General features: G+C 64.8%; 70 protein-coding genes (1 of these 70 only partly in view). 57 read left to right on the top strand and 13 right to left on the bottom strand.

The features are described from left to right. The 29 genes from rplC to rplQ form a co-directional block, all read left to right on the top strand. A protein-coding gene (gene rplC, locus HMPREF3167_RS00615; RefSeq protein WP_062613582.1) for a 50S ribosomal protein L3 crosses the window boundary here: on the top strand, positions 1-58 show its final stretch. 605 nt of this gene lie to the left of the window's left edge; the window shows 58 of its 663 coding nt (coding positions 606-663); the start codon falls outside the window, past its left edge; its stop codon occupies positions 56-58. A gap of 2 nt (positions 59-60) precedes the next feature. Next, positions 61-699, top strand: a complete 639-nt coding sequence (gene rplD, locus HMPREF3167_RS00610; protein ID WP_070444888.1) for a 50S ribosomal protein L4 — start codon at positions 61-63, stop codon at positions 697-699. Next, positions 696-1,007 carry a 50S ribosomal protein L23 gene (rplW, locus tag HMPREF3167_RS00605; protein WP_236698671.1) on the top strand — a complete coding sequence of 104 codons (312 nt, stop codon included), beginning with the start codon at positions 696-698 and terminating at the stop codon, positions 1,005-1,007. Before rplD ends, rplW begins: the two co-directional genes overlap by 4 nt. A gap of 27 nt (positions 1,008-1,034) precedes the next feature. Then, the gene (gene rplB, locus HMPREF3167_RS00600) at positions 1,035-1,874 is read left to right on the top strand and encodes a 50S ribosomal protein L2 (protein WP_062613579.1); all 840 of its coding nucleotides are present in this window, start codon (positions 1,035-1,037) and stop codon (positions 1,872-1,874) included. Positions 1,875-1,886: 12 nt separating this feature from the next. Continuing rightward, positions 1,887-2,168: a 30S ribosomal protein S19 gene (rpsS, locus tag HMPREF3167_RS00595; protein WP_024963327.1), complete on the top strand. Its 282-nt coding sequence runs from the start codon at positions 1,887-1,889 to the stop codon at positions 2,166-2,168. An 18-nt stretch (positions 2,169-2,186) separates the two neighbouring features. Next, positions 2,187-2,540, top strand: a complete 354-nt coding sequence (rplV, locus tag HMPREF3167_RS00590; protein ID WP_062613578.1) for a 50S ribosomal protein L22 — start codon at positions 2,187-2,189, stop codon at positions 2,538-2,540. 2 nt (positions 2,541-2,542) lie between these two features. Continuing rightward, positions 2,543-3,364: a 30S ribosomal protein S3 gene (gene rpsC, locus HMPREF3167_RS00585; RefSeq protein WP_062613577.1), complete on the top strand. Its 822-nt coding sequence runs from the start codon at positions 2,543-2,545 to the stop codon at positions 3,362-3,364. 5 nt (positions 3,365-3,369) lie between these two features. Continuing rightward, entirely contained in the window at positions 3,370-3,786 is a 417-nt protein-coding gene (gene rplP, locus HMPREF3167_RS00580; protein ID WP_062613576.1) for a 50S ribosomal protein L16, read from the top strand. Next, positions 3,786-4,019, top strand: a complete 234-nt coding sequence (gene rpmC, locus HMPREF3167_RS00575) for a 50S ribosomal protein L29 (protein WP_062613575.1) — start codon at positions 3,786-3,788, stop codon at positions 4,017-4,019. Before rplP ends, rpmC begins: the two co-directional genes overlap by 1 nt. A 10-nt stretch (positions 4,020-4,029) precedes the next feature. Then, a complete protein-coding gene (gene rpsQ, locus HMPREF3167_RS00570; protein ID WP_062613574.1) occupies positions 4,030-4,311 on the top strand; it encodes a 30S ribosomal protein S17 in 282 nt (93 codons plus the stop codon). An 81-nt stretch (positions 4,312-4,392) separates the two neighbouring features. Further along, positions 4,393-4,761 (top strand): 50S ribosomal protein L14, encoded by a 369-nt coding sequence (gene rplN / locus HMPREF3167_RS00565; RefSeq protein WP_062613573.1) that lies wholly within the window; start codon positions 4,393-4,395, stop codon positions 4,759-4,761. Between the two features lies 1 nt (position 4,762). Then, complete coding sequence (rplX, locus tag HMPREF3167_RS00560) at positions 4,763-5,101, top strand: 50S ribosomal protein L24 (protein WP_062613572.1); 339 nt, start codon at positions 4,763-4,765, stop codon at positions 5,099-5,101. Continuing rightward, a complete protein-coding gene (gene rplE / locus HMPREF3167_RS00555; RefSeq protein WP_062613571.1) occupies positions 5,098-5,643 on the top strand; it encodes a 50S ribosomal protein L5 in 546 nt (181 codons plus the stop codon). Before rplX ends, rplE begins: the two co-directional genes overlap by 4 nt. Next, positions 5,643-5,828, top strand: a complete 186-nt coding sequence (locus HMPREF3167_RS00550) for a type Z 30S ribosomal protein S14 (protein ID WP_024963318.1) — start codon at positions 5,643-5,645, stop codon at positions 5,826-5,828. Before rplE ends, HMPREF3167_RS00550 begins: the two co-directional genes overlap by 1 nt. A gap of 55 nt (positions 5,829-5,883) precedes the next feature. After that, positions 5,884-6,282, top strand: coding sequence for a 30S ribosomal protein S8 (rpsH, locus tag HMPREF3167_RS00545; protein ID WP_062613570.1), 399 nt, complete (start codon positions 5,884-5,886; stop codon positions 6,280-6,282). A gap of 14 nt (positions 6,283-6,296) precedes the next feature. Further along, the gene (gene rplF, locus HMPREF3167_RS00540; protein WP_062613569.1) at positions 6,297-6,833 is read left to right on the top strand and encodes a 50S ribosomal protein L6; all 537 of its coding nucleotides are present in this window, start codon (positions 6,297-6,299) and stop codon (positions 6,831-6,833) included. Next, the gene (rplR, locus tag HMPREF3167_RS00535) at positions 6,833-7,189 is read left to right on the top strand and encodes a 50S ribosomal protein L18 (RefSeq protein WP_062613568.1); all 357 of its coding nucleotides are present in this window, start codon (positions 6,833-6,835) and stop codon (positions 7,187-7,189) included. Before rplF ends, rplR begins: the two co-directional genes overlap by 1 nt. A 22-nt stretch (positions 7,190-7,211) precedes the next feature. Next, positions 7,212-7,901, top strand: coding sequence for a 30S ribosomal protein S5 (rpsE, locus tag HMPREF3167_RS00530; protein ID WP_062613567.1), 690 nt, complete (start codon positions 7,212-7,214; stop codon positions 7,899-7,901). Next, a complete protein-coding gene (gene rpmD, locus HMPREF3167_RS00525) occupies positions 7,898-8,077 on the top strand; it encodes a 50S ribosomal protein L30 (protein ID WP_068538838.1) in 180 nt (59 codons plus the stop codon). Before rpsE ends, rpmD begins: the two co-directional genes overlap by 4 nt. Next, complete coding sequence (gene rplO / locus HMPREF3167_RS00520; RefSeq protein WP_062613565.1) at positions 8,077-8,550, top strand: 50S ribosomal protein L15; 474 nt, start codon at positions 8,077-8,079, stop codon at positions 8,548-8,550. The genes rpmD and rplO overlap by 1 nt, the downstream gene beginning before the upstream one ends. A gap of 218 nt (positions 8,551-8,768) precedes the next feature. After that, a complete protein-coding gene (gene secY / locus HMPREF3167_RS00515; protein WP_062613564.1) occupies positions 8,769-10,055 on the top strand; it encodes a preprotein translocase subunit SecY in 1,287 nt (428 codons plus the stop codon). Further along, positions 10,052-10,636 (top strand): adenylate kinase, encoded by a 585-nt coding sequence (locus tag HMPREF3167_RS00510; RefSeq protein WP_062613563.1) that lies wholly within the window; start codon positions 10,052-10,054, stop codon positions 10,634-10,636. Before secY ends, HMPREF3167_RS00510 begins: the two co-directional genes overlap by 4 nt. Then, positions 10,633-11,460 carry a type I methionyl aminopeptidase gene (gene map / locus HMPREF3167_RS00505; RefSeq protein ID WP_083280999.1) on the top strand — a complete coding sequence of 276 codons (828 nt, stop codon included), beginning with the start codon at positions 10,633-10,635 and terminating at the stop codon, positions 11,458-11,460. Before HMPREF3167_RS00510 ends, map begins: the two co-directional genes overlap by 4 nt. Positions 11,461-11,580: 120 nt before the next feature. Continuing rightward, a complete protein-coding gene (gene infA / locus HMPREF3167_RS00500; protein ID WP_062613562.1) occupies positions 11,581-11,802 on the top strand; it encodes a translation initiation factor IF-1 in 222 nt (73 codons plus the stop codon). Positions 11,803-11,842: 40 nt separating this feature from the next. Beyond that, the gene (gene rpmJ, locus HMPREF3167_RS09320) at positions 11,843-11,956 is read left to right on the top strand and encodes a 50S ribosomal protein L36 (RefSeq protein WP_009748913.1); all 114 of its coding nucleotides are present in this window, start codon (positions 11,843-11,845) and stop codon (positions 11,954-11,956) included. A gap of 133 nt (positions 11,957-12,089) precedes the next feature. Beyond that, complete coding sequence (gene rpsM, locus HMPREF3167_RS00495; RefSeq protein WP_062613561.1) at positions 12,090-12,458, top strand: 30S ribosomal protein S13; 369 nt, start codon at positions 12,090-12,092, stop codon at positions 12,456-12,458. Between the two features lie 17 nt (positions 12,459-12,475). Next, entirely contained in the window at positions 12,476-12,868 is a 393-nt protein-coding gene (rpsK, locus tag HMPREF3167_RS00490; RefSeq protein WP_062613560.1) for a 30S ribosomal protein S11, read from the top strand. Between the two features lie 110 nt (positions 12,869-12,978). Next, the gene (locus HMPREF3167_RS00485) at positions 12,979-13,974 is read left to right on the top strand and encodes a DNA-directed RNA polymerase subunit alpha (RefSeq protein ID WP_068538841.1); all 996 of its coding nucleotides are present in this window, start codon (positions 12,979-12,981) and stop codon (positions 13,972-13,974) included. Between the two features lie 93 nt (positions 13,975-14,067). Continuing rightward, entirely contained in the window at positions 14,068-14,574 is a 507-nt protein-coding gene (gene rplQ / locus HMPREF3167_RS00480; protein ID WP_062613558.1) for a 50S ribosomal protein L17, read from the top strand. Positions 14,575-14,783: 209 nt separating this feature from the next. On the opposite strand, the gene HMPREF3167_RS00475 is transcribed toward rplQ, so the two are convergent. The 5 genes from HMPREF3167_RS00475 to HMPREF3167_RS00455 all read right to left on the bottom strand — a co-directional run bounded on the left by HMPREF3167_RS00475 (position 14,784) and on the right by HMPREF3167_RS00455 (position 19,423). Then, positions 14,784-15,560: a MerR family transcriptional regulator gene (locus HMPREF3167_RS00475; protein ID WP_068538843.1), complete on the bottom strand. Its 777-nt coding sequence runs from the start codon at positions 15,558-15,560 to the stop codon at positions 14,784-14,786. A 161-nt stretch (positions 15,561-15,721) separates the two neighbouring features. Beyond that, positions 15,722-16,480, bottom strand: a complete 759-nt coding sequence (locus HMPREF3167_RS00470; RefSeq protein WP_070444885.1) for an amino acid ABC transporter ATP-binding protein — start codon at positions 16,478-16,480, stop codon at positions 15,722-15,724. A gap of 44 nt (positions 16,481-16,524) precedes the next feature. Beyond that, positions 16,525-17,448, bottom strand: a complete 924-nt coding sequence (locus HMPREF3167_RS00465) for an amino acid ABC transporter permease (protein WP_246825724.1) — start codon at positions 17,446-17,448, stop codon at positions 16,525-16,527. Positions 17,449-17,581: 133 nt separating this feature from the next. Then, the gene (locus HMPREF3167_RS00460; RefSeq protein ID WP_062613554.1) at positions 17,582-18,481 is read right to left on the bottom strand and encodes an ABC transporter substrate-binding protein; all 900 of its coding nucleotides are present in this window, start codon (positions 18,479-18,481) and stop codon (positions 17,582-17,584) included. Positions 18,482-18,655: 174 nt separating this feature from the next. Continuing rightward, positions 18,656-19,423, bottom strand: a complete 768-nt coding sequence (locus HMPREF3167_RS00455; RefSeq protein ID WP_062613553.1) for an ROK family protein — start codon at positions 19,421-19,423, stop codon at positions 18,656-18,658. A gap of 73 nt (positions 19,424-19,496) precedes the next feature. Between HMPREF3167_RS00455 and truA the strand changes: the two genes are divergently transcribed. Together truA and HMPREF3167_RS00445 are read left to right on the top strand one after the other, a co-directional pair. Then, the gene (truA, locus tag HMPREF3167_RS00450) at positions 19,497-20,339 is read left to right on the top strand and encodes a tRNA pseudouridine(38-40) synthase TruA (RefSeq protein ID WP_062613552.1); all 843 of its coding nucleotides are present in this window, start codon (positions 19,497-19,499) and stop codon (positions 20,337-20,339) included. Between the two features lie 335 nt (positions 20,340-20,674). Next, positions 20,675-21,118 (top strand): methylglyoxal synthase, encoded by a 444-nt coding sequence (locus HMPREF3167_RS00445; RefSeq protein WP_062613551.1) that lies wholly within the window; start codon positions 20,675-20,677, stop codon positions 21,116-21,118. Between the two features lie 78 nt (positions 21,119-21,196). Here the strand turns inward: HMPREF3167_RS00445 and HMPREF3167_RS00440 are convergent, their stop codons facing one another. Further along, positions 21,197-21,580, bottom strand: a complete 384-nt coding sequence (locus HMPREF3167_RS00440) for a CBU_0592 family membrane protein (protein ID WP_143602044.1) — start codon at positions 21,578-21,580, stop codon at positions 21,197-21,199. A gap of 71 nt (positions 21,581-21,651) precedes the next feature. On the opposite strand from HMPREF3167_RS00440, the gene HMPREF3167_RS00435 reads away from it, so the two are divergent. The 4 genes from HMPREF3167_RS00435 (at position 21,652) to glmM (ending at position 25,209) form a co-directional block, all read left to right on the top strand. Then, complete coding sequence (locus tag HMPREF3167_RS00435; RefSeq protein WP_062613549.1) at positions 21,652-22,584, top strand: LysR family transcriptional regulator; 933 nt, start codon at positions 21,652-21,654, stop codon at positions 22,582-22,584. 183 nt (positions 22,585-22,767) lie between these two features. Continuing rightward, complete coding sequence (gene rplM / locus HMPREF3167_RS00430; protein WP_062613548.1) at positions 22,768-23,208, top strand: 50S ribosomal protein L13; 441 nt, start codon at positions 22,768-22,770, stop codon at positions 23,206-23,208. A gap of 21 nt (positions 23,209-23,229) precedes the next feature. After that, positions 23,230-23,712, top strand: coding sequence for a 30S ribosomal protein S9 (gene rpsI / locus HMPREF3167_RS00425; RefSeq protein WP_062613547.1), 483 nt, complete (start codon positions 23,230-23,232; stop codon positions 23,710-23,712). A 168-nt stretch (positions 23,713-23,880) separates the two neighbouring features. Continuing rightward, complete coding sequence (gene glmM / locus HMPREF3167_RS00420; RefSeq protein WP_062613546.1) at positions 23,881-25,209, top strand: phosphoglucosamine mutase; 1,329 nt, start codon at positions 23,881-23,883, stop codon at positions 25,207-25,209. Positions 25,210-25,281: 72 nt separating this feature from the next. Here the strand turns inward: glmM and coaA are convergent, their stop codons facing one another. Next, a complete protein-coding gene (gene coaA / locus HMPREF3167_RS00415; RefSeq protein WP_062613545.1) occupies positions 25,282-26,217 on the bottom strand; it encodes a type I pantothenate kinase in 936 nt (311 codons plus the stop codon). A gap of 87 nt (positions 26,218-26,304) precedes the next feature. Here coaA and HMPREF3167_RS00410 point away from each other — a divergent pair, with 87 nt between their 5' ends. From HMPREF3167_RS00410 to HMPREF3167_RS00370, 9 genes are all read left to right on the top strand, one after another. Continuing rightward, a complete protein-coding gene (locus tag HMPREF3167_RS00410) occupies positions 26,305-27,771 on the top strand; it encodes an NAD(P)H-hydrate epimerase (RefSeq protein WP_210382953.1) in 1,467 nt (488 codons plus the stop codon). Continuing rightward, positions 27,764-28,861, top strand: coding sequence for an alanine racemase (gene alr / locus HMPREF3167_RS00405; RefSeq protein WP_068538844.1), 1,098 nt, complete (start codon positions 27,764-27,766; stop codon positions 28,859-28,861). The genes HMPREF3167_RS00410 and alr overlap by 8 nt, the downstream gene beginning before the upstream one ends. A 38-nt stretch (positions 28,862-28,899) precedes the next feature. After that, positions 28,900-29,406: a tRNA (adenosine(37)-N6)-threonylcarbamoyltransferase complex ATPase subunit type 1 TsaE gene (gene tsaE, locus HMPREF3167_RS00400; RefSeq protein ID WP_062613542.1), complete on the top strand. Its 507-nt coding sequence runs from the start codon at positions 28,900-28,902 to the stop codon at positions 29,404-29,406. Further along, positions 29,406-30,260 (top strand): hypothetical protein, encoded by an 855-nt coding sequence (locus HMPREF3167_RS09745; protein WP_062613541.1) that lies wholly within the window; start codon positions 29,406-29,408, stop codon positions 30,258-30,260. Before tsaE ends, HMPREF3167_RS09745 begins: the two co-directional genes overlap by 1 nt. After that, entirely contained in the window at positions 30,241-30,900 is a 660-nt protein-coding gene (gene tsaB, locus HMPREF3167_RS00390) for a tRNA (adenosine(37)-N6)-threonylcarbamoyltransferase complex dimerization subunit type 1 TsaB (protein WP_062613540.1), read from the top strand. The genes HMPREF3167_RS09745 and tsaB overlap by 20 nt, the downstream gene beginning before the upstream one ends. Continuing rightward, positions 30,900-31,412, top strand: coding sequence for a GNAT family N-acetyltransferase (locus tag HMPREF3167_RS00385; RefSeq protein ID WP_083200579.1), 513 nt, complete (start codon positions 30,900-30,902; stop codon positions 31,410-31,412). The genes tsaB and HMPREF3167_RS00385 overlap by 1 nt, the downstream gene beginning before the upstream one ends. A gap of 175 nt (positions 31,413-31,587) precedes the next feature. After that, positions 31,588-32,313, top strand: a complete 726-nt coding sequence (locus HMPREF3167_RS00380; RefSeq protein WP_236698670.1) for a succinate dehydrogenase cytochrome b subunit — start codon at positions 31,588-31,590, stop codon at positions 32,311-32,313. Positions 32,314-32,326: 13 nt separating this feature from the next. Continuing rightward, on the top strand, positions 32,327-34,297 hold the full coding sequence (locus tag HMPREF3167_RS00375; protein WP_062613537.1) for a fumarate reductase/succinate dehydrogenase flavoprotein subunit: 1,971 nt from the start codon (positions 32,327-32,329) through the stop codon (positions 34,295-34,297). Then, positions 34,294-35,037, top strand: a complete 744-nt coding sequence (locus tag HMPREF3167_RS00370) for a succinate dehydrogenase/fumarate reductase iron-sulfur subunit (RefSeq protein ID WP_062613536.1) — start codon at positions 34,294-34,296, stop codon at positions 35,035-35,037. Before HMPREF3167_RS00375 ends, HMPREF3167_RS00370 begins: the two co-directional genes overlap by 4 nt. A gap of 107 nt (positions 35,038-35,144) precedes the next feature. On the opposite strand, the gene HMPREF3167_RS09560 is transcribed toward HMPREF3167_RS00370, so the two are convergent. Then, positions 35,145-35,249: a methionine/alanine import family NSS transporter small subunit gene (locus tag HMPREF3167_RS09560; RefSeq protein ID WP_143602046.1), complete on the bottom strand. Its 105-nt coding sequence runs from the start codon at positions 35,247-35,249 to the stop codon at positions 35,145-35,147. Between the two features lie 10 nt (positions 35,250-35,259). Further along, on the bottom strand, positions 35,260-36,798 hold the full coding sequence (locus HMPREF3167_RS00365; RefSeq protein WP_062613535.1) for a sodium-dependent transporter: 1,539 nt from the start codon (positions 36,796-36,798) through the stop codon (positions 35,260-35,262). 20 nt (positions 36,799-36,818) lie between these two features. Between HMPREF3167_RS00365 and HMPREF3167_RS00360 the strand changes: the two genes are divergently transcribed. Together HMPREF3167_RS00360 and tsaD are read left to right on the top strand one after the other, a co-directional pair. Further along, positions 36,819-37,004 (top strand): hypothetical protein, encoded by a 186-nt coding sequence (locus HMPREF3167_RS00360; RefSeq protein WP_062613534.1) that lies wholly within the window; start codon positions 36,819-36,821, stop codon positions 37,002-37,004. A 5-nt stretch (positions 37,005-37,009) separates the two neighbouring features. After that, a complete protein-coding gene (tsaD, locus tag HMPREF3167_RS00355; RefSeq protein ID WP_062613533.1) occupies positions 37,010-38,053 on the top strand; it encodes a tRNA (adenosine(37)-N6)-threonylcarbamoyltransferase complex transferase subunit TsaD in 1,044 nt (347 codons plus the stop codon). 107 nt (positions 38,054-38,160) lie between these two features. Here tsaD and zupT read toward each other — a convergent pair whose 3' ends face one another. Next, entirely contained in the window at positions 38,161-38,979 is an 819-nt protein-coding gene (gene zupT, locus HMPREF3167_RS00350) for a zinc transporter ZupT (RefSeq protein WP_070444882.1), read from the bottom strand. Positions 38,980-39,035: 56 nt separating this feature from the next. After that, entirely contained in the window at positions 39,036-40,214 is a 1,179-nt protein-coding gene (locus HMPREF3167_RS00345) for a class I SAM-dependent methyltransferase (protein WP_083280995.1), read from the bottom strand. A gap of 181 nt (positions 40,215-40,395) precedes the next feature. On the opposite strand from HMPREF3167_RS00345, the gene groES reads away from it, so the two are divergent. The 11 genes from groES to HMPREF3167_RS00295 all read left to right on the top strand — a co-directional run bounded on the left by groES (position 40,396) and on the right by HMPREF3167_RS00295 (position 52,323). Next, on the top strand, positions 40,396-40,692 hold the full coding sequence (gene groES / locus HMPREF3167_RS00340; RefSeq protein WP_062613530.1) for a co-chaperone GroES: 297 nt from the start codon (positions 40,396-40,398) through the stop codon (positions 40,690-40,692). Between the two features lie 428 nt (positions 40,693-41,120). Further along, a complete protein-coding gene (locus tag HMPREF3167_RS09555) occupies positions 41,121-41,732 on the top strand; it encodes a hypothetical protein (protein ID WP_145989874.1) in 612 nt (203 codons plus the stop codon). Then, entirely contained in the window at positions 41,692-42,243 is a 552-nt protein-coding gene (locus tag HMPREF3167_RS10140) for an amidase domain-containing protein (RefSeq protein WP_145989875.1), read from the top strand. The genes HMPREF3167_RS09555 and HMPREF3167_RS10140 overlap by 41 nt, the downstream gene beginning before the upstream one ends. 101 nt (positions 42,244-42,344) lie before the next feature. Beyond that, positions 42,345-42,704 (top strand): hypothetical protein, encoded by a 360-nt coding sequence (locus HMPREF3167_RS00330; RefSeq protein WP_062613863.1) that lies wholly within the window; start codon positions 42,345-42,347, stop codon positions 42,702-42,704. A gap of 196 nt (positions 42,705-42,900) precedes the next feature. Continuing rightward, positions 42,901-43,392, top strand: coding sequence for a 5-(carboxyamino)imidazole ribonucleotide mutase (gene purE, locus HMPREF3167_RS00325; protein ID WP_062613864.1), 492 nt, complete (start codon positions 42,901-42,903; stop codon positions 43,390-43,392). Between the two features lie 86 nt (positions 43,393-43,478). After that, entirely contained in the window at positions 43,479-44,189 is a 711-nt protein-coding gene (gene purC, locus HMPREF3167_RS00320; RefSeq protein ID WP_070444876.1) for a phosphoribosylaminoimidazolesuccinocarboxamide synthase, read from the top strand. 25 nt (positions 44,190-44,214) lie between these two features. Next, complete coding sequence (gene purF, locus HMPREF3167_RS00315) at positions 44,215-45,714, top strand: amidophosphoribosyltransferase (protein ID WP_068538508.1); 1,500 nt, start codon at positions 44,215-44,217, stop codon at positions 45,712-45,714. Further along, complete coding sequence (purM, locus tag HMPREF3167_RS00310; RefSeq protein ID WP_070444872.1) at positions 45,711-46,742, top strand: phosphoribosylformylglycinamidine cyclo-ligase; 1,032 nt, start codon at positions 45,711-45,713, stop codon at positions 46,740-46,742. The genes purF and purM overlap by 4 nt, the downstream gene beginning before the upstream one ends. Then, positions 46,739-47,308: a phosphoribosylglycinamide formyltransferase gene (gene purN / locus HMPREF3167_RS00305; RefSeq protein ID WP_070444869.1), complete on the top strand. Its 570-nt coding sequence runs from the start codon at positions 46,739-46,741 to the stop codon at positions 47,306-47,308. Before purM ends, purN begins: the two co-directional genes overlap by 4 nt. Beyond that, positions 47,305-48,579, top strand: a complete 1,275-nt coding sequence (gene purD, locus HMPREF3167_RS00300; RefSeq protein ID WP_070444866.1) for a phosphoribosylamine--glycine ligase — start codon at positions 47,305-47,307, stop codon at positions 48,577-48,579. Before purN ends, purD begins: the two co-directional genes overlap by 4 nt. Before the next feature lie 9 nt (positions 48,580-48,588). Next, on the top strand, positions 48,589-52,323 hold the full coding sequence (locus HMPREF3167_RS00295; protein ID WP_246825723.1) for a phosphoribosylformylglycinamidine synthase: 3,735 nt from the start codon (positions 48,589-48,591) through the stop codon (positions 52,321-52,323). A 27-nt stretch (positions 52,324-52,350) separates the two neighbouring features. Here HMPREF3167_RS00295 and HMPREF3167_RS00290 read toward each other — a convergent pair whose 3' ends face one another. Further along, positions 52,351-53,202 (bottom strand): ATP-binding protein, encoded by an 852-nt coding sequence (locus HMPREF3167_RS00290; RefSeq protein WP_246783059.1) that lies wholly within the window; start codon positions 53,200-53,202, stop codon positions 52,351-52,353. Continuing rightward, positions 53,186-53,461 (bottom strand): ATP-binding protein, encoded by a 276-nt coding sequence (locus HMPREF3167_RS10010; protein ID WP_246825722.1) that lies wholly within the window; start codon positions 53,459-53,461, stop codon positions 53,186-53,188. The genes HMPREF3167_RS00290 and HMPREF3167_RS10010 overlap by 17 nt, the downstream gene beginning before the upstream one ends. Between the last annotated feature and the right edge of the window lie 308 nt (positions 53,462-53,769).

Here is a 53,769-nt window from a genome sequence, read left to right as displayed (position 1 = left end):
TATCCCCGGCAACAAGGGTGGCGTCGTCGTGATCCGTACTGCCGCGAAGGGAGCCTAACGATGGCGGACCTCAAGGTTGACGTTATTGATCTGACCGGCAAGAAGGCCGGCAACGTGGAACTCGACTCGGCCGTCTTCGGTCTCGAGCCGAACATTCCGCTGCTTCACCAGGTGGTTAACGCCCAGCTCGCCGCTCGTCGCGCGGGTGCCGCGAAGACCAAGACCCGCGGTGAGGTTTCCGGCGGCGGCATCAAGCCGTGGCGCCAGAAGGGCACCGGCCGCGCCCGCCAGGGCTCGATCCGTGCGCCGCACTGGACCGGCGGCGGCGTCGTTCACGGCCCTGTCCCGCGCGACTACTCGCAGCGCACCCCCAAGAAGATGATCGCTGCCGCTCTGCGTCAGTCGCTCTCGGATCGTGCCAAGCATGACCGCGTGCACATCGTCAAGGGCTTCGTGGAGGGCGACAAGCCGTCCACCAAGGTCGCACTCAAGTTCCTGCTCGAGGTGACCGAGGGTCGCAAGGCGCTGGTCGTCGTCGATCGCACGGACGAGCTGACGATCCTGTCGCTGCGTAACGCCCAGGAAGCACACTTGCTCTACTTTGACCAGCTCAACGCGTACGACGTCCTCGTCGCCGACGACGTCGTGTTCACCGAAGCTGCTTACGAGGCATGGACGAACAAGGAGGAGACGAAGTGACTCACGCTGCGTTCCAGAACAAGGATCCTCGCGACGTCATCATCGAGCCGGTAGCCTCCGAAAAGGCCGCCCGCCTCGAGGACGAGGGCAAGTACACGTTCATCGTTGACCCGCGCGCCAACAAGACCGAGATCAAGATCGCGATCGAGAAGATCTTCGGTGTCAAGGTTGCTTCGGTTAACACCCAGAACCGTCAGGGCAAGGCCCGCCGCACTCGCGATGGCATTGGCCGCCGCAAGGCCACCAAGCGCGCCATCGTCACCCTGCGCGAGGGCACCATCGACATCTACGGCGATATCGTCGGCTAAGCCGACGGGAAGTATTGAGGAACACTCATGGGAATTCGCAAGTACAAGCCGACGACCCCGGGTCGTCGCGGTTCGAGCGTTGCCGACTTCGTCGAGATCACCCGATCTACGCCGGAGAAGTCGCTGCTGCGCCCGCTGCCGAAGACCGGTGGTCGTAACAACCACGGTCGTATCACCACGCGTCACATCGGTGGTGGCCACAAGCGCCAGTACCGCGTGATCGATTTCCGTCGTCACGACAAGGACGGCGTGCCCGCCAAGGTCGCTCACATCGAGTACGATCCGAACCGCACCGCGCGCATCGCGCTGCTGCACTACGTCGACGGCGAGAAGCGCTACATCCTCGCCCCCGAAGGCGTCAAGCAGGGCACGATGGTGGAGAACGGTCCGAACGCGGACATCAAGCCCGGCAACAACCTCCCGATCCGTAACATCCCGATCGGTACGATTATCCACGCCGTGGAGCTCCGCCCGGGTGGCGGCGCCAAGATCGCCCGCTCGGCCGGCTCGTCCGTCCAGCTGGTCGCGAAGGAAGGTAAGTACGCCCACCTGCGCCTGCCGTCGGGCGAAATCCGCCTGGTCGACACCCGCTGCCGCGCCACCGTTGGTGAGGTCGGCAACGCCGAGCAGTCGAACATCAACTGGGGCAAGGCTGGCCGCATGCGCTGGAAGGGCGTCCGCCCGACCGTCCGCGGTGTCGTCATGAACCCGTTCGACCACCCGCACGGTGGTGGCGAGGGCAAGACGTCCGGTGGACGTCACCCGGTCTCCCCGTGGGGCCAGAAGGAATCTCGCACCCGTCATCCGAACAAGCCCAGCGACAAGCTCATCGTGCGCCGTCGCAAGACCGGCAAGAAGTCTCGATAGGAGTAGTCAGCTATGCCGCGTAGTTTGAAGAAGGGCCCCTTCGTCGACGATCACCTTCAGAAGAAGGTTGATGAGCAGAACGAGAAGGGCACCCACAACGTCATCAAGACCTGGTCGCGCCGTTCGGTCATCACCCCGGACTTCCTTGGTCACACGTTCGCAGTCCACGACGGCCGCAAGCATGTGCCGGTGTTCATCACCGAGTCCATGGTCGGCCACAAGCTCGGCGAATTCGCTCCGACTCGCACCTTCAAGGGTCACGAGAAGGACGATCGCAAGGGCCGTCGCCGATAAGGCAGGAGAGGCAGAATAATGGAAGCAAAGGCACAGGCGCGCTACGTCCGCGTCACGCCGCAGAAGGCTCGCCGAGTGATCAACGAGATCCGCGGTTTGAATGCAACCAACGCCTTGGACGTGCTCGAGTTTGCACCCCAGGCTGTTGCCCGCGACGTTCGCAAGATCGTCCAGTCGGCAATCGCGAACGCCCGTTACGCAGCCGGCCAGGCCGGCGAGCGCTTCGATGAGTCCGCTCTCGAGATCCTCGAGACCTACGTGGATGAGGGCCCGACCATGAAGCGCATCCAGCCGCGCGCCCAGGGGCGTGCGAATCGGATCATGAAGCGTACGAGTCACATCACCGTCATCGTCGGAACCAAGGAGGCCTAAGAATGGGACAGAAAGTTAATCCGGTAGGTTTCCGTCTTGGTATCACCACGGACCACCGCTCGAAGTGGTTCACGGACTCCAACGAGGCCGGCAAGACCTACGCCGACTTCCTCGGTGAGGACATCAAGATCCGCAAGATGATCGAGAAGAACCTCGAGCGCGCGGGCGTGTCCCGCGTCAACATCGAGCGTCGCAACGAGCGCGTGGTCATCGACATCCACACCGCTCGCCCCGGCATCGTCATCGGCCGCCGTGGCGCCGAGGCTGACCGCCTCCGCCAGGACCTGGAGAAGCTGACCGGCAAGTCCGTCCAGCTCAATATCCTCGAGGTTAAGAACCCGGAAGCCGACGCCCAGCTCGTGGCTCAGGGCATCGCCGAGCAGCTCGCATCCCGCGTCTCCTTCCGGCGCGCCATGCGCAAGGGCATCCAGTCCGCGCAGCGCGCCGGTGCCAAGGGCATCCGCGTGCAGTGCTCCGGTCGTCTCGGCGGCGCCGAGATGTCCCGCTCGGAGTTCTACCGTGAGGGCCGTGTGCCGCTGCACACCCTGCGCGCCAACATCGACTACGGCTTCTACGAGGCCCGCACCACTTTCGGCCGCATCGGCGTGAAGGTGTGGATCTACCGCGGTGACGTCACCGACGTCGAGTACTACCGCTCCCTGACCGAGGCCCCGCGTGGTCGCGGTGGCCGTGGCCGTGGCGAGCGCCGTGGTGAGCGTCGTGGCGGTAACCGTGGTCGTCAGAATCAGGCCGAGCAGGCCACCACCGAGGCGCCCGCCGCTCCGGCAGCTGAGGCGCCCGCTACCCAGGAAACGGAGGCCTGAGTTACATGCTCATTCCCCGCCGAACCAAGCATCGCAAGCAGCACCGCCCGAACCGTCATGGCATGGCCAAGGGTGGCACCACCCTGGCTTTCGGTGAGTACGGCATCCAGGCTCTCGAGCCGGCCTACGTGACCAACCGCCAGATCGAGGCTGCCCGTATCGCGATGACCCGTCACGTCAAGCGAGGCGGCAAGGTCTGGATCAACATCTTCCCGGATCGCCCGCTTACGAAGAAGCCGGCCGAAACCCGTATGGGTTCTGGTAAGGGCTCAGTCGAATGGTGGGTTGCCAACGTCAAGCCCGGCCGCGTTCTGTTCGAGCTGGCCGGTGTTGACGAGCAGCTGGCTCGTGAGGCCATGTCCCGCGCCCAGCACAAGCTCCCCATGAAGACTCGTTTTATTACCCGTGAGGATGGTGAATAATGGCTAAGGGCATTACCACTGAAGAGCTCGATCAGCTCACCGATGTTGAGCTCGCCGAGCGCCTCCAGGAGGCGAAGGCTGAACTGTTCAACCTTCGTTTCTCGGCCGTGACCCATCGCCTGGAAGACTCCGGCCGTCTGAAGGAGGTGCGTCGCTCCATTGCGCGCATCTACACGGTCGCCCGCGAGCGCGAGCTCGGAATCCGCACCGCCCCGACGGCTAAGAAGAAGTAGAGGAAGCGCGATGAGCGAGCAGGAAAAGAACGTACAGACGCAGCGCAACTACCGCAAGGTTCGCACCGGCTACGTCGTGTCCGACAAGATGGACAAGACCGTCGTGGTCGAGGTCGAAGATCGCCGCAAGCACGCGCTTTACGGCAAGGTTATGACCCGGTCCAAGCGCATCAAGGCTCATGATGAGACGAACGAGGTTCGCGAGGGCGATCTCGTGCGCATCATGGAGACCCGACCGCTGTCCGCGACCAAGCACTTCCGTGTGGTCGAGGTCATCGAGAAGGCCAAGTAATCTCAGGTATCTTTACCTGAGAAAACATCCGTTCGGCAAGGCTCAATATTGAGAACCGGCACGACGACAGGAGATAAGTAAATGATCCAGCAGGAGACGCGACTGAAGATCGCTGATAACACGGGTGCGAAGGAAATTCTTTGCATGCGTGTGCTCGGCGGTTCTGGTCGGCGCTACGCCGGAATTGGCGACGTGATCGTCGCCGCTGTCAAGGATGCAATCCCTGGCGGCAATGTCAAGAAGGGCGACGTGGTCAAGGCCGTCGTCGTCCGCACGAAGAAGCACACGCGCCGTGCAGACGGCTCGTACATTAAGTTCGATGAGAACGCTGCTGTCATTTTGAAGAATGACACCGAGCCGCGCGGCACCCGTATCTTCGGCCCCGTCGCACGCGAGCTTCGCGACAAGCAGTTCATGCGCATCGTTTCGCTCGCGCCGGAGGTGATCTAACATGGCGAAGATCAAGAAGGGTGACCTCGTCCAGGTCATCGCAGGCCGTGACAAGGGCATGCAGGGCCGAGTCCTGCAGGTCCGTGACGATCGCGTCGTGGTTGAGGGCGTCCAGCGTGTCAAGAAGCACACCCGGGTTGGCCGTACCGACCGTGGTGGCACGACCGGTGGCATTGAGACCGTCGAGGCGCCGATTCACATCTCGAACGTGATGCTTGTTGGCCCGGACAAGAAGCCTATCCGCGTGGGATTCCGCGAGGTTGAGGTGGAGCGTAACGGCCGCAAGAAGATCATGCGCGAGCGCATCGGCCGCCGTGGCGGAGAGGAGATCGAGCTGTGACCCCTCGTCTGAAGACCAAGTACCGCGAGGAGATCCTCCCGGCGCTGCAGAAGGAGTTCAACCACACCAACGTGAACAACGTGGGTGGTCTGGACAAGATCGTCGTCAACATGGGCGTGGGCGAAGCCGCTCGCGATTCCAAGATCCTCGACGGCGCGATTGCGGACATCACCGCGATCACCGGCCAGAAGCCCCAGGTGACGAAGGCCCGCAAGTCCATCGCGCAGTTCAAGCTGCGTGAAGGTCAGGCCATCGGTTGCCACGTCACCCTCCGCGGTGACCGCATGTGGGAGTTCCTGGACCGTCTTCTGTCCACCGCGCTGCCGCGCATCCGCGACTTCCGCGGCCTGTCGCCCAAGCAGTTCGACGGCAACGGGAACTACACGTTCGGCCTGACCGAGCAGACCGTGTTCCACGAGATCGACATGGACAAGATTGATCGCGTCCGCGGCATGGATATCACCTTTGTCACCACCGCGACGACCGACGACGAGGGCCGCGCGCTCCTGCGCCACCTCGGCTTCCCGTTCAAGGAGGACTAATGGCAAAGACTGCTCTCAAGCAAAAGGCGGCCCGGAAGCCGAAGTACGCTGTTCGCGCCTACACGCGCTGTCAGCGTTGCGGTCGTCCGCACTCCGTCTACCGTAAGTTCGGCCTGTGCCGAGTCTGTGTTCGTGAGATGGCCCTCGCGGGCGAGCTCCCGGGCGTAAAGAAGGCAAGCTGGTAAGAAACTACGTCGCAGGTCCGGTAAGGAAACCACGACGAGGAAGGGCTGTGGCCCGATGTCTATGACAGACCCCATTGCAGATATGCTCACGCGTCTGCGCAACGCCAACTCGGCGTTCCACGAGTCGGTTGAAATGCCGTACTCGAAGATGAAGGCGTCGATCGCCGACATCCTCAAGCGTGAGGGTTACATCGACGGTTTCACCGTCGAAGACGCCAAGGTGGGCAAGACGCTCACCCTGACCCTGAAGTACGGCCCGAACCGCGAGCGCTCGCTCGCCGGCCTGCGCCGCATTTCGAAGCCGGGACTTCGCGTGTACGCCAAGTCGACCAATCTCCCTCAGGTCCTGGGCGGCCTGGGCGTGGCAATCTTGTCCACGTCCTCCGGCCTCCTCACCGACCGCGAGGCCAAGGACAAGGGCGTAGGTGGGGAAGTCCTCGCCTACATCTGGTAGAAGGAAGGGCTGCAATGTCACGTATTGGTAAGCTCCCAATTTCTATCCCGTCCGGCGTCGACGTCGCCATTGATGGCAACAACGTCAAGGTCAAGGGACCGAAGGGCGAGCTTGAGCTCACCGTCGCGTCCCCGATCGAGGTCAAGGTGGAGGACGGCCAGATCGTCGTCACCCGTCCGAATGACGAGCGCGAGTCGCGTTCGCTTCACGGCCTGACCCGTACCCTCGTGGCTAATAACATCATTGGCGTGACCGAGGGTTACAAGAAGGACCTTGAGATTCACGGTACCGGTTACCGCGTGCTGGCTAAGGGCTCGGACCTCGAGTTCTCCCTCGGCTACTCGCACACGATCCTGGTCAAGGCCACCGAGGGCATCTCCTTCGTGGTTGAAGGGCCGACCAAGTTCTCGGTCGTCGGTATCGACAAGCAGAAGGTTGGCGAGATGGCCGCCTCTATTCGCAAGCTGCGCAAGCCCGAACCATACAAGGGCAAGGGTATTCGTTACGCTGGCGAGCAGGTGCGTCGCAAGGCTGGAAAGGCTGGTAAGTAATGTCTAGTCACAAGTTTGCTGCGCGTAAGCGCCGCCACCAGCGCCTTCGCAAGCGCGTCGTTGGAACCGCTGAGCGTCCCCGTCTGGCCGTCTCCCGTTCGAACCGTCACATGATCGCCCAGGTCATCGACGATTCGGAGGGCAAGACCCTGGCCTACGCCTCCACGCTCGAGGCCGACTTCCCGTCGGACACCGAGGGCAAGGTGGGCGCCGCCCGCATCGTGGGTGAGCGCATTGGTAAGCGCGCGATCGAGGCCGGCGTTTCCGCCGTCGTTCTCGACCGCGGTGGAAACAAGTATCACGGTCGCGTGGCCGCGGTTGCCGATGGCGCCCGCGAAGCCGGCCTGAACCTGTGATCTGAAACGAGAGGATATAGACATGGCTGCAGAGCAGCGTGGACGCCGCTCCGAGGGTGACCGCGAGGAGCGCGGCAACCGCGAGCGTCGCAACGAGCGTCGTACCGATCGTCGCGCAGATGACAGGAATGCCTACATCGAGCGCGTCGTGACCATTAACCGTGTTGCCAAGACCGTCAAGGGCGGCCGTCGCATGGCCTTCACCGCGCTCGTCGTGGTGGGCGATGGCAACGGCACCGTTGGCGTCGGCTACGGCAAGGCCAAGGAAGTGCCGGCCGCTATTGCGAAGGGCACCGAGAAGGCGAAGAAGAACTTCTTCAAGGTTCCGCGCATCGGCACCACCATCCCGCACCTGGTGCAGGGCGAGGACGCCGCCGGCGTCGTCCTCCTGCGTCCGGCGTCCGCCGGTACCGGCGTTATCGCGGGTGGCCCGGTTCGCGCCGTCATGGAGGCCGCTGGCATCCATGACATCCTGTCGAAGTCGCTTGGCTCGTCCAACGCGATCAACATCGTGCACGCCACCGTCGCGGCGCTCAAGCAGCTTGAGCAGCCCGAGGCGGTTGCGGCTCGCCGTGGCCTGCCTGTTGACCAGGTTGCCCCGGCTGCGATGCTCCGGGTCCGTGCCGAGCACGAGGCCAAGGAGCGCGAGGACGCCGAGCTCGAAGCTAAGCGCGAAGAGAACGAGGCTGCCGCCGCGGGAGTTGGTGCATGATGCTGAAGATTACGCAGAAGAAGGGCCTCGTTGGGGCCACGCAGTCCCAGAAGGCGACCATCGCCTCCCTTGGCCTGCACAAGATTCACCAGAGCGTGACCCACCAGGACAACGCCGCGATCCGCGGCCAGATCCGTAAGGTGACACACCTGGTCGATGTGGAGGAGGTCGAGTAATGACTGATTCGACGACCAAGTCGGAGCCGCTGAAGATTCACGACCTGCGTCCGGCCCCGGGCTCGAACAAAGCCAAGATCCGCGCTGGTCGCGGTGAGGGCGGCAAGCGCGGTAAGACCGCGGGCCGTGGCACCAAGGGTACGCACGCCCGCAACACGGTTCGTCCGGGCTTTGAGGGTGGCCAGATGCCGCTCCACATGCGTTTGCCGAAGCTGCGCGGCTTCAAGAACCCGGCCAAGGTCTACTACCAGGTTGTCAACCTTGACGCCCTGAACGAGTTGTTCCCCGAGGGTGGCGACGTCACCGTCGAGCAGCTCGTGGCCAAGGGCGCGGTTCGCAAGAACCGCCCGGTCAAGATTCTTGGCACCGGTGAGATCACGGTCAAGATCAACGCCGTGGTCGACGCCTGGTCGGCGTCGGCCCAGGCCAAGATCGAGGCCGCTGGCGGAACGCTGGCGAAGCGAGATGCCTAACACTTAGTCAATTGGCCCCCACAACCTGTGGGGGCCAATTGCGTTTCACCGCGATTTGTCGCACATCCGTCCATTTTGGTTATTTGTATCAGGGTGGGAGTAGGTATAGTGAAACGGTGTCTGCCTAGACACCGGCAAGATCTGCATGCGCAGATCTCACGAGCTCGATTGATCGGGCACCACGCGACGGCCCACGGGCTGGCATTTGGAGGATTGTTTTGTTCAAAGCACTGGTATCGGCATTCCGTACACCGGATCTGAGGCGCAAGCTTCTTTTTACGATGTTTATCATGGCGATCTATCGCCTCGGTACCTACATGCCTGCACCGTTTGTGTCGTACGCCAACGTCAAGCAGTGTCTGGACGAGCAGGGTAGCGCTGATCTGTTGACGATGTTGAATATGTTCTCGGGCGGTGGCTTCCTGCAGCTGTCGATCTTCGCCCTGGGCATCATGCCCTACATTACGGCGTCGATTATCGTCCAGCTCATGCGAGTGGTCATCCCGCGCTTCGAGGAGCTACACAAGGAAGGGCAGACCGGTCAGGCGAAGCTGACCGAGTACACCCGTTACCTCACGATCTTTTTGGCTGTCCTCCAGGCCTCGGTGATCGTGTCGGTGGCTAATTCTTCGATCTTCCAGCTGTGCACGGTTGACCCGATCCCGAACGCGAACCCGGGCAAATACCTGCTGACCATCCTCGCGGTGACCGCCGGTACGGGCCTCATCATGTGGCTGGGCGAGCTGATCACCGAGCGCGGAGTTGGCAACGGCATGTCGCTGCTCATCTTCACGGGTATCGCGGCGTCGTTCCCCACGATGCTCACGAACGTCTACCGTTCCGACGGCGGCGTCTCCCGCCTCCTCATCGTGCTCGCGATGTTCCTGGCGATCACGCTCGTGGTCGTGTTCGTGGAGCAGTCCCAGCGTCGCATCCCGGTCCAGTACGCCAAGCGCGTGGTCGGTCGTCGTACTTACGGCGGCACCTCCACCTACATTCCGCTGAAGATCAACATGGCGAACGTGATCCCCGTGATCTTCGCGTCCTCCATCCTTGGCCTGCCGCAAATGATCGCCCAGTTCGGTGACCAGAACTCCGGCTGGACACGCTGGGTGGCGGAGAACTTCTCGCACGGCTCGGGCTGGTACCTGGTCATGTATGCGCTCCTCATCATCTTCTTCGCGTTCTTCTACACCTCCATCACGTTTAACCCGGAGGAGATCGCGGACAACATGAAGCGTTACGGCGGCTTCGTGCCGGGCATACGCGCCGGGCAGCCGACCGCCGACTACCTGCGCTACGTCATTAACCGCATCAACTGGGTGGGTGCGATGTACCTCGCGATTATCGCGCTCATTCCGCAGATCGTCTTCAACTCCATGGGTATTAATTCCCTATCCTTCGGTGGAACGTCGATTATTATTCTCGTGGGCGTCGGCCTCCAGACCGTGAAGGACATCGACGCTCAGCTCCAACAGCGTCACTATGAAGGATTCCTCCGATGAATTACCGTCTCGTCATTGTTGGCCCTCCCGGGGCTGGCAAGGGCACGCAGGCAGCCGGCGTCTCTGAACGCCTGGGCATTCCGTGGCTTTCTACCGGCCAGGCGTTTCGCGACGTCATTACGTCCGGTTCCGAGCTCGGCGATCTGATCGCCTCCTACATCAATGAGGGCAACCTCGTGCCTGACGAGCTGACGGATCGCCTTGTGGCCTCTCGCCTGGATGAAACGGGCGCGGAGAATGGCTTCCTCCTTGATGGGTATCCGCGAACGCTCGCGCAGGTCGAGGCGTTGGACAAGATGCTCGAGGAGCGGGATGCTCCGCTCGACGCCGTGATTGAGCTCGACTTCCCGGAAGAGGCGATCGTGGATCGTCTTCTCAAGCGAGCCGAGGTTGAGGGGCGCGAGGATGACACGGAAGAGGTCATCCGCCACCGTATTGAGGTCTACCACGAGAAGACCCAGCCGCTTTTGGACGTCTACCGCAAGCGCGGGATCCTCGTGCCGATCGACGGCCGCGGCACGATCGAAGAAGTGCGCGACCGCCTGATTGCCGGCTGCCGGGCTTTCCTGGGCTCAAAGTGATCGAGTACAAGTCTGACGCCCAGATCGTCGCCATGCGCAAGGCTGGCCTTGTGGTGGCGGCGATTCACACGGCGTTGCGCGATCAGATTCGTGCGGGCATGACCACGGCGGACCTCGACGCGATTGCCCTCGACGTCCTGCAAGCCCACGGCGCGGTCTCCAATTTTTACGGGTACTACGACTACCCGGGCCAGATTTGCACGTCGGTCAACGACGTCGTCGTCCACGGTATCCCCGGCCCGCTCGAGTTGCAGCCGGGGGACCTGGTGTCGATGGACTGCGGCGCCGTCGTCGATGGGTGGCACGGGGATGCCGCGATTTCGGTGGTCCTGCCCGGGGGAGACCCGCAGGTGCGGGAGGCGCGCGAGCGGCTGAATGACATCACACGTGAATCGATGTGGGTAGGGATTGCGGCGATGGCCACCGGGAAGCGTGTGGCGGACATCGGCAACGCGATCGACGACTACGTCACCGGCCTCGACGACGCTGACCAGCCCGACATCCTGCTCGACTACGTCGGCCACGGGATTGGCACGTCGATGCATCAGGACCCGGAGGTCCTCAATTATCGCACGTGGGGGCGTAGCCCGAAGCTCAAGCGCGGAATGGTGCTGTGCATCGAGCCGATGCTGGCGGCGGGCAACCAGGCCACGAGCGTCGACGACGACGAGTGGACGGTGCGCACGCAGGACGGCTCGGACGCCTGCCACTGGGAGCACATGGTGGCCAAGCACAAGGGTGGCATCTGGGTGCTGACCGCGCCGGACGGGGGAGTCGAAGGGCTCGCGCCGTACGGCATTGTTCCCGTCCCGCTCGAGGCGTGACGAGATACACCGCGAACGCCCTTTCGAACGGTTGGGCCGATCCCGTAGTATTGAACGTTGGTGCCACGTCGGTACCCGTCGGATCCGTCCGGCGATAGCAATTTCAGTTAAGCGGGGAACATGGCGAAAAAAGAAGGCGTCATCGAGGTAGAGGGCACGGTCACTGAGGCCTTGCCTAACGCGATGTTTCGTGTCGAGTTGGAAAACGGGCATATGGTGCTCGCACACATCTCTGGCAAGATGCGTCAGCACTACATCAGGATCCTTCCGGAAGACCGGGTGGTTGTAGAGCTCACGCCCTACGATCTCAGCCGCGGCCGGATCGTTTATCGCTACAAGTAAACCGCACTCTACCGCCACTTTGGCAACAGGAAGCACCCGAATGAAGGTCAAGCCTAGTGTTAAGAAGATCTGCGACAACTGCAAGGTGATTCGTCGCCACGGTCGCGTCATGGTTATCTGCGATAACCCGCGCCACAAGCAGCGCCAAGGCTAAGTCACAGATCGCGGGGTAACCCGCAGCAATTGCATTACTAGTGCGAAAGCACAACCCTCAGTCCGAAGGCTGAGGCCCGATCAGGGACAGTAATGCTCCACACCTTCGGAAGAAGACAATAGGGAGCCACAACATGGCACGTCTTTCCGGCGTTGATCTCCCGCGCGAAAAGCGCGTCGAGATTGCGCTTACGTACATTTTCGGCATCGGCCGGACCCGTTCTCAGGAGACCCTCGCGGCCACCGGTGTGAATCCGGACATCCGCGTGAAGGATCTGACCGAGGAGGATCTGGTTAAACTCAAGAACCACATCGACGAGCACTACAAGGTCGAGGGCGATCTTCGCCGCGAGATCCAGGCCGACATTCGCCGCAAGGTCGAGATTGGTTGCTACCAGGGTATCCGCCACCGTCGTGGCCTGCCCGTGCACGGTCAGCGTACGAAGACGAACGCGCGTACCCGCAAGGGTCCGAAGCGGACTGTCGCAGGCAAGAAGAAGTAGGGTAGAGGAGTTTAAACATGCCACCTAAGACTCAGCGCCGCCCGCGTAAGGCTGCGCGTAAGAACGTCCTCAACGGACAGGCGCACATCAAGTCCACCTTCAATAACACGATCGTCTCGATCACCGATGCCAAGGGCGAGGTCCTCGCTACGGCGTCGGCGGGCATGGTCGGCTTCAAGGGTTCGCGTAAGTCCACGCCGTACGCCGCTCAGCTCGCCGCTGAGAATGCCGCGCGTCGTGCGATGGACATGGGCCTGAAGAAGGTCGACGTCTTCGTCAAGGGCCCGGGCTCCGGCCGCGAGACCGCGATTCGTTCGCTGACCGCGTCCGGCCTGGAGGTCACCTCTATTTCCGACGTGACCCCGCAGGCGCATAACGGCTGCCGCCCGCCCAAGCGCCGTCGTGTGTGATCGCAGGCCCTTTGGGGCCTCAAGCCGCAGGGCCACGCCCTGCAGGGGATGAACCCACATCAGAGAATCAGGGTGTCATATAGCGGGCACCCGTTGAAAGGACATCACCAGTGATCATTGAACAGCGACCCACGCTGACGGAAGAGAAGCTTTCCGATACACGTTCGCGTTTCACGCTCGACCCGCTCGAGCCCGGCTTCGGCTACACGCTGGGTAACTCCCTGCGTCGTACGCTGCTGTCCTCGATCCCCGGCGCAGCCATCACCTCGGTTCACATCGACGGCGTCCTGCACGAGTTCTCGACTGTTCCCGGCTGCAAGGAAGATGTCGCCGAGATCATCTTGAACCTCAAGGAGCTCGTTGTGACCTCCGAGCACGATGAGCCGGTTCTCATGTACCTGCGCAAGCAGGGCCCGGGTCAGGTCCTGGCCTCGGACATCACGCCCCCGTCGGGCGTGGAGATCCACAACCCGGACCTCGTGATCGCCACCCTCAATGAGAAGGGCAAGATCGAGGTTGACCTGACTGTCGAGCGCGGCCGCGGTTACGTGTCCGCTGCGCAGAACAACTCGCCGGATTACGAGATCGGTCGTATTCCGATCGATTCGATCTACTCGCCGGTGGTGAAGGTTTCCTACAAGGTCGAGGCCACGCGTGTGGGCCAGCGTACCGACTTCGACAAGCTCATTGTCGACGTGGAGACCAAGCCGTCCACCCAGCCGCGTGACGCGTTCGCGTCCGCCGGCAAGACCCTTGTCGAGCTCTTTACGCTGTGTACGGAGCTCAATGAAGAGGTGGAGGGCCTGGAGCTCAAGGAAGCCCCTGTTGTCGAGCAGCAGTCCTCGGATCTGCAGCGCCCGATCACGATCCTGAACCTGCCCGCCCGCTCGCAGAATTGCCTGCAGCGCGAGGGCATCCACACGATCGGTGAGCTCGTCATGCGCTCGGAGGCTGACCTCCTCGATATCCGTAACTTCGGCGCCAAGTCGATTGAGGATGTCAAGGATGAGCTGGCCAAGCTCGATCTTCGTCTGAAGGATTCGCCCACGGGCTTCATGTCCGGTTTCGGTGACGACTACGGCATGCAGTTCAGCGACGACGCGTAATTTAGGAATTACCTTCGCCTGGGACTAGGACGCCGCAGGCGAAGGCGCGGAAGAGCTCGCAGAGCTTGCCCGCACAGTTATTGAGGAGTAAATATGCCCAAGCCCGCAAAGGGTCCGCGCCTCGGGGGCAGCCCGTCCCACGAGCGCAAGATTATTGCCAACCTGTGCAAGTCGCTCATCATGAATGAGCAGGTTGTGACCACGGAGGCCCGTGCCAAGCGCGTGCGTCCGCACATCGAGAAGCTCATCACGAAGGCGAAGAAGGGCGACACCTACAACCGTCGCCTCGCCCTCAAGGTCCTCGGCGACCGCGAGGTTGCCTACGTCCTGTTCGAGGAGCTCGCCCCGAAGTTCGCCGAGCGCAACGGTGGCTACACCCGTACCACCAAGCTGCCGAACCGCAAGGGTGACAACGCTCCGATGGCCCTGATCGAGCTCGTTCTCGAGCCGGTCTCGCCCAAGCAGGCCGTTGTCAAGGAGGCCGAGAAGGCTGCCCAGAAGGCCGCTGAGGCTGAGGAGGCCGAGGTTGAGGAGGCCGCAGTCGAGGCCGAGGAGGCCCCGGCTGAGGCTGAGGACGCTCCGGCGGAGGACACCGAGTAAGAAGCTCGCATGAACGATGCCCGGCATAAGCCGGGCATCGTTGTATCTAGGGGTAGGTGCAGCGCTTGTGGCGCTCGGCCGCGCCGGGCCGGGCCCCGCCGGACCGATTTAAATGAACTGGACGATTCCGGGGTGATCTCCTCATATACGAAGATCTCCCCGGAATCGTCCAAAAGTTTTTAGTGGGTCGAGCCTGACGTCGCTTGAATTCAGACCCACTCGACCCGCTCGAGGTCGACACCGTGGGCTGCCGCGTTGGCGTCGATCACCTGGTGGAGCCAGTGGGTGAGCCCGGGGGCGACGTCGTCGTAGTGGGCGCGGAAGCGCCGGTCAGCGACATAGCCACGCCCAAGGATGACGTGTTTGGCGTGTGTGACGGGGAAGAAGCCCTCGGATAGAAGTGCCCGATGCTCCTCGGCAAGGGCGTTTGCCTCCTCAGAGCCGGGGACGACGCCGGCCTGCATGGCCTGGGCGAGCCGGGTTTCGACGTCGTGCTGGCACCTGGCCACCCTCTCCCAGTCGGCCTTGGTCATGCGGGCTTGGCGCTTGGCTGAGATCTCCCAGTCAGATGTTTCGCCGTAGGCCTCCTCGGCTTCGGCCTGGTAGGCGGGGAAGTTGGCCTCGCCCAGGATTGCGGCGACCTCGTCGACGCTAAGTTCGTGATTGTTCATGGCATCCTCCAGAAGGTAGTCGAGGGCGTCGATCATGCGTGTCAGTTCGCCCTGTTTTTCCATGAGAAGCTGGCGCTGGCGGCGTAGGTGGTCGACGCCGGTACCCGGCCCGGCGAGCAGATCTCGGATCGCGTCAAGGCTCATGCCAGTGGCTCGGTAGGCCATGACCTGCTGGAGACGGGCGATGTCGGTGTCGGAGTAGAGGCGGTAGTCGGACCAGGTGCGCTCGGGAACCACGAGCCCGCGCTCCTCCCAATAGTGGAGCGTTCGTACCGAGATTCCCAGGAGCTGGGCTACGTCACCAACTGTTCTCATATCTCGATCATGGTTCCTGACGCGGCGTGAGGGTCAAGGGAGACTTAGAGTGTGATGAACAGGAACAGTCCGAATGCGCCGGTCATCCCGATGAGTACCCACTTGAACTTGACCAGGATCGCCACGTACTCGCGTAGGAAGGCGGGGCGGCACAGTGCGCGCTAGAGCACCTTCGCCAGGAATTCCTTGGTGCGAGGGTGGGAGGGGTGGTCGAAGACGTCGGCGGGGGTGCCGGATTCGACGATCTGGCCCTCGTCCATAAGGATCACCTGGTCGGAGACTTCGCGGGCGAAGCCGATCTCGTGGGTGACCACCACCATGGTCATGCCCTGGGCGGCGAGGTTTTTCATGACGGCGAGCACCTCGCCCACAAGCTCGGGGTCGAGCGCGGAGGTGGGCTCGTCGAAGAGCATGAGCTCCGGTTGCATGGCGAGCGCCCGGGCGATGGCGACGCGCTGCTGCTGGCCGCCGGAGAGCTCGGCGGGGTAGTGGCTGGCGCGGTCGGCGAGCCCGACCTGGGCGAGCAGCTCCTCGGCGCGCTTCTTCGCGGCCGCTTTCTCCACGCCTTTGACCTGGATCGGGGCCTCCATGACGTTCTCGAGCGCGGTCATGTGCGGGAAGAGGTTGAAGCGCTGGAAGACCATCCCAATTTGCGTGCGCTGGACGGCCACCTGCTTTTCGGTGAGCTCGTGGAGTTTGCCGTCCACCTTCCGGTAGCCCATGAGCTGCCCGTCGACGACGATCGACCCGGCCTGAATCGTCTCCAGTACGTTGATGCACCGCAAGATGGTGGACTTGCCGGAGCCGGAGGGGCCGAGGATGGTGGTGACCGACCCACGCGGCACGTCGAAGCTGACCCCGCGCAGGACGTGGAGGTTGTCGAAGAACTTGTGGACGTCGTGGACCTCAACCATGTTCATAGCGTTCTCTTTTCCCAAAGTCTCAGTTAGCAGGGCGGCGCGCCTTAGGGCGTGTATTCGATCATCGGGTTGTCAACCGTGGTGCCGGCGGCGTTGATCGCGGCCTGGCGCGAGCGGCGTTGCTTGGCCTTTGCGCGCCGGGAGAGCCGGTCGACGTCGCCGTCCTTGACCCCGCGCCCGTAGTAGGCCTCGATGTAGTGCTGGCCGACCATGAGGATAGAGGTGATGGCGAGATACCAGATGACGGCGATGAGCAGCCACGGGATTTGGCGCAGGGAGGCGAAGCCGAGGGCGTTGGTGACGTAGGTAAGGTCGAGGGTGAAGGGGACGGCGGAGACGAGCGAGGTGGTCTTGAGCATGGAGATCGTCTCGTTGCCGGTGGGCGGGATGATGACGCGCATGGCCTGCGGGAACACGATCCGGCGCAGCACCTGGCCGCGCGACATGCCGAGCGCTTTGGCGGCCTCCTCCTGGCCGGCGTCGACAGAGTTGAGGCCGGAGCGGACAATCTCGGACAGGTAGGCGCCCTCGTTGAGGCCGAGCCCGAGCACGGCGTAAATGAACATCGTGCGCTGGAGGTCGCCGGGGACTAGCCGGTTGGGGTTGAGGGTGAAGAAGTTGATGTCCGTCCATGGGATGCCCACGGTAATCGTGGTGAACAGGGTGCCGATGAGACCCCAGAAGATGAGCTGGGTGTAGATCGGGGTGCCGCGGAAGAACCAGATGTAGGCCATCGCCACCCAGCGCAGCACGGGGTTTTGGGAGCGGCGCATGACGGCCATGGTGACGGCAAGGATGATGCCAAGCACCATGGCCCCCACGGTGAGTGCGAGGGTCCAGCCCACCGCCCTGATGACTTCGGGGCGGAAGAGGTTGGCCCACACCACGTCCCAGTGCCAGTTGGGGTTGGTGATGAGCACGTTGATGATCATGAGGGCGAAGATGCCCACGACGACGGCGGAGACGATGCGCCCTCAGTGCCGGACGGGGACGGCGTCGATGATTTCGATGTTGTCGTGCATGGTGTGCTTTCTGAGGACCACGGGAGGGGTGGGCAAAGGCCCCGGGCGGCAACCAAGCCGCCGACCCGGGGTTGCGCGATTAGGAGGCGGGGTTGAGCACGGCCTGGTCGGCTACGCCCTCGGAGATGCCCCAGGTGTCGAAGATGGCCTTGAGCTGGCCGTCGTCCATGAGCTTTTGGAGTGCGGCCTGGATGGCGGCGGTGAGCTCGGCGCTGTCCTTGGGGGTGACGATGCCGTACGAGGCGGAGTCCTCGACCTCGCCGATGCGCTCGATCTTGCCCTCGTTGAGGGAAATGGCGTAGTCGGCCACGGGGGAGTCGGTGTACATGGCGTCCACCTGGCCCGAGGCCACGCGCAGGGTGACGGCGGACTGTTCGGACAAGGACTGGATCTGGATCGGGTCGTCCTTGCACTGGCCCTCGTTCATGTCGGCGAGGACTTCTTCCTGGTAGGTGCCGGTCTGGACGCCCACCACTTTGCCGCACGGCTGGGTCTGGTCAAAGCCGTTGGGGTTGCCGGCGGGCACGGCCCAGGACGAGCCGGCCTGGAGGTATTTGATCATGTCGACCACGTCTTGGCGGTCGGCGTTGATGGTGAAGTTCGCGATGCCGATCTCGTAGCGGGTGCCGATGCCGGGGATGATCGCGGCGAATTCGGCTTGCTGGAATTCGACGTCGAGTCCAAAGACCTTGCCGATCGCGTTGCCCATGTCGATGTCGTAGCCGAGCGGGGTGACGCCGTCGGGGGCGTAGAACTCGGCGGGGGCAAAGAAGATGTTGGTGCCGACCACCAGCTTGCCGTCGGCGGCGATCGCCTCGGGGACCATGGCGGCGATCTTGTCGTCCTTGGTGATGCCGGACAGGTCGGCGGCGAGCATACCCTCGCTCGTGGCGTCGCTTGCGTTGACGTCGTCGTTGGAGCAGGCCGCGAGCGTGAGTGCAAGGGTGGCGGCTGCGATGGCCGAGATCGTGCGCTTCATGATTCCTCCGTAGAACGTGGGTGCGCCTGCGTGGCGCACTCACAAGTATATGCGTTGGAGCGAATAAGTATGCAACTGTTCCATGGTGTGGTCGCCCACAGTACTTGCGCTTCGGAGGGTTCACGACGCCGTCGCGCGGCTTTCGCGGGTACGCGGCCTCGCGATGGCGCCTGGCTACCTGCCGACCATCGACCAGGCGCGCACGCCCCCGGCCATCCCGGCCATGTTGGGCACCCAGTTCGCCTGCGGCATGCGGGCGCGCACGGAGTCGGTCACGCGCGCGGCGTTGCCCCCGCCGATATACAACGAGTCCCAGCGGAAGACGGGCCACAGGGTCTCCACGGCCTTGGCCACGCGGCGCGACCAGGCCGAATCGCCGAGGCGGACGCGCTCGTGTTCGCCGAGGATGTCGTCGAAGGTGAGTCCCCAGCGCACGGTGGCGTGTGAGATTTCGAGATGGGGTGCGAGGCGGCCGTTGTCGAGGAAGGCCGAGCCGAGACCGGTGCCGAGGGTCAGCACGAGTTCGAGCCCCTTGCCGGACACGATCCCCGCGGCGGCAACCTCGGCGTCATTGAGTACGAGCGCGGGCACGCCGAAGCGCGCCTCGAGCGCGGTTTGCATGTCCTGCCCGTTCCAGGCGTGCTCGAGGTTGGGCAGGATGCGCGTGTGGGGGCCGGCGCGGCGGATGTAGTGCGGGGTGTAGGCCACCACGCCGTGGCGGATCATGCCGGGCATGCCAAGCGTCATGCGGTCGATGTGCGGCGCGCCGAGCTCGGAAAGCTGGGCCTCGATGACCTGAAGCAGGTCCTCGGGGGAGAAGGGGTAGGGGACCGGGGTGCGCACCACGTCGCTGCGCTGGAACCCGCCCGCGTCCAGGACGCAGGACTTGATGCCGCCACCGCCGCAGTCGACGGCGAGCGTGTAAATCTGGGATGCGTCCATGCTTAGACGGTAGCGCAAAAGTCTAGACATTCGATAATTTCTACAGGCCCGCCCGGCCCCGTAGTCTGGGGGCATGAGGATTCGCATCGATCTGTCCTACGACGGCACCGGCTTCCACGGCTGGGCCGCCCAGCCCGGCCTGCGCACGGTCCAGGGCGAACTCGAGTCGGCGCTCGCGATGATCCTGCGCCAGGATGTGGCGCTCACGGTGGCGGGCCGCACCGACGCCGGGGTCCACGCCGCCGGACAATGCGCGCACCTCGACGTCGCCCCCGCGGCCTGGGAGGCACTGCCCGGGCGCTCCAGTCGCACCCCGGGCGAGGCGCTGGTGGCGAAGGTCAACGCGATCACGGCGCGCGGGGCGGGCGGGGCGCCGGGCTACACGGATGTCATCGTGGGCGACGCCCGGGCGGTCCCGCAGGACTTCGACGCTCGTTTTTCCGCGCTGTGGCGGCGATACTCCTACCGGATCGCCGACGGGGTGGGCGCCTGGGATCCGCGCCGGCGCGACGTGCTCTGGCTCGACTATCCGCTCGACGTCGACGCGATGAACCGGGCGGCGCAGGGCCTGCTCGGTGAGCACGACTTCCTGTCCTTCTGCAAGCCGCGCGAGGGGGCGTCGACCGTGCGCACGCTGCTCGAGCTCGGCTTCGAGCGCACGGGCGGGATGGTCGTGGGGTATGCCAAGGCTGACGCGTTTTGCCACTCGCAGGTGCGCACGCTCATGGGAACCCTCATCGAGGTCGGCCGTGGGGCCCGCGACGAGGGCTGGCCGGCCGCGCGCCTGAAGGAGGCGGTGCGTAACGGGGAGGTGGTAGTCGCCGCTCCTCATCCCCTCACGCTCGAGGAAATCGGCTACCCCGCACCCGAGCTCTACGGGCAGCAGGCCACCCTCACGCGGCGCTACCGAGGATAGCGCCCCGCGCGAGGGAGGGGCGGTAGTGGGTGGCTAGTCCTGCCGGCCGGCGGCTATGGGTGTGCGACGCGCTGGCGGTGATGATGATCGTGGCGGGCAACCGGTTGCCCGACCACTCGATGAAGTTGAGGAAGCGGTCGATCGGGCCCGTCTTGGGTGTGGGTGGAGGTTAGCTTCACAGTTTTCCAGCTTCACCTAGGCTGGTGGTCCTGCTAGCGTGGAAGGTGCAAGGAAGCCCCTTGGTCGAATGGCCAAGGGGCTTTGTCCTGCCCGGGGTATCCCTGGTGGGAAAGCGCGGCAACGTGCCGCATGAGTGGCATCCTAGGAGGTGTCAGATGAGAATTGCACTGGTCGCACATGACCGCAAGAAGCAGGAGCTCCTCGAGTGGGCTCAGTACAACTTCCCCGTGCTGAAGGAGCACATCCTGTGTGGTACGGGAACCACCGCGACTCTGATTCGCAACGAAACCGGCCTCGACGTCGAAATCCTCAAGTCGGGCCCCAAGGGTGGCGACGCCCAGATCGGCGCCCGCATTGTCGAAGATCGTCTGGACGCGATGTTCTTCTTCTGGGACCCGGAGGCTGCCCAGCCTCACGATCCGGACGTCAAGGCGCTCCTGCGCCTGGCCACCCAGTACAACATCCCGGTGGCGATGAACCGCGCGACTGCGGACATCATCATCGGCAGCCCCCTGTTCTACAACGAGGGCTACGAGCGCGCCATGTACGATCCGGCGCTGCGTGATCCCTACGAGGTGCTCGATATCGTCGAGGCCTAAGGGAAAGCGAACAAACAAAAGCGGCGAGTGTTCCTCGCCGCTTTTTCGTTGCGATCGTCCGTATCGCACACTTGATCCCTATTTGCCCAGGGCGTGGGCGGTCACCACCTCGTCAATGTAGGAGAAGGTGATGTGGGCGTCGTCGGAGGGCAGCTCGTAGAGGGGCTCGCGGCGCGGGCGGCGGGCCTTGGTGGCGATGAGCTGGCGCAGGTAGGCGCGCTTGACGGTGAGCACCACGTAAAAGCCGATGAGAACGAACATGGCGTTGGAAAACACCGAGGGCCAGGCGCCGGTGGCGGAGGCGAGGATGACCATGAATAGCCCCGAGCTGATGCACATGAGCTGGTAGCGCAGTGAATCGGCCGCGAGCTTGCCGGTGGAGACGAGGTAGTACCCGCCGAGGTAGAGCGCGGCGCCGATCCATCCAAGACACTGTGCGATGGTCTGCATTGTTTCGTTCACAGCTCTATAGTGACGGCCCAGAAGGTTAATGACAATTGAAATTAGCTGGAGTTGGGGTTAAGTTCTACTTCATGGCTATTTCGGTGCAACGTCTTGACGTTCTCTTGGCCGTCTCGAGGGAAGGTGGCATCCAAGCGGCGGCCGACGCCCTGCGTGTCTCGCCCTCGGCGGTAAGCCAGCAAATCCGCAAGCTGGAGCGGGAATGCGGGGTCGAGCTGCTCGTGCGCACGCACTCCGGCGCGGTGCTGACGGAGGCGGGCAAGATCGTCGTCGCGGGTGCCGAACGCATCGAAAGTGAACTCGATCGCACTGTGCGCGAGCTGCTCGAAGCCGAGGGGGTGCCCACCGGAATCGTCCGCCTCGCCTCCTTCCAGACCGTCATCCGTGGTCTCGTCCTGCCCAACCTGGACCTCTTCGCCGAGATGGCCCCCGGCATCGACCTCCATCTGCGCGAATCCACCACCGACGCCGCGCTGGCCGCCGTGCGTCGTGGGCGGGCCGACATCGCCGTGCTCGAATATGACTCGGAGATCCCGCGTGGCCCCCGCGGGGTCAACGTGCTACCGCTCCTGCAAGAGCCGTGGTACATGGTCTACCCCTCCTCCTATGCTGAGCCGGCTGATCCGCGCGAGTTCGCCAGCGAGACTTGGCTCGGCGTCGACCCGGACACAGCCGCCGGGATCGCCACCACGCGCCTGGCCCACCAGTGGGGGTTCACGCCGTCGGGGAAGTATGTGTATGAGGACTACGACGTCGCCCTCCACATGGTCGCCGCGGGCCTCGGCATCGCCGTGCTCCCCAAACTCGGGCTGGGGGTGCTCCCGGGTGGGGTCCAGGTGCGGATGCTCACTGGGCTCGGCACCCGCCGGCTCGTCTTGTGTGTGTCCGCAGCCCTGTCACGCCAATCCGATACCATTGACCACACGTGCAAGGTCCTGCGGCAGATCGCACTCACGGCCTCCGAGCAGGGCAACATGCACACCCCGCCGGCGGGCGGTGCGTAGGTGGTGGAACTGGCCACACCGCCCGCGGCACCTTTGACGCCGCTAAGCCGCGCTGATTAAAATAAAAAACCGTTGTGCCCTGATGCTTTTCCCACTCGTCTTGGCACGGCGGCGAATCCGACCATTTGGCACATAGCGGCAAAGCCATCCGCTAGCCAAACATGAATAGAAAAGGCTACGCAAGTGCGCACTTTTACACCGAAGCCCGGTGACATCGAGAAGAAGTGGTACGTCATTGACGCCACCGATGTTGTCCTTGGCCGACTGGCAGCCCAGGTTGCCCCCCTGCTCCGTGGGAAGCATAAGCCGACCTTTGCTCCGCACGTTGACACGGGTGACTTCGTCATTGTTATCAATGCTGACAAGGTCGCTCTGACCGGTATGAAGCATACGCAGAAGATGGCCTACCGCCACTCCGGTTTCCCGGGCGGGCTGAAGGCTACCTCGTACGCAGAGCTTCTAGAGGAGAATCCCGAGCGCGCCGTCTACAAGGCTGTCGCCGGCATGCTCCCCAAGGGCACCCTCGGACGTCAGCAGCTGAGCAAGCTCAAGATCTACCGTGGCGCTGAGCACCCGCATTCCGCTCAGAAGCCCGAGGTCTACGAGCTCAAGGCTGCCAAGTAACCACTTTACTTAAGGAGAACCGTGGCACAGACCACCGAAACTGAAGAGCTCGAGGAGCTGAGCTCGTACACTACCGAGACCGCCGAGGAGCAGACCGGCCAGGGTACCTCCCTGACCGCCCCGGGCGCTGGTCTCGGCCGCCGCAAGGAAGCAGTTGCTCGCGTCCGCCTCGTTCCTGGCACCGGCCAGTGGACCATCAACGGTCGCTCGCTGGAGGACTACTTCCCGAACAAGCTGCACCAGCAGCTCGTCAATGATCCGTTCACCCTGCTTGACCTCAAGGGTCGCTTCGACGTGGTCGCCCGCATCCGTGGCGGCGGCACGTCCGGCCAGGCTGGCGCGCTCCGCCTTGGCATCTCGCGCGCGCTGAACGAGATCGACCGTGAGGCGAACCGCCCGGCCCTGAAGAAGGCTGGCTTCCTCACCCGCGACGCCCGCGCTGTCGAGCGCAAGAAGGCCGGCCTCAAGAAGGCGCGCAAGGCCTCGCAGTTCTCGAAGCGTTAATCGCACCTTTTTCATTGGCCCCGCCCATGCCGCATGCCGGCCCGGGCGGGGCCTTTGCATTCGTCGGACAAGAAGGCTATCTCACGAAAGTGGGCCGCCGGGTTCTCCGGCCCGGGCGGGCCGCGTGCGATAATTGGTGGGACATACGTGTTTGGTAAAGGAGTAAACGTGGCTCGTTTGTTTGGTACCGACGGTGTGCGTGGCCTCGCGAATCGCGAAATCACGCCCGAATTTGCGCTCCAGCTTGGGCAGGCCGCCGCGCGCGTGCTGGCCGAGGAAGCCGAGGGCCGCCCCAAGGCGATCGTCGGGCGCGACACGCGCCAGTCCTCCGCGATGCTCTCGCATGCGGTGGGCGCGGGCCTGGCGTCGGCGGGCGTGGACGTGGAGCACGTGCGTGAGATCCCCACCCCGGGCATCGCCTACCTCACGTCGGCGCGCGGCTACGACCTGGGCGTCATGATTTCCGCCTCGCACAACGCGATGCCGGACAACGGGATAAAGTTCATCAACGCGAACGGCTTTAAGCTGGACGACGCGATCGAGGACCGCATTGAGGCCACCATGTCCTCCGACTGGGAGCGCCCGGTGGGCGCCGACGTGGGCATGATCGACGAGTCCGCCGCCGTCTCCGACCGGGTCTACATGGACCACCTCGTGTCCGTGGGCGCGGACCTCACGGGCCTGTCCATCGTGCTCGATTGCGCGAACGGTGCGGCCTCCCGCGTGGCGCCGAAGGTGTTCCAGGAGCTGGGCGCGGACGTCGTCGTCATCAACGCCAGCCCCGACGGGCGTAACATCAACCGTAATGCCGGCTCGACCCACCCCTACCGTCTCCAGCAGATGGTCAAGGCCGCCGACGCCGACATGGGATTCGCGTTCGACGGCGACGCCGACCGTTGCATGGCCGTGGACACGAACGGCAAGCTGGTCAACGGGGATGAGATCATGGGCCTGCTGGCGCAGTCGATGAAGGATAAGGGCGAGCTGGCGGGCAACACGCTGGTCATCACGGTCATGTCGAACCTGGGCCTGCGCCTGGCGCTCGATGAGAAGGGGATCGACTACGCGATCACGGGCGTGGGCGACCGCTACGTGCTGGAGAACATGCTGGCCAACGGCTACGTGCTGGGCGGCGAGCAGTCCGGGCACGTCATCAACCTCAACCATGCCACCACGGGCGATGGCACGCTGACTGCGATCCTCGTGGCCTCGGAGGTGGCCCGCCGCAAGGAGGCGCTACACCGCGCCGTGGAGTGGGTGCACGAGCTGCCCCAGCGCCTCATCAACGTGCCGAACGTGGACAAGAACCGCACCGACGAAATCGCTGCCGAGGTGGCGGCCGCGGAGGCCGAGCTGGGCGAGACCGGCCGTGTGCTGCTGCGTGCGTCGGGCACGGAGCCGCTGGTGCGCGTCATGGTCGAGGCCCAGACCCAGGAGCAGACTGACCGGGTGGCCGAGAACCTCGCGGCCGTCGTCGCTGAGCGTCTCGCACTCTAAAACGCGAGTATTGACACGGGCGCCCCGGAGGGATCCGGGGCGCTGTCGTATGCTTGCCGCCGCCCGGCATCGCTAGATCTTGCGCAGCTGGATCTGCTCGATGCGGTGGTCGGGGCCCTTGGTGAGGGTCACCGTGGCGCGCGAGCGCGTGGGGGCGATGTTCTCGCGCAGGTTGGGCAGGTTGATTGAGGCCCAGATCTGGCGAGCCGTGGCGGTGGCCTCCTCGTCGGTGAGGTTGGCGTACGAGCGGAAGTAGGAGTCCTTGTGAGAGAACGCTGTGGTGCGCAGGGAGCGGAAGCGGGAGATGTACCACTCTTCGAGGTCAGCTTCGGCGGCGTCGATGTAGATGGAGAAGTCGAAGTAGTCGGAGACGGCGAGCTGCTGGGCCGCGTCGGTACGCGCGGGCTGGAGGACGTTGAGGCCTTCGACGATGAGGATGTCGGGTCTGCTGACTACGATCGTTTCGCCGGGGACGATGTCGTAGGTGATGTGATCGTAGACCGGCACCTCGATGTGGGGCTCGCCGGATTTGACCTGCTGGAGGAAGTCGAGGAGTGCCCGGCGGTCGTAGGATTCGGGGAAACCCTTGCGGCCCATGATCCCGCGCTCGGTGAGCACCGCGTTGGGGTAGAGGAAGCCGTCGGTGGGCACGAGCTCGACGTTGGGCGTGTAGGGCCAGCGCGAGAGCAGTTCGCGCAGGAGACGCGCGGCGGTGGATTTTCCGACAGCGACCGAGCCGGCGATCCCCACGATCCAGGGCGTTCGTTCGGTTTTGCGCTCGAAGAAGGCGCTGGTGTCTTTGCGCAGGTTGGAGGTGCACGTGGCGTAGGTCTGCATGAGGGCGGATAGTGGCCGGTAGATCGCGTCGGCCTCGGTGAGGTCGATGGGGTCGCCGAGGGAGGAGATGCGGTCGAGGTCGTGCTGGGTGAGGGGCAGTGGCGCCTTGTCCGCGAGCTCCGCCCACTCGTCGTGGGTGAAGGAGACGTATGGGGAGTGCAGATCGGTCATTCCTTAAGTGTGCCAAGGTGTGCTGGTTTTCGCACGCCGCGGGGCTGGAGTGGACGCGCAGGCGTAGAGTAGGGGAGACAAGGGGGAATGATGGATCAAGCGTTTGCCGCGGATGTGGTGCGGCGTGCCGAGGAGCCGCTGCTTGCCTCGGGCGTGCCCCTCATGGATCGCGCCTCCTACGCGCTGGCCACAAAGGTGGCTACGTTGCGGCTGCCCGGTGAGCGGGCGCTGGCGCTCGTGGGCCGGGGCAACAACGGCGGGGACGCGCTCTTTGCTGCCGCCTACCTCACCCGGCGCGGGGTGTCGGTGAGCGCCGCTATTGCGGGTGACGTCCACGCGGAGGGCCTAGCTGCCGCCAGGCGTGCCGGGGTGCAGATCTGTGAGATCGATGGCGTGGCGGCCCTGCGCGAGATCGCGCGCGGTGCGGACATCTGGATCGACGGCCTGCTCGGGATCGGCGCCTGCGGTCCTATCCGCGAGCCGTATGCCTCCTGGATTCGGGTGCTGAACGAGGAGCGGGCCGGGCGAATCGTCGTTGCGGTGGACGTGCCCTCCGGCGTTGCCGCTGACGACGCCGATCTACACGGTCCCGTCCTTTGCGCCGACCTCACGCTAGCCATGGGATGCCTCAAGCCCGCCCACCTCCTGCCGCCCGCGCGGTATGCGTGCGGGGCCGTGGAGGTGGTGGAGCTCGGGCTCGGGCCGCACCTGGGCGAGCCGGCGGCGCGGCAGCTGACGGACGCGGACGTGGCCGGCTTGTGGCGCGTGCCGGGGCGGGAGGATCACAAGTACACGCGCGGCGTGGTCGGGCTGCTCACCGGCTCGCGCGACTACCCGGGAGCCGGCGTGCTGAGCGCGGCCGGGGCGCTGGGCGGCGGGCCCGGCATGGTGCGCTACCTCGGGAGCAGTCCGGACGTCATGGCCGCCCACCCGGAGGTGGTGCCCGGCGAGGGCCGCGTGCAGGCGTGGGTGATCGGGTCGGGGCTGACCGACCTCGAGGGCGCCGGCGAGGTTTTCGAGCAGGCGCTGGCCGAGGACCTGCCCGTGGTGCTGGACGCCGGGGCGATCGCCCTGGCCTACGATCGGGAGCTTCCCACCCGCGTGGTGCTCACCCCGCACGCCGGCGAGCTGGCCGAGCTCATGTCCGCAATCTCCGGCGAGGAGTGGGATCGCACGCGCGTGGAGTCCGCCCCGGTGCGGGCGGCGCGTGAGGCCGCCGCCCGCACCAGGGCCACGGTAGTTGCCAAATTCGCCACCACGATCATCGCCGGCCCCGGTGCGCTCTATGCGCAGAGCGGCGCGCCGGGTTGGGCCGGCACGGCGGGCTCGGGCGACGTGCTCGCCGGGCTCACCGGCACCATCCTCGCCGCTCACGCCGATGCCCTCGCCCGCGACCCCGGCCTGACGACGCTGTATGCGGCCGCCGCCGTCCACGTCCACGCCCGAGCAGCCGCACGCGCCGCGGGCACGACGGGCGGCCAGGTTGGCCACCCCATCACCGCCACGGACATTGCCCGCAAGCTCGCCTCCACGATCGGATCGATGAATGACTAGCTTCCCTTCTCGCGCCCTCATCTCCCGCAGCGCCTTCGCCCACAACGTCGCACGCGTGCGGGCCGCAACTGACGCCGAAGTCATGGCGATCGTCAAGGCCAACGCCTACGGCCACGGCCTGGAGCGCGTGGCGCGTTGGGCCTGGGAGGAGGGCGTGCGCTGGTTCGGCGTAGCACAGCTCGCCGAGGCCCTCGAGCTGCGCGGCTACCTCCCGGACGCCCGAATCCTCACGTGGATCTACAGCCCGTCTGACGATCTGGCCGAGGCGCTCGCGGCCGGACTCGACCTCTCGGTCGGGTCGCAGTGGGCACTAGAGAAGCTAGCGGGGGCCGATCGAGCCCGCGTCCACATCAAAGTCGACACCGGCATGGCCCGCGGCGGGCTCACCATGGCGGAACTCGAAAGTTGCGCCGAGCGCATTGCGAGCCTCGAGCGCGAAGGCCGGATCGACGTCGTCGGGCTGTGGTCGCACCTGGCGCGCGCCGACGAACCGGACAGCGAGGAGACCGCCCGGCAGATCGAGCGCTTCGAGCGGGCCCGGCAGGTGCTCGCCGACGCCGGCGTGGTCCCGCAGCGCCTGCACCTGGCGGCTTCCGCCGGCACGCTGTGGCACCCTGCCGCGCACTACGACATGGTCCGCCCCGGCATCGCGCTCTACGGGCTCAGCCCCAACCCGGAGGTCGCCACCGCTGCCGAACTCGGGCTGCGGGCCGTCATGCAGCTTGAGGCCGACGTCATGACCGTGCGCGACGTGCCGGCCGGCACCGGCGTGTCCTATGGTCACACGTACGTCACGGGCGGGGACGCTCACCTCGGCGTCGTGCCCCTCGGGTATGCGGACGGAATCCCGCGGATGGCCTCCAACACGGCCGCCGTCACCGTGGCCGGCCAAACCTGTCCGATCCGCGGCAAGGTGTGCATGGACCAGTTCGTCGTGGAGGGGGAGCTGGCCCCGGGCGACGTGGCCGTCCTGTTCGGCGACGCCGCCACCGCCGCCACCGCCGACGACTGGGCGGAGGCGACCTCCACCATCGGCTATGAGATCGTCACCCGTATCGGATCCCACGTTCCCCGCGTGGACGCCCCCTAGGAGGGGCCGCGTAGAATGTGGGGAGGAAAGGATGGCTGATGAAGCTTCTCGTACCCACTGTTGATGACATCCACCGCGTAGGGCGCGCCCTCGGCGCACACGCCCAGCCGGGGGACCTCGTCATGCTCAACGGCCCCCTCGGCGCCGGCAAGACCACGATGACGCAGGGGATCGCGGACGGGCTCGGGGTCACGGACGCCGTGTCCTCGCCCACGTTCGTCATCGCTCAGATCCACCCCGGCCGCTTCGACCTCGTGCACGTGGACGCCTACCGGCTCACCTCCATGGAGGAACTCGACGCGCTTGACCTGGACGCCTCGCTCGACGAGTCGCTCACTGTGGTCGAGTGGGGCAGCGGCAAGGTGGAAACCCTCACCGGCTCGCGCCTCGAGATCGACATCGTGCGCCCCACCGGGGCTGACGCGGCGGTGGGCGAGCTTGGCGAGGACGAGCCGCGTACCCTCACCTTCCACCCCTACGGCGAGCGGGCCGAGGAGCTGGCGCGCGCTGTAAGGGCCGAGGTTCCAGATTTAGAGAGCCGCTAATGCACCGCCTCCTTCTCCTGCTCGTGCTCTCCCTCCCACTGGCGCCCATCGCCGCCACCACCGACCCCGCGGAGATCCCCGAGTCCGTGGCCGCCTGGTTTAACGACAAGGCGCTCGCCACCGTCCGTTCCCACGCCTCCGAGGCGTTCCCGGACGCGAGCGCGGAGGAGGTGGCTGCGATGAAGGTGGGCGCGCCCCAAAAGACGGCCGTGTTCGCCGACACCTCGGGAGTCAACGCCATTCAAACCTCCGACCGCTGGATCGCGCCCATCATGAGCGGCTCGGACGCCGTGGGCGCCGTCTCGGTCGACTTCGCTTCCGGGATCGCCGCCGATGAGATCGTGCGCGGGGACGAACGGCTGGGAACCGCGATTGCGCGCGGCGAAGCCGACGTCACCTTCGTGTGGGACCCGCGCCTGAGAGCCTGGTTCGCCATGCGCGAGTCAACCATCGAACCCGCCGGTTCCGCGGGTGCCAGCATCGTGCTCGGCGCGATTCCGCTCACCGATTTCCTCGCCCAGCGCGCCCGGATCCTGTCCAGCTCCACGCCCGTGCCCGAGTCGCCGTCGGTAAGCGCCGTGGCCCCGGCCGAAACGGGGCGCAACCTGCCGGTGACGATCATGCTCGTGCTCGTGGTGCTCGGCCTGATCATCGGTTCGCTCGTGTGGCTGCGCTCGGAGCAGGGCACCGATGAGGACGAGGAAGCCGAGCAGAGCGAGCTTTCCACGGTTCTCCGCAAAGGCCTGGTGGGGATCGGCGAATCGAAGATGCGCTTTCGCGATTCGGCGAAGAAGATCAACGTGTATAAGTCACCGAAGAAGAAGGACGAATCCCGTGCACTTTCTGACGATTGATTCATCGACCGGCATTGAGGCTGGCGTGTGCCACGAGGAGCTGGGGATGGTGCGCGACCTCGCGGTGGCCACCTCGGCCTCCACCCGCGAGCACGCCGAGAAGCTCACGCCCCTCATCCAGGGCGCGCTCGCCAAGGCCGGGATCGAGCGCCCCGACGCGATCGTGGTCGGCACCGGCCCGGGAGCCTTCACTGGCCTGCGCGCCGGGCTCGTCACCGCCCGCACGCTTGCCCGCGCCTGGGGCGTGCCGCTCTACGGCGTGTCCACCCTGGAGATCCTGGGCCTGGCCGCCTCTGACCAGGGTGCGCAGGAGGTCGTGCCGATTATCGACGCGCGGCGTAAAGAGGTCTACGCGATGCGCGTGCGGCCAATGGGTGCCGACGACGTCGCCGTCATCGAAGCGCCCGAGGTCCTCACCCCGGCCGAATTGGCCGAGCGCCTGCGCCACGAGCCGGCGATCCTGGCCGCGATGTCCGCTGACCTCTACCCCGAGTTGGGCGAGCGCCTCGTCGTCGCGCCGCGCCCGTCCGTCATGGCCCGCATCGCCTCCTCGCGCCTGGCCCGGATCGAGGCAGGTGAGGAGCTCTCGCTCGACACAGAGCCACTCTACCTGCGCCGCCCCGACATCCACCAGGGCTAATGGACGCGCCCGCCGGGGTGAGGCTGGTCCGCCCGCCGCAGGCGTGGTGGCCTAAGGCCGCCAGCTTCGACGCGGCGAACTTTGGCCAGGACTCCTGGCCCGCCCCCGTGTGGGAGAGCGAGCTAGCCGCGCCCGGCCGCACCTACCTCGCGCTCGTCACCGACGTGCTGGGGGAGGGCACGGTCGTGGGGCTCGGCGGGATCTCGCACGGGCCGGAGGCCGAGGTCCTGACGATCGCGGTGGCCTCGCACATGCGCGGGCGCGGCCTGGGCGCCTTCCTGCTCGCGCGGCTGCTGGAGATTCCGTGCGAGCACGGCGCCGACGTCGTCTTCCTCGAGGTGCGCGCCCACGACGCCGGAGCCCGGCGTCTCTACGAACGCGCCGGCTTTGCCTCGGTGGGCCTGCGCAAGGGGTATTACTCCGACGACGACGCGCTCATCATGCGCCTGGATCTGAACCCGCGCGAAGGGGAGCAAGCGTTGGAATGCCAAGGAAAAACGGACAGCGATTAACGCACTCGGATTGTCACGAAAATGGGTCCGGAGGCCCAGGCGGGCCGAAAGTCGCACTTTGGCCATGATTGGCGCGGAAAACCGGGGAAAGCCGGGCTTTAACAGGTGTTACGGCCGCGTGAATCTGGGCCGTTCGAACGATATCCCCCGTTATTCTTTTGATAGATTCAAAAACGTGGCTACTTCAACTGTTGATTCTGTGAAGGGTCGTCGCACCACGGTCGCATTAAAGATCGCGATGGCTGTGACGGGCCTGTTTTTTGTCCTCTTCCTCCTCATGCACATGTACGGAAATCTCAAGATGTTCGTCGGGCCTGAGGCATACGATGGCTACGCGCACTGGATGCGCACGATCCTCTACCCGGTGTTGCCGCACGAAGGCACCCTGTGGGTCCTGCGCTTTGTGCTTCTTGCCTCGATCCTGATCCACGTCTGGGCAGCCGTGACGCTGTGGAAGCGCGCTGGCAAGGCCCGCGGTCAGGCGTACAAAGTCAACACCGGCAAGAAGATCACGGCGATCCACTCCTACACCGGTTCGCTCATGCGCTGGGGCGGCATCGCGCTCGCCTTCTTCATCGTCTTCCACATCCTGCAGTTCACCAGTCTGCACATCAACGCTGTGGGTGGAACCCGCGCGGACTACGTGGCGCTTGGCCCCTACTACCGCATGATCGGTTCGTTCCAGCCGGAGAACTGGTGGGTTTACGTCATTTACCTCATCGCGATCGCGGCGCTGGCTTTCCACATGCATCATGGCGTGTGGTCGGCGCTTGCCACCCTCGGCCTGTCGCGCTCCAACCGCGAAAAGGCGTACAAGGTTATCGCCGACGTGGTCGCTTTGGCGATCTTCGTTGGCTTCATGACCCCGCCCACCGCGATCCTCTTCGGCATCATTTCTTAAAGGAGGAGGAAAAATGACTGACAACCTCATTCAGGGCCTCTACCGCGAAGGCGACGCAATCGCGGACACCAAGGCTCCTTCCGGTCCGCTCGCTGAGCGCTGGGAGAAGCGCAAGTTCTCGGCTCGCCTGGTCAACCCGGCCAACCGCCGCAAGCTGGACATCATCATGGTCGGCACGGGCCTGGCCGGCGGCGCTGGAGCCGCCTCGCTTGGCGAGATGGGCTACAACGTCAAGGCCTTCTTCTACCAGGATTCGGCCCGCCGTGCGCACTCGATCGCTGCGCAGGGTGGTATCAACGCGGCGAAGAACTACAAGAACGACAACGACTCCACCTACCGTCTGTTCTATGACACGATCAAGGGTGGCGACTTCCGCGCTCGCGAATCGAACGTGTACCGCCTGGCCGAGGTCAGCGCCAACATCATCGACCAGTGCGTGGCCCAGGGTGTCCCGTTCGCCCGCGAGTACGGTGGCCTGCTGGATAACCGCTCCTTCGGCGGCGTCCAGGTCTCCCGTACCTTCTACGCGCGTGGCCAGACTGGCCAGCAGCTGCTCATCGGCGCCTACCAGGCGCTCATGCGGCAGGTGAAGGCCGGCACGGTCAAGACGTACAGCCGCCACGAGATGGTCGAGCTCATCGTGGTGGACGGCCGTGCGCGTGGCATCATCGCCCGTGACATGGTCACCGGTGAAATCGAAACTCACCTGGCCGACGCGGTGGTGCTCGCCACCGGCGGCTACGGCAACGTCTTCTTCCTGTCCACCAACGCCATGGGCTGCAACGGCACCGCGATTTGGCGTGCGCACCGCAAGGGCGCCTACTTCGGCAACCCCTGCTACACGCAGATCCACCCCACCTGCATCCCGCAGCACGGCGAGTCGCAGTCGAAGCTGACCCTCATGTCGGAGTCGCTGCGTAACGACGGGCGCATCTGGGTCCCCAAGAAGGCGGAGGACTGCAAGAAGGATCCTCGCGACATCCCGGAAGAGGATCGCGATTACTACCTCGAGCGCATCTACCCGTCCTTCGGTAACCTCGTGCCGCGTGACATCGCCTCCCGCCAGGCGAAGAACATGTGCGACGAGGGCCGCGGAGTCGGCCCGGAGATCGGCGGCGTCGCGCGGGGCGTCTACCTTGACTTTGCCGACGCGATCGAGCGCATGGGCAAGGCCGCGGTCTCGGCCAAGTACGGCAACCTGTTCGACATGTACCAGCAGATCACGGACGAGAACCCCTACGAGGTTCCGATGCGTATCTACCCGGCCGTCCACTACACGATGGGTGGCCTGTGGGTGGACTACGATCTCATGTCCACGGTCCCCGGCCTGTACGTGACGGGCGAGGCGAACTTCTCCGACCACGGCGCCAACCGCCTGGGCGCGTCCGCGCTCATGCAGGGCCTGGCAGACGGCTACTTCGTCCTGCCGAACACGATCAACGACTACCTGGCCGATGGCCCGTTCGAGAAGGTGGACGAGAACCACCCGGCCGTCGTCGAGGCGCGCAAGGGCGTGGAAGAGCGCGTCGCGTTCTTCACGAACAACGCGGGCAACCGGTCGGTTGACTCCTACCACAAGGAACTCGGCCACATCATGTGGGAGTACTGCGGTATGGAGCGCACCGCCGAGGGCCTGAAGAAGGCGATCGGCATGATCCGCGAGCTTCGCGCAGACTTCTGGAAGAACGTCCGCGTCCCGGGCCAGGTCGCAGAGCTCAACCAGTCGCTGGAGAAGGCCGGCCGCGTGGCCGACTTCCTCGAGCTTGGCGAGCTCATGTGTGTCGATGCCCTGCATCGTGAGGAATCCTGTGGCGGCCACTTCCGTGCCGAGTCCCAGACAGAGGAAGGCGAGGCGCTGCGTCACGATGACAAGTACGCGTATGTAGCCGCCTGGGAGTGGACGGGCGAAGGAAACGCCCCGATTCTCCACAAGGAGGACCTCAACTACGAATTCGTCGAGATGAAGCAGCGGAGCTACAAGTGAAGATTAACCTTGAATTTTGGCGTCAGAATGGACCGTCAGAGGCGGGCCATTTCGACACGCACACGATCAACGACGTTGACGACACGGCCTCCTTCCTGGAGATGCTCGATCAGCTCAACGAGGAGTTGTTTGCCGAGGGTAAGGAGCCTGTGGCGTTCGACTCCGACTGCCGTGAGGGCATCTGCGGCCAGTGTGGCATCGTTATCAACGGCGATCCGCACGGCCCGAAGGTGACCACCACCTGCCAGCTCCACATGCGCACCTTCAAGGATGGCGACACGATCACGATCGAGCCGTGGCGTTCCACCGCCTTCCCCGTCCTCAAGGACCTGGTGGTCGACCGCTCGGCGCTCGACCGCATCGTGCAGGCCGGCGGCTACATCTCGGTCAACACGGGTGCGGCCCCGGACGCCCACTCGGTGCCGATCCCGAAGGAGAACGCTGACCGCTCGTTCGAGGCGGCCGCCTGCATCGGCTGTGGTGCGTGCGTGGCCGCGTGCCCGAACGGTTCGGCCATGCTGTTCACGTCCGCGAAGGTCATGCACCTCGGCCTGCTTCCGCAGGGCCAGCCCGAGCGCTACGACCGCGTGGTCAACATGCTCTCCCAGCACGACGCCGAGGGCTTCGGTGGCTGCACGAACGTCGGCGCATGCCATGAGGCCTGCCCGAAGGAAGTGCCACTCGAGCTGATCTCGTTGCTCAACCGCGAGCTCATGAAGGCCCAGGTGCACGGCCGCTAAAACAGTTCAGCCACACAGAAGGGTGCCTCCCCAGTGCGGGGAGGCACCCTTCTGTGTACTGCGTACCGTGGCGGGGACGAGGTGCGCCTCGTCCCCGCCACCCGGCCCTAGTTGCGCTTACCGGCGCGCACGTGGTGGACGATTGCGAGTCCGAGGCCGCCCCACACGGTGACGAGGGCGACGATCATCATGACGATAGCTGAGGTACCCATGGTGTGCTCCTTATTTGGTGAGTGAGGCGCCGGCGTCGTGGAAGGCGACCGGATCGTAGTCGTCCACGTTGGTTCGCCACGGCACGAAGGACAAGATGAACGAGATGAAGACGACTGCCACGATCATGAACCAGCCGTACTGGTAGACGAAGGTCTGGGGGTAGGAATCGTAGCCCTCGGTGATGAGGCTGTAGGCGGTCAGGACGAGCGTGACCGTGAGGATCGCGGGCGTCACCACGCCGACCAGCGCGTACCACCACGATCCGATCTTGATCGACGAGTAGTAGTTGAGGTGGTGGCGCAGCTCCGGTAGCTTCTTCGCCACGAAGGTGATGAGGCCGGTCATGACGATCGCGGCGGTGACGATGCCGAGCTCGTTGATGAACTTGTCCACCACGTCGAGAGCGTTGAGGCCGTTCGTCGTCGAAAAAACGAAGACGGAGGCCACGCCCGCGACGCCGGTGGCGATGAGTGAGGCGAGGCGGCGCCGAAGCCCGAACTTCTCCTGGACCGCGGCGGAGACCACCTGGATGAGGGAGACGAGCGAGGTGAAGCCGGCGATCGTGAGGCTGGCGAAGAAGACGAAGCCGAAGACGGGCCCACCGGGCATGAGCGAGATAATCGCGGGGAAGGTGACGAAGGACAGGATCGGGCCGGTGATGCCCTCGAGCTCGCTGACCCCCACGCCGCTCTGCATCGCCATGTAGCCCAGGGTGGCGAACACGCCAATGCCGGCGAGGATCTCGAAGGAGGAGTTCGCGAGGCCTGTGACGAAGCCGGTGGAAGTGACGTCGGTGCGCTTGCCGAGGTAGCTGGAGTAGGTGAGCATGATGCCGAAGGCCACTGACAGGGAGAAGAAGATCTGTGAGTAGGCCGCGATCCACACCTGCGGGTTGGCGAGCGCGGACCAGTTGGGCGTAAAGAAGGCGTTGAGACCCTCGGCGGCGCCGGGCAGGAAGAGGGCGCGGACCACGAGGGCGGCGAAGATGACGATGAGGAAGGGGATGAAGAAGCGAGAGAGCTTTTCCAGACCGCGGGTGACGCCGAGGGCAATGACGATCGCGGCGGCGGCCCACACGGCCACGAGCGGCCAGAAGATGCCGGGCACGACCTCGGAGCTGGCGCCGGGGTCGGACAGCTGGAGGAAGTCGCCCACGAAGAAGTTCAGCGTGTTCTCTCCCCAGGCTTCGTTGACGGAGAAGAACATGTAACGCACGGCCCACGCCAAAATCACGGCGTAGTAGGCCATGATGACCAGGCAGATGAGCACGTGGAACCAGCCGAGTGCCTCCCACTTGCGCGAGATGCGGCGGAAGACGGTAGGGGAGGATCCGCGGTAGCGGTGGCCGAGGGAGTAGTCGAGGAGCAGGATCGGGATGCCTGCCGTGAGGAGTGCGACGAGGTAGGGGACGAGGAATGCCCCTCCTCCGTTGGTGTAGGCAACCCCGGGGAATCGCCAGATGTTGCCAAGGCCGATCGCGGATCCGACGGCGGCAAGGATGAAGCCATATTGGCCCGACCATTGCTCACGTTTCGCTGGCGGGTTCATCGTGTCCTCTTTTCGTGTGCGTGGTATCTGTTGAGCACATCATCTTTAGTTGTGCCCACATTCGCGAGCTTGCCCAGATGGTGGACGGTGATCCTACGGGCTGGGACGGGGTGGAGTCGGCGTCGGGAGCCCTCCTCTTGGTCCCTGGGCGAGCTATGATCCCGCGCACCCTCGCCGTTGCCGGGGAGGGCGTGGCGGTAGAGTAGTCGGCGTGAATGAACTGATTCTTGGCATTGAGACCTCCTGTGATGAGACGGGCGTGGCGCTCGTGCGCGACGGCGAGCTGCTGGCCGACGTCACCGCCACGTCGATGGACGAATACGCCCGCTACGGCGGTATCATCCCAGAGATCGCCTCGCGCGCCCACCTGGAGTCCTTCGTTCCCACCCTGGATGCCGCGCTTGAGAAGGCGGGCGTGGTGCTTGACGACGTCGACGCAATCGCGGTCACGGCCGGCCCCGGGCTGGTCGGCCCGCTCACCATCGGCGTCTCGGCTGCGAAGGCCCTGTCGCTGGCGCTGAAAAAGCCGCTGTACGCCGTCAACCACATCGTGGGCCACATCGCGGTGGACCAGCTCGTTCACGGCGAGTTTCCCGAGCGCTTCATCGGGCTCGTGGTCTCCGGCGGTCACTCCCACCTGCTCAAGGTGGACTCCATTGCGGACTCGATCGAGGAGCTGGGCGGCACGCTCGACGACGCCGCCGGCGAGGCCTTCGACAAGGTCGGCCGCCTGCTCGGCTTGCCCTACCCGGGCGGCCCCCATATCGACAAGCTCTCCCAGAAGGGCGACCCGCACGCGATCGCCTTCCCGCGCGGCCTCTCGCGCGGCAAGTTCAAGGCCCGCCACCAGTACGACTACTCCTTCTCCGGAGTCAAGACGGCGGTGGCCCGCTACATTGAGGGCCTCGAAGCGCGCGGCGAGGAGCTGCCGAAGGAAGACATCGCGGCCAGCTTCTCCTTCGCTGTGTGCGACGTGTTGGTGGAGAAGGCGTTCGCGGCCTGCCAGATCCACGGCTGTGACACGCTGGTGGTGGGCGGCGGCTTCTCCGCCAACTCCATGTTGCGTGCCATGGCCGAGGAGCGAGCGCAGGAGTACGGGATCACCGTGCGCATCCCGCCGATCCGCTATTGCACTGACAACGGCGCAATGATCGCGGCGCTCGGCTGGTCGGTGGTCCGCGCCGGCGGCCTGCCCTCGCCGCTTGACGTCACAGTTAACACGGGCCTTCCGCGCCAGACGGTGGTGCTGCGCTAACCGGCTCTTCCCCGCGGGGTGTGGCCGTCAGAACTCGTGAATATACCGGCTGCCGATCGTAGAGGCGCCCGGTGGACCTCAGATTCACGAGTTGTGTCGGGCGCGCTCTAGAGCAGAAGGAGCGACAGCGCCATGACGGCCATGCCAGAGATGAGGCCGACAATCGCGTGGTGGTGCTGGCCGAATTTCTCGGCCGAGGGCAACAGCTCGTTGAGCGAGATGTAGACCATGACACCGGCGATGCCAGCGAAGGTCATGCCGAAGATCGTGTCGTTCATGACCTGGCGCAACACGATGTAGCCCACGAGCGCGCCCACGGGCTCGGACAGTCCGGAGGCGAAGGAAAGTATGAAGGCGCGGCGGCGCGAGCCGGTGGCGTAGTAGATCGGCACGGAGACCGCAATGCCCTCGGGGATGTTGTGGATCGCGATGGCCACCGCCACGGGGATCGCCAGTTCGGGGCTGTACAGGCCGGACATGAAGGTGGCGAAGCCTTCGGGGAAGTTGTGGATGGCGAGTGCGAGGGCGGTCATGAGGCCCATGCGCATGAGCTTGGCCTGCGCGCCGTCTTTGATGACGAGGGTCTGGTCGCCGGGCTGGGAGAGGAAGTCGTCGGCGTCGTGGAACTCGTGCGGGTTCGAGGCGTCGGGGACCAGCCAGTCGATGAGCGCGATCACGGCGATGCCGGCGAAGAATCCGCCCGCCATGAGCCACTCGGCGTTATCGCTGACACGGGAGAGAATGTCCACCGCGTTGGGCATGATCTCCATGAAGGACACGTACAGCATGACGCCCGCGGAAAATCCAAGGGCGAGGGAGAGGAAGCGTGGGGTGGGCGTACGGATGAGGAAGGCCGCGCCGGCTCCGATGCCCGTGGCGAGGCCGGCGAGTAGCGTGAGCATGAAGGCGAAGACTTCGTTGGACATGGGCACCCCTTTTTCGGTACACCGAAAGTCTTGCCCGATGGGGGCGTCGTGTCAAACTAGCGTTCGCAGAGGAAGACGCGGTGCTTGCCCGTGAGCGTGGGGGAGGCGATGAGGGTGGCCTCGCCGGGGCGCTTCGGGTCGAGCTTGAGCTTTTTGCGGAAGGCCTCCGGCTCGAGCTCGGTGCCGCGCTTCTTGATCTCCGCCCGCCCGACGTTCAGTTTCGCCAGCGCCTTGCGCAGCGGCTTGGGCTCCGTGGTGTACGTGCCGAGCACGGTGAAGCGCGTGAGGAAGGGTGAGTCGATTGGTTCGTTACCCGTGAGGTAGGCGATCCCGGGCGCGATAGGGGCGAGGCCGTGGTGGGCGCAGATCGAAGCGATCGAGCCGGAGCGGATGATCGCCGGGTCCGGCTCGAAGATGAACGCCCCCACGGGCTCGGGGGACAGAAGCGTGGGAGGTACGTGCGGGTTCACGACGCCGGCATCCCAGGTTGCGTTGGTGGCGCCGGCGACGACGAGCGCGCGGCGGCCAGGGGAGGGGGCGGCGTCGCCGAGCCAGATGACGGCCTCGACGAGCGAGCCGTCCACCGAGATCCACTCCACGAGCGTGTCCTCGGGGATCGCGGCGTAGTCGATGCCGGGGGCGACCTTGATGCCGGCGGTGGGGAATGTGCGGGCAATCTCAATCGCCTCGCTCAGGGGTGGGGCCCAGTCCTCGGGATTCTTCAGCCGCTTGCCGTCGCGCCGGCGGGCGGGGTCGATCCACACGGCGTTGGCGCCGAGGGAGGCGAGGTCGATGTCGCGGGCGTCAGCGTGCAGGACGCGCGCCTCCGGGAAGGGCGTGAGGTTGTAGGTGGCCGCCGCGGCGGCGTCGGGATCCATCTCAATCGAGGTGGTGAGCAGGCCGAGGCCCGCGAAGGCCAGGGAGTCGGCGCCGATCCCGCAGCCGAGGTCGATCACGTGGGTGGCGCCGGCGTCGCGCAGGCGGGCGGCATGGAAGGCGCCCACGCTGAGCCGGGTGGCCTGCTCCAGGCCGTCGCGCGTGAAGATCATGCGCCCTGCGAACGGGCCGAACTTGTCGTGGGCGCGCTCGCGCAGACGGCTTTGGGTGAGGGCCTCGGCAATGAGGTCCGGATCGTAGCCCTCGCGCTGCAGGCGCTCGGAGAGGGGAAGGACCTGGGAGTGGTCATAGGGCGGGAGGGACTCGAGGAGTTCCAAGCCGTCGGGGGTCAATAGCATCGCGCTCACGCCCCCATCGTCTCACAGTGTTCGCGCTCAGCGTGCTCCCTGGCACTCTACTTGAAGGAGTGCCAAAAGGGCGTTACTCTTTATGTCGGTAGCAAACGCTACGGCCTGGTACCGGCCCCCGCGACGGCGGTTAGCCAGCGAACAGTTTTGTGAGACGAGAAGGAGGAGCCGCATGACGGTCTCCATTAAGCCGCTCGATGACCGCATCGTCATCCAGCAGGTTGAAGCTGAGGAAACCACCGCATCTGGCCTTGTTCTGCCGGACACCGCCAAGGACAAGCCACAGGAGGGCACGGTTGTGGCCGTTGGCCCCGGCCGGATTGACGACAACGGCAACCGCGTTGCCATGGAGGTCGCGGTAGGTGACACCGTGATCTACTCCAAGTACGGAGGCACCGAGGTCAAGTACGGCTCGGATGAGTACATCATCCTCTCCCAGCGTGACGTGCTGGCGGTCGTGACGCGCTAAGTAGTGCTGAGGTGAAGGCTCCCCGGGGTTCAGCCCCGGGGAGCCTCGCCACCTCCTGGCGTGGGCCCGGGCTCGCTGGAGGGGTGAGATGGGCATCCCTGCCCATATCTTCGGCGCTGGGTGTGCCCTCGCTTGGCGCTCTTTGCCAAACGCTCTCGTCGGCAACCAGCACACCGAATAGAATGGAAAGCGGTTCGGGCGGTGTGAATTACCGCCCTTGAGCCGGTTTGCTGCGGTCACTTCCATGTCGACTCTCGTGGAGTCCCTCTACCGCCTTGAGGTTTGGGGGCGTAATACCAGAGGTGTAGAAAGGTTGCCAAATATGTGTAGAAGTGGTGGTTATTTCTGAAATATGATCGCCAGCACGCGAGCAGCTACATGCTCCTGTTGAGGTGGCAACGGTGCCGCCGTTAGTATGAGGCGGCTCTATGTTACGTGGAGTTTTAGCCTTAGCCGCTATGTTTACGCTGGCGGTTCAGCCTATGCCGTTGGCATCACAAGAGAATACTGAAATGGATTCCGTCGTACATGTTGATCGATTTCAGAGTGACAGTGCCGTCAATGAAGACGGATTCGTTGAGGTGACAAACAAGTATAAGGTTAAGTTGAGTGGTAAGAGTTATACCATTGTCTCTGATGCTCGACTACTTGATGAAGAAGCAGTTTTGGATCGTTTTCGTGCGGAGAATCAACTTGCTCTCGATCGGATGTCGGAGATAGTTAGATTCTCGGCACTGACAATGGATAACGTAGACGACTACGTAACGGCGCTTATCCCGGTGATGACTGCCACCGAATACGAAGGCAATGCTATTACGCCTCGTGATGTTCAGGATGCGAACTCAATCCTTAGTATGTGTTTCTTGCTCTTAGGAGGCGAGAACTCCGATCTATTGGATGATGCCCTCGGGGTAATCGACGGGCTGGATCCTTCATCTGAGGAATTTGCATTGAGCCTTGATCGGGTTTCTACCTACGCGCCAGCGCTTGCAGGTGACAATGCTGACTTTGTACAGGATGCTCAGGTTTTTTCTCTCTAGCCGTAGTGCTGTAGTCCCCTTTTCTGCGACGCCTGGAATTGATGGAAGCAGTTTCTCTTTAACGAGGGCGAACAACTACGCAAAGCGTTGGGCGTATTCGCATAATCCGCAATACGAGTATTATGCGGGTCGTGACTGTGCGAACTTTTTGTCGCAGATCATGAAGGCCGGTGGTTTTAAAGAGAATGCAGTTTGGAGTTATCGCGCAGGGAATCCGACTCATTCGTGGTCGGTGGCGAATGGCCTTGCCAATAGATTTGGAGTGACGAGGAAGACCACATCTTTGACGACGTTTACTTCTCGTGCTGTCGTCGGGCGGCCGGTGGCATTATATAATAACACCCGGATCTATCATGTTGGATACGTGATGGGAAAGAGTGGCTCGTCCTCTTATCATGGTGTGTCGTATCGACCGTTAACAATTGCACAACACACCGATGGCTATTACGGGTCAATGGACGGTGGGGCTGCAAGGCGTTGGCGTGATCAAGGTAGGTGGGTGACGCCATGAGGGGCGGTGTGCTACTGCAGGTCGGTGTACTTATCTCTGCCTGTCTTCTACTTAGCGCGTGTGCGAGTAGCGAGGAACGTCTTGATAAACTCTCTCGGGCGATGATCGATGGCGGATACGCGACATCCTTTGAGCCGACGGATCAAGGTTATCTCGATAGGTTGGAGTCGGCCGGTTTGGGTGTCAGTGATGGCTGCATGAGCATCATAGAGATCACCGACCGTGAAAGGCTCGTCTTTGCTTCCGAGACTGGAATGCTTGCTACCGAGGTTGATGCGGCGTCACTGGCTATGGATTCGGATGGCAACACGGCAGTCAATGGTCGATTTATCCTGGTTAAGTCTCTCCAGGATGGCGAGTATTGCGCCACGCTCTACGGAGACTACTTGGAAGATCGCCCCTCACCTGAGATGGATGCGCGCCACGATGAGGCGGCGCGCTATTTCCGGTCGATTGGATAGTGCCCAAGGTCGGTCGGTGAGCCTGGGCGTGGGCCCAGGTTCACCGACGCCGGGCTGGCCAGCCGTCCTAAGGTGTGAGACCTGATGTCGAACCGGCATTTCGACCCTTGAGACAGAATTTGCTTAGCCCTCCCGTCTGAGCTGGAATAGTAGAGCGCCGGCGCGAGTCGGGGCTTCGCCAAGCAAGGGAGAGACAGTGCTCAAGGTTGGAATCGTCATGGGAAGCGCGAGCGATCTGCCGATTGTCCGCAAGGCGGCAGACATGCTCGATACGCTGGAAGTCCCCTACGAGGTCCACGTGTACTCGGCACACCGCACGCCCGATCAGGCGGCGGATTTCACCCGGAATGCCCGCGCGAACGGGATCGGTGTGATTATCGCTGCGGCCGGCATGGCGGCCCACCTCGCGGGTGCCGTGGCGGCGAACACCACGCTGCCCGTGATCGGCATTCCGCTCACCTCCTCCAACCTTGATGGCATGGACGCCCTCCTGTCCACCGTCCAGATGCCCCCGGGGATGCCGGTGGCCACGGTCGCGATCAACGGTGCGAAGAACGCGGCCATCCTCGCCGCCCAGATCATTTCCCTGACCGACCCGGAGCTCGCCGCACGCATCGAGGCCGATCGCGAGGCCACAAGGGCCGCCATCCTCGAGAAGAACGCCGAAGTCGAGGCCGAGTTTAACTAAGTGCAGGGGCGCCAGCAGGCGCCCCTTATCACGTGCGCGTTGCGCGCTTATCGATAACCATCACCTATCAAGAGAATCGCAGGAACATGTACGGTCCCCAGCTTTACGAAGGCAAGGCAAAGAAGGTTTACGCAACGGACAATCCGGAGCAGGTTGTGGTGTCCTACAAGGATGACGCCACGGCGTTCGACGGCCAGAAGAAGGGCACGATCGCGGGCAAGGGTGTGGTCAACAACCGCATGTCGAACCTGGTGATGCGCATCCTCGAGGAGCACGGCGTGCCCACCCACTACGTGGAGGAGCTGAGCGACCGTGACACGATCGTGAAGAAGGTGGACATCGTCCCGCTCGAGGTCATCATCCGCAACGTGTCGGCCGGCTCGTTCGCCAAGCGCTACGGCGTGGAGGAGGGCATCGTCTTCGACGCCCCCACGATCGAGTTCTCCCTCAAGGACGACGCCCTGGGCGATCCGCTCATCAACTCCTACCACGCCCTCGCTCTCAAGCTTGCCACCGCTGAGGAGATCGAGCAGATCAAGGACTACACGTTCACGGTCAACCGCGTCCTGTCCGAGTACTTCGCCACCCTCAACCTGCGCCTGGTGGACTTCAAGGTCGAGTTCGGCCGCCTCGCGGATGGCACGATCGTGCTGGCGGATGAGATCTCCCCGGACACGTGCCGCCTGTGGGACCTGGATACGGGCGAGAAGCTGGACAAGGATCGTTTCCGCCGCGACCTGGGCGGCGTCGAAGAGGCCTACGCCGAGGTCATGGCGCGCGCCCTGGGCAACAAGTAACAAGTAGCGGGAGTTTAGGCCACCAATGGCTCTTGAAGAGGAATGCGGGGTCTTCGGGGTTTTCCGGCCCGAGGCCGGTTATGTCGCGCATGATTTGTACTACGCCCTTTACGCCTTGCAGCACCGCGGGCAGGAGAGCTGCGGGATCGTGGTCAACGACGACGGCGTGTTCGCCGAGCACCGCGACGTCGGCCTGGTCGGTGACGTCTTTACTGCCCCTGTGTTGGAGCGCCTGGGGACGGGCGAGATGGCGACGGGCCATGTGCGCTACGGCACGACGGGCTCGCGTAGCCGGATCAACGCCCAGCCGCTCGTGGTCAACCACATGAAGGGCACGCTGGCGATCGCCCACAACGGCAATCTGGCCAACGCCTCCGAGCTCCGCCGGGAGTTGGAGATGCGCGGCTCGATCTTCCAAACGACCACGGACACCGAGGTGATCTCGTACGAGATCATCCACGAGCGTCTGCGCACCAAGTCGATCGAGGCCGCTGTCGAGTCGGCGATGAACTACCTGGTGGGGGCGTATTCGTTGGTGGTGATGTCGCCGCAGAAGCTGCTGGCGATTCGCGATCCGCACGGTTTTCGCCCGCTGTGTATCGGCACGCTCGACGACGGTGGAGTCGTCTTCGCGTCGGAGACGTGTGCGTTGCACGCGGTGGGCGCCACCTACCTGCGGGATGTGGAGCCGGGGGAGATCGTCATCGCCGAGCGCGCGCCGGAGGGGGCGCAGGCCCCGATTTCGCTGCGTTCGATTCGCACGCACTGCGGCACGACCCCGCACACGGCCTGCGTGTTTGAATACATCTACTTTGCGCGCCCGGATTCGGACGTGGATGGGATGAGCGTGCATACCGCCCGCCAGCGCGCGGGCCGCTTCCTCGCCCAGTCACACCCGGCGGAGGCGGACATCGTGGTGGGCGTGCCCGATTCGGGGCTTGACGCCGCGATGGGCTTCTCCCAGGAGTCCGGTATTCCATACGACACGGGATTCATCAAGAATAAGTACATCGGGCGTACCTTCATCTCCCCGGGCCAGTCCAGCCGTGAGCGTGGGGTGCGGATCAAGCTCAACCCGGTGCCGTCGGTGGTGGCGGGCAAGCGCGTGGTGTTGGTGGATGATTCGATCGTGCGTGGCACTACCTGCAAGCGCATCATCCGCCTGCTGCGCGAGGCAGGCGCCACGGAGGTCCACTTCCGGGTCTCGGCACCGCCGTTCCTCAACCCGTGCTACTACGGCACGGACATCGATTCGCGCGAGAAGCTCATCGCGTGCCATATGAGCGAGGAGGAGATCCGGCAGGATATCGACGCCGATTCGCTTGGCTACCTCTCGATCGAGGACGCGCGGCGGATGGCCGAGCCGGCGAAGATCGGTGGCTTTTGCACGGCGTGCTTCGACGGCAATTACCCCACCCCGGTGAGCGACCCGGAGGTGAGCCGCTACAAGCGGACGATTAGGACGGGCGTGGTCAAGACCGACGACACCCCCACGATGTGGCAGATGAAGGAGGCTCGCCCATGACGAGCGATTCCCATTCCGATTCCTACGCGGAGGCCGGGGTCGATATCACGGCCGGTTATCGGGCTGTGGAGCTCATGGCCCGGCACGTGGAGCGCACCCGCACCCCGGGCGTGGTCTCAGGTTTGGGCGGGTTTGGGGGCCTGTTCGCCCCGGAGGTGGCGGGCATGGAGCGCCCGATCCTCGTATCGGGCACGGACGGCGTGGGCACGAAGCTCAAGCTTGCCTTTGCGCTCGACCGCCACGACACGGTGGGTGTCGACTGCGTGGCAATGTGCGTCAACGACATCGTGTGCTCTGGCGCCCGCCCGCTGTTTTTCCTCGACTACATCGCGTGTGGCAAGAATGTTCCCGAGCGCATCGAGCAGATCGTGGCCGGCGTCGCCGAGGGCTGCGTGCAGGCGGGCGCGGCGCTGATCGGCGGGGAGACGGCCGAGATGCCGGGCTTCTACCCCGAGGATGAGTACGACCTCGCCGGCTTCGCGGTGGGCATGGTGGACGAGGCGAAGATGATGAAGAACGAGGCCCTGCCGGGCGACGTCGTGATCGGGCTTGCGTCCTCCGGCGTGCATTCGAATGGCTTTTCGCTGGTGCGCCGCGTGTTCGACATGGACCCGGAGGCCCTCGGCACGCACTACCCGGAGTTGGGCCGCACGCTCGGCGAGGCGCTCATCGAGCCGACGAAGATCTACGTGAGGCCCATCCTGGCGCTGGCCGAGGCGGTGGACGTCAAGGCGGTCAGCCACATCACCGGCGGCGGCCTGTACGAGAATCTGCCGCGCGCCCTGCCCGCCGGGCTTGGCATGAGGATCGACACAGCCGCGATCGCCCGCCCGCCGATCTTCGACCTCATCGCGCGCGAGGGTGACATCCCCGAGCGCGACATGTACAACACGTTCAACATGGGCCTGGGCATGGCCGTGGTGGTCAGCCCCGACGACGTCGATGGGGCACTTTCCGCCCTGGCCGCCGCGGGCGAGCCGGGCACCGTGATCGGCGAGGTCACCGCGTCGGAGGGCATCGAGCTGTGAGGGTAGCTGTGCTCTGCTCGGGCGGGGGAACCAACCTCCAGGCGCTCATTGACGCCGCGGCCGATGGCCGCCTCCAGCACGCGCAGCTGGCGCTCGTGGGCGCGGACCGGGACTGCTTCGCGCTTGAGCGCGCCGAGCGGGCCGGGATCTGCGCCGTGCGCGTGGCGACCAGCGACTTGGCCCGGGTGCTCGAGGAGGCCGCGATCGACGTCGTGGTGCTGGCCGGGTACCTGGCGATCGTGCCGGCCGAGGTCACGAGCGCCTACGCGGGCCGCATGATCAACATCCACCCCTCACTCCTGCCGGCCTATGGCGGCCCGGGCATGTACGGCCTGCGCGTCCACGAGGCCGTGTTGGCCGCGGGCGAGAAGGTCACGGGCGCCACTGTACACCTGGTCACCGACGAGGTGGACGGCGGGCCGATCCTGTGCCAGGCCGAGGTGAAGGTCGAGCCGGGGGACACCCCGCAGTCGTTGCAGGCGCGTGTGATGGAGCAGGCCGAGTGGCGTCTGTTGCCGGCCGCGCTCGCGGAACTAACGCAGAAGCTGGAAGGGGCTGGCCGATGAAGGTCATGGTCATTGGGTCGGGCGGGCGCGAGCACGCGATCGTGCGCAAGCTGGCGCAAAGCCCGCGCGTGAGCGAGATCGTGGTGGCGCCGGGCAATGCCGGCATCGCCCGCGAGGAAGGCCGGGGAGCCGCCGTCACCCGCGTGCCGATCGACGCGCTCGACATCGATGAGCTGGTCACCTACGCCGCATCGAACGCGGTAGACTTCGCCGTCGTCGCCCCGGACGACCCGCTCGTGGCCGGCGCGGTGGACGCCTTCGCCGCCGCCGGGATCCCCGCCTTCGGCCCGAACGCGGCCGCCGCCCAGATCGAGGGGTCGAAGTCGTTCGCGAAGGCCTTCATGGCCCGCCACGCCATCCCCACCGCCGGTTACGCCGTCTACGACGACGAGGCGGCGGCCCTCGCCCACATCGCCACCTGCCCGCTGCCCGTGGTGGTCAAGGCTGACGGCCTGGCGCTCGGCAAGGGCGTGACCGTGGCACTCACGCGTGAGGATGCCGAGTCGGCCGTGCGCGAGGCGATGGCGGGCCGCTTCGGCGAGTCCGGCAAGCGCCTGGTGATCGAGGAATTCCTGACCGGCCCGGAAGTGACCGTGCTGGCCTTCACGGACGGTAAGGCGATCCGCCCGATGGTGTCCGCCATGGATCACAAGCGCCTGCTCGACGGCGACCAGGGCCCGAACACCGGCGGCATGGGCGTCATTGCCCCGAGCCCGCTCTACACGCCTGAGGTCGCGCAGCGGTGCGAGCGCGAGATCTTCCGCCCCACCGTGGACGGCCTGGCCGAGGAGGGCACGCCCTTCACCGGCTGCCTCTACTTCGGCCTGATCCTTACCGAGGACGGCCCGAAGGTCATCGAGTACAACTGCCGCTTCGGCGACCCCGAGACCCAGGTGGTCCTCCCACTCCTCGAGTCCGACCTGCTCACCATCTTTGAGGCCACGACGAATGGGACGCTGGGCGAAGTCGACGTCGACTTCGCACCCGGCGCCGCCGCCTGCGTGGTCATGTCCGCTGAGGGATACCCGGCCTCGCCGCGCCGGGGCGACCCGATCGACCTGCCCGCCGACCTCGAGGAGCACGTGGTCATGGCCGGCGTGGCCGAGAACGAGGGCCAGCTGGTGACGAACGGGGGCCGCGTGCTCGGCGTCGTCGGCCAAGCCGATACCCTCGCCGGCGCCCTCGACCTCGCATACGAGCGCACCGCGCGCATCTCCTTCGCCGGAGCCCACTACCGTACCGACATCGCCCACCAGTTCCGCCACCCGTAAAGGAAAATCATGCACCGCATCTACGTCGAAAAGAAGCCCACCGAACGCCTCGAGGCGGCGGCCCTCGCGTCCGAACTGCGCGACGTCCTCGGCCTGAACGTCGGCCAAGTGCGCGTGCTCAACCGCTACGACGTGGATGGGCTCACCGACACCGAGTTTGCCGCCGTCGTCCCCACGATCCTGTCCGAGCCGCCCGTGGACGTCACGTTCTCCTCGCTTGACGACGCCGACCTGGCCGGTCACGTCTTTGCCGTCGAGCCGCTGCCGGGCCAGTTTGATCAGCGCGCCGACTCGGCCGCCCAGTGCATCCAGATCCAGCTGTCCGGGCAACGCCCGGCCGTGCGGGCCGCGAAGGTCTATGCGATCGAGGCGGACGAGGCGGCGCTCGCGGCGATCAAGGGCTACGTCATCAACCCGGTGGAGGCGCGGGAGGGCGACCTGGCCCAGCCCGAGAGCCTGGAGGCGGACGTGACGGAGCCGGCCGACGTCGTGAGCGTGGAGCTGGTCGGCGCGACGGATGCCGATCTTGCTGCTCTACGCGCCGAGTTGGGGCTCGCTATGAGCGGGGCGGACCTGGCGATGCTGCGCGACTACTTCGCCGCCGAGGGCCGCCAGCCCACGATGACCGAGGTCAAGGTGGTGGACACGTACTGGTCGGACCACTGCCGGCACACCACGTTCAACACGATCTTGGACGAGGTAACCTTCGCCGCCCCGCAGGTCGAGCAGGCCTTCCAGACCTACGTGGACGCGCGCGCCGAGCTCGGGCGCACCAAGCCCGTCCCCCTCATGGACATGGGCACGATCGGTGCGAAGGTGCTGCGCTCGCGCGGCAAGCTCGTCCATCTCGACGAGTCGGAGGAGATCAACGCCTGCACGATCCGCCGCGACGTGGAGGTGGACGGCAGGGCCGAGCCGTGGCTCATCCTGTTCAAGAACGAAACGCACAACCACCCCACCGAGATCGAGCCCTTCGGCGGGGCAGCCACCTGCATCGGCGGTGCCATCCGCGATCCGCTGTCCGGGCGCGGCTACGTGCACGGCGCCATGCGCCTGACCGGCTCCGGCGACCCGCGCACGCCCCTGTCCGACACCCTCGAGGGCAAGCTGCCCCAGCGCGCGATCGCCCAGCGCGCGGCCGCGGGCTACTCCTCCTACGGCAACCAGATCGGGCTGGCCACCGGCATCGTAGATGAGATCTACCACCCCGGCTACGTGGCCAAGCACATGGAACTCGGCGCCGTGGTCGCGGCCGTGCCGGCTGACCAGGTGCGGCGCGAGGAGCCGACGGCGGGCGACGTCGTCGTGCTAGTTGGCGGCGCCACCGGGCGCGACGGCATCGGCGGGGCCACCGGCTCGTCCAAGACACACACCACCGAGTCCCTTACTACGGCCGGCGCCGAGGTCCAGAAGGGCAACGCGCCCGAGGAACGCAAGCTCCAGCGCCTCTTCCGCAACCCGGACGCCTCCCGCCTCATCAAGCGATGCAACGACTTCGGCGCGGGCGGCGTGGCCGTGGCTGTGGGTGAGCTCACCGACGGGCTCGACATCAACCTCGACGCCGTGCCCAAGAAGTACGAGGGCCTGGACGGCACCGAGATCGCGATCTCCGAAAGCCAGGAGCGCATGGCCGTGGTGGTCGAGGCCACCGACGCCGAGGAGTTCATCGAGCTCGCCGCCTCCGAAAATCTGCAGGGCACGATCATCGCAACTGTCACCGATTCGGCCCGCCTGCGCATGTTCTGGCGCGGGGCGCCGATCGTGGACATCGCCCGGTCCTTCCTCGACACGAACGGCGCCGAGCAGCGCGCTCGTGCCGATGTCGCGCCCGCGGGAGACTGGCGCGCCACCGCCCTGGGGCGTGCCGGATCGTTCGCCGAGCGCCTGGCCGAGGTGGCGGGCGACCTCAACGTGGCCTCCAAGAAGGGGCTCTCCGACCGCTTCGACTCCACCGTGGGCGCCGGCACCGTGCTCATGCCCTACGGCGGCACCCGCCAGGCCACCCCGATCCAGGCGATGGCCCACCGCCTGCCCGCCTTCGCCGCCACCGACGCCGCGACCGTCATGGCCTGGGGCTACAACCCCTACCTCAGCGAGGCCAGCCCCTTCCACGGCGCCTACCTCGCGGTGATCGAGTCCGTGGCCAAGCTCGTGGCCACGGGGGCCAGCGCCGACGACGTCTACCTCTCCTTCCAGGAATACTTCGAGGGCCTGGGCGAGGACCCGGCCCGCTGGGGCAAGCCCGTGGCCGCCCTGCTCGGCGCGCTCGAGGCCCAGATCGGGCTCGGCACCGGCGCGATCGGCGGCAAGGACTCGATGTCCGGCTCCTTCCAGGACCTGACCGTGCCGCCCACGCTCGTGTCCTTCGCGCTCGCGGTGGACGACGCCGGGCACATGGTCCCCAACCAATTTAAGGCCGCCGGCAACCGGGTGACGGTGCTCCGCCCGCGGATGGCTGAGGGCGGGGCGCTCGCGGGCCTGCCCGAGCCTGAGTCGCTGCTCGAAGTTTTTACCCAGGTCACCGAGCTGCTACGCAGCGGTGCGGTGGTCAGTGCATACACGCCCGGCCGCGGCGGCCTCGCCGAGGCCGTGGTGAAGATGGCCGCCGGTGAGGGGCTTGGTTTTGACTTCGAGGGCGCCGACCTCGACTCGCTCTTCGACTACGCCTACGGGGCCTTCGTGCTCGAGTGGGCCGACGGTGTGGGGGCTGAGGGGGTCGGCGGTACCGCAGGGGGTGGCGCGGACGGCGTCGTCGGCGAGGTGCTCGGAACCGTGGCGCCGGAGGGCTTCTCCTTCGGCGAGGAGCGCGTGGCCAGCGCCGAGATCTTCGAGCTCAACGAGTCCGTGCTCGACGTCGTCTACCCCCGCCACGCCGACCAGCCCGGCGAGGTGCCGGCGAACGTGGGGAGCCAGCCGCGCGTCGTCAATACGAAGGGGGCGGCAAGGGCCGGCGTGAGCGCCCTCATCCCCGTGTTCCCTGGCACGAACTGCGAATACGACACCGCGCGGGCCGTTCAAGCCGCGGGCGGCAAGGCAAACGTGTTCGTGGTGAAGAACCGTAGCGAGGAGGACATCGCGCGCTCGGTGGAAGGATTCGCCGCCGCGCTCGCCGATTCCCAGATGCTCGTCATCCCCGGCGGATTCTCCGGCGGCGACGAGCCCGACGGCTCAGCCAAGTTCATCACCTCGTTCCTGCGCAACGAGGCTCTGGTGGAGGGCGTGGGCCAACTGCTGGATCGCGACGGTCTCATCCTTGGCATCTGCAACGGCTTTCAGGCCCTGGTCAAGCTCGGGCTGGTGCCGTACGGCAAGATTGTGGAGCCGCGCCCCGAGGCACCCACGCTCACCTTCAACCGGATCGGCCGCCACCAGTCGAGCATCGTGCGGGTGCGGGTGGAGAACACTTCCAGCCCGTGGCTGGCCGGGGTCAAGCCGGGGGAGGTCTACTCGGTGCCGATCTCCCACGGCGAGGGCCGTTTCCACGTGTCGGACCAGGACCTGCAGGCGATGATCGCGGGTGGGCAGATCGCCACCCGCTACGTTGACCTGGCGGGGGAGCCCACCATGGACATCGCCGCCAACCCCAACGGCTCAGTGGCCGCGATCGAGGGCATCACCTCGCCCGACGGGCGTGTATTTGGCAAGATGGGCCACGCCGAGCGCATCGGTGCAAACCTCTACCGCAACGTGCCGGGCCGCTACGACATGAGGCTCTTCGAGTCGGCGGTGGCCTACCTGGGGTAGGGAGGCCACCGACACCGGCGCACAAACCTACTTTTGCCCCTTGCGGTGGCGCTTCTGGGGTACGACGACGTCGGGTATCTCGCGTTGCATGAAGCGGTCAAACTGGGGGACCGTGAGTGACGCGTAGCCGTGTGTAGGAGTGTAAAGCAAGCCCATGTTGATCAACTCTGACCGCGTGGGCCCGAGGCTTTGTGAATCGCGATGCATCACCTTAGCTACAGCACTAGCCTTTTGAGGACCGGGTCCGAGCTCTGCCATAGCGCGGAGATAAGCAGCTTGAAGTGGGGTGGCGCGGTCAAGGCGAACGCGGAAGAACGACACATCCAAACCTGACTCGAAAATCGGGATCGACCTCTCGACATCGTGGCGTCGAATCGGGGATTCCGGTGCCACCCCCCACACAGCAGATCCAAGCTCCTGAATAAAATAGGGGTACCCCTCAGTGACGTCGATCGCGCATTGCAGTGCGTCTTCTTCCCAAATCACACCTTCTTGGCGTGCTGGATCAGCGAACGCTTTGCGTGCATCGTCTTCGTCAAGCGAGTCAATCTTTGGAAAAGTAAACAGGCGCTCCGAATACGATTTCGCATCTCCAGCCAACTCGGCGATCTGTGGTAGGCCAGCTCCCACCAAAGTGATAGGCAGAGCGCGCTGAACGGTCTTGTGAATGGCCATGATGAGGGATTCCAACTGGTTGCGATCCAGGAACTGGATTTCATCGATCAGTAGGACCACTCCGCACTTATGTGCTTGGGCTGCTTCTCCCACGCTCACGAGAAGCTCGGTCAAGTCATATTCGAGTACTTGTGAATCAGCTAGACCGTCAAAATCAGTGATATTGAGGCCTGCGCTGATAGCTCCATCAGGATCGAAGCTCATAGAAAATGAGCCGAGGACCCGTGCCGCCCTTTCGAGGCGAGCGTCCCATCTTTTTCGAGGGCGAAATACGCAACAGTGCGGTACGAAGCCTCATGGCAATCTGCTGCCGGAACCGATTCTCATCGTGTTTTGATGCTTCGAACTCGACAGTGACCCACCCCGAATACTCGGCGCGCTCACGAAACTCGTTAAGCAGAACAGTCTTGCCAACTCCGCGCAACCCGGTGATGATCATCGAGCGGGCGGGGCGGCCTTTCATGCTCCTAGCCAAGAGAATCTCAAATCTATTCAGTTCATCCTCACGGCCAGCAAGAACGGTGGGTTTCGCACCTGCATTGGGGGTGTACGGGTCATCGACGTACTGTACGTACTAATTTTATCAGGTTTATGCATTTATGGGCATTTTATCTAACTAAGCTAAAGCGCCCATAAATACATAAAATAGCGATAAATGGATAAAATCGGTCGGTTCGAGGCTGTGTGGCTATGTCGCCTCGGGTGAATCACCCTCGCCGCCGGCGCCGGATTAAAATATCTTGGACGTTTTCGGGGCGATCTCCCCATATG

The organism is Trueperella sp. HMSC08B05 (genome assembly GCF_001808405.1).
Lineage (GTDB): Bacteria > Actinomycetota > Actinomycetes > Actinomycetales > Actinomycetaceae > Trueperella > Trueperella bernardiae.
Note: the sequence above shows the minus strand (reverse complement) of the source record. Positions and strands in the feature narration are given on the sequence as shown.

Coding starts and splice junctions, on each gene's coding strand:
- rpsK (WP_062613560.1), top strand. CDS start 12,476: ATGCCACCTAAGACTCAGCGCCGCCCGCGTAAGGCTGCGCGTAAGAAC.
- HMPREF3167_RS00460 (WP_062613554.1), bottom strand. CDS start 18,481: ATGAAGCGCACGATCTCGGCCATCGCAGCCGCCACCCTTGCACTCACG.
- HMPREF3167_RS00470 (WP_070444885.1), bottom strand. CDS start 16,480: ATGAACATGGTTGAGGTCCACGACGTCCACAAGTTCTTCGACAACCTC.
- HMPREF3167_RS00550 (WP_024963318.1), top strand. CDS start 5,643: ATGGCAAAGACTGCTCTCAAGCAAAAGGCGGCCCGGAAGCCGAAGTAC.
- rplD (WP_070444888.1), top strand. CDS start 61: ATGGCGGACCTCAAGGTTGACGTTATTGATCTGACCGGCAAGAAGGCC.
- HMPREF3167_RS00445 (WP_062613551.1), top strand. CDS start 20,675: ATGAGAATTGCACTGGTCGCACATGACCGCAAGAAGCAGGAGCTCCTC.
- groES (WP_062613530.1), top strand. CDS start 40,396: ATGACGGTCTCCATTAAGCCGCTCGATGACCGCATCGTCATCCAGCAG.
- HMPREF3167_RS00365 (WP_062613535.1), bottom strand. CDS start 36,798: ATGAACCCGCCAGCGAAACGTGAGCAATGGTCGGGCCAATATGGCTTC.
- rpsE (WP_062613567.1), top strand. CDS start 7,212: ATGGCTGCAGAGCAGCGTGGACGCCGCTCCGAGGGTGACCGCGAGGAG.
- purF (WP_068538508.1), top strand. CDS start 44,215: ATGGCTCTTGAAGAGGAATGCGGGGTCTTCGGGGTTTTCCGGCCCGAG.
- coaA (WP_062613545.1), bottom strand. CDS start 26,217: ATGACCGATCTGCACTCCCCATACGTCTCCTTCACCCACGACGAGTGG.
- HMPREF3167_RS09555 (WP_145989874.1), top strand. CDS start 41,121: ATGTTACGTGGAGTTTTAGCCTTAGCCGCTATGTTTACGCTGGCGGTT.
- rpsM (WP_062613561.1), top strand. CDS start 12,090: ATGGCACGTCTTTCCGGCGTTGATCTCCCGCGCGAAAAGCGCGTCGAG.
- rplX (WP_062613572.1), top strand. CDS start 4,763: ATGGCGAAGATCAAGAAGGGTGACCTCGTCCAGGTCATCGCAGGCCGT.
- rpsS (WP_024963327.1), top strand. CDS start 1,887: ATGCCGCGTAGTTTGAAGAAGGGCCCCTTCGTCGACGATCACCTTCAG.
- HMPREF3167_RS00410 (WP_210382953.1), top strand. CDS start 26,305: ATGATGGATCAAGCGTTTGCCGCGGATGTGGTGCGGCGTGCCGAGGAG.
- rplQ (WP_062613558.1), top strand. CDS start 14,068: ATGCCCAAGCCCGCAAAGGGTCCGCGCCTCGGGGGCAGCCCGTCCCAC.
- HMPREF3167_RS00510 (WP_062613563.1), top strand. CDS start 10,052: ATGAATTACCGTCTCGTCATTGTTGGCCCTCCCGGGGCTGGCAAGGGC.
- HMPREF3167_RS00475 (WP_068538843.1), bottom strand. CDS start 15,560: ATGAGAACAGTTGGTGACGTAGCCCAGCTCCTGGGAATCTCGGTACGA.
- rpmD (WP_068538838.1), top strand. CDS start 7,898: ATGATGCTGAAGATTACGCAGAAGAAGGGCCTCGTTGGGGCCACGCAG.
- rplF (WP_062613569.1), top strand. CDS start 6,297: ATGTCACGTATTGGTAAGCTCCCAATTTCTATCCCGTCCGGCGTCGAC.
- rpsQ (WP_062613574.1), top strand. CDS start 4,030: ATGAGCGAGCAGGAAAAGAACGTACAGACGCAGCGCAACTACCGCAAG.
- rplN (WP_062613573.1), top strand. CDS start 4,393: ATGATCCAGCAGGAGACGCGACTGAAGATCGCTGATAACACGGGTGCG.
- rplV (WP_062613578.1), top strand. CDS start 2,187: ATGGAAGCAAAGGCACAGGCGCGCTACGTCCGCGTCACGCCGCAGAAG.
- rpmC (WP_062613575.1), top strand. CDS start 3,786: ATGGCTAAGGGCATTACCACTGAAGAGCTCGATCAGCTCACCGATGTT.
- alr (WP_068538844.1), top strand. CDS start 27,764: ATGACTAGCTTCCCTTCTCGCGCCCTCATCTCCCGCAGCGCCTTCGCC.
- HMPREF3167_RS00385 (WP_083200579.1), top strand. CDS start 30,900: ATGGACGCGCCCGCCGGGGTGAGGCTGGTCCGCCCGCCGCAGGCGTGG.
- HMPREF3167_RS10010 (WP_246825722.1), bottom strand. CDS start 53,461: ATGAAAGGCCGCCCCGCCCGCTCGATGATCATCACCGGGTTGCGCGGA.
- purD (WP_070444866.1), top strand. CDS start 47,305: ATGAAGGTCATGGTCATTGGGTCGGGCGGGCGCGAGCACGCGATCGTG.
- purC (WP_070444876.1), top strand. CDS start 43,479: ATGTACGGTCCCCAGCTTTACGAAGGCAAGGCAAAGAAGGTTTACGCA.
- HMPREF3167_RS10140 (WP_145989875.1), top strand. CDS start 41,692: ATGCTGACTTTGTACAGGATGCTCAGGTTTTTTCTCTCTAGCCGTAGT.
- rplR (WP_062613568.1), top strand. CDS start 6,833: ATGTCTAGTCACAAGTTTGCTGCGCGTAAGCGCCGCCACCAGCGCCTT.
- rpsH (WP_062613570.1), top strand. CDS start 5,884: ATGTCTATGACAGACCCCATTGCAGATATGCTCACGCGTCTGCGCAAC.
- purM (WP_070444872.1), top strand. CDS start 45,711: ATGACGAGCGATTCCCATTCCGATTCCTACGCGGAGGCCGGGGTCGAT.
- rplP (WP_062613576.1), top strand. CDS start 3,370: ATGCTCATTCCCCGCCGAACCAAGCATCGCAAGCAGCACCGCCCGAAC.
- HMPREF3167_RS00455 (WP_062613553.1), bottom strand. CDS start 19,423: ATGGACGCATCCCAGATTTACACGCTCGCCGTCGACTGCGGCGGTGGC.
- rpsC (WP_062613577.1), top strand. CDS start 2,543: ATGGGACAGAAAGTTAATCCGGTAGGTTTCCGTCTTGGTATCACCACG.
- tsaE (WP_062613542.1), top strand. CDS start 28,900: ATGAAGCTTCTCGTACCCACTGTTGATGACATCCACCGCGTAGGGCGC.
- HMPREF3167_RS00345 (WP_083280995.1), bottom strand. CDS start 40,214: ATGCTATTGACCCCCGACGGCTTGGAACTCCTCGAGTCCCTCCCGCCC.
- HMPREF3167_RS00295 (WP_246825723.1), top strand. CDS start 48,589: ATGCACCGCATCTACGTCGAAAAGAAGCCCACCGAACGCCTCGAGGCG.
- rplB (WP_062613579.1), top strand. CDS start 1,035: ATGGGAATTCGCAAGTACAAGCCGACGACCCCGGGTCGTCGCGGTTCG.
- HMPREF3167_RS00330 (WP_062613863.1), top strand. CDS start 42,345: ATGATCGATGGCGGATACGCGACATCCTTTGAGCCGACGGATCAAGGT.
- zupT (WP_070444882.1), bottom strand. CDS start 38,979: ATGTCCAACGAAGTCTTCGCCTTCATGCTCACGCTACTCGCCGGCCTC.
- HMPREF3167_RS00290 (WP_246783059.1), bottom strand. CDS start 53,202: ATGAGCTTCGATCCTGATGGAGCTATCAGCGCAGGCCTCAATATCACT.
- rplO (WP_062613565.1), top strand. CDS start 8,077: ATGACTGATTCGACGACCAAGTCGGAGCCGCTGAAGATTCACGACCTG.
- HMPREF3167_RS09745 (WP_062613541.1), top strand. CDS start 29,406: ATGCACCGCCTCCTTCTCCTGCTCGTGCTCTCCCTCCCACTGGCGCCC.
- rpmJ (WP_009748913.1), top strand. CDS start 11,843: ATGAAGGTCAAGCCTAGTGTTAAGAAGATCTGCGACAACTGCAAGGTG.
- infA (WP_062613562.1), top strand. CDS start 11,581: ATGGCGAAAAAAGAAGGCGTCATCGAGGTAGAGGGCACGGTCACTGAG.
- HMPREF3167_RS00435 (WP_062613549.1), top strand. CDS start 21,652: ATGGCTATTTCGGTGCAACGTCTTGACGTTCTCTTGGCCGTCTCGAGG.
- truA (WP_062613552.1), top strand. CDS start 19,497: ATGAGGATTCGCATCGATCTGTCCTACGACGGCACCGGCTTCCACGGC.
- HMPREF3167_RS09560 (WP_143602046.1), bottom strand. CDS start 35,249: ATGGGTACCTCAGCTATCGTCATGATGATCGTCGCCCTCGTCACCGTG.
- HMPREF3167_RS00375 (WP_062613537.1), top strand. CDS start 32,327: ATGACTGACAACCTCATTCAGGGCCTCTACCGCGAAGGCGACGCAATC.